We start from the raw sequence: 55749 nt of genomic DNA on the forward strand, positions 1-55749 counted from the left end.
ACAATCGTAATGCACGAAGAAAGATTTCTCTCTCTGGTCCACTCTCGGGAATCATTTCACTTGTCACCGATAAGCGTCCCTCCGCTGAGACACGGTGAGCACGTGCGAAATCCCCGTATCTTTCACCTCGTACAGAATACGGTGAGACCGACCCAAGCGAGCGGAGCGAATGCCCGACAGGGCACCCAAAAGCTTTTTTCCCAGCCCAGGCTCAGAGTCCAAGCGGTCAATGATGTTGAGCGCCTTAGTCCGCAGAGGATCTGGGAGTTGTTCAAGGTCCTTCTGAGCGCGCCGACTCAGCGTAGGCATCTTTCACTCCTTCTCTGCGAACTCCTCAGCCTCACTTCGGGCTTCATTGATCGCATCCATGGTGTCGGAGTCCGAAAGCACATTGAGCGTTTCGATCAGCGATTCATACTCGTCCGCACCCAAGATGACCGCCATTGGCTTGCCATGCTTGGTGATCATGAACGCTTCACCGGATGCCGCGACACTGTCGACAATTTCACTCAACCGGTCCCGGGCATCGGTCAGCGGTGCTGCATCCATGAGCCCTCCTCAGTCTTGGTTGTTCTAGAACTGTACAGACTTCAGGGCAGAACGGCAACGGGTGAGCTGTCGCGCGTGCCCTGACACCTGTGGCTGGGCACCTTGATTACCTCCCGAGCGCAGACGTGGTCGGCGAGCCTGTCGTTCGCTGTGGAAGTGTGTGCCGACGGCATGCTTGATAGGACTAAGGTGTCCCGCTGACATCCAGCGTTGACACCAACGTGCACAACACGTAGACGCTTACGGCGCCGGTACGTCTGGTGGACTGCAACTACGTTGGGGCGAGGACGAACTGCTTAAAGTGGCTGTCTCCATCAACGCACAAGCGCCCTCCCGGGCCGTCCTAGGGCCGTGGAAGGGCGCTCAGCGTTGACCAACGTCGACAGCTACCGACAGCTCAGCAGCAGGTCAGGGCGTTGATCGGTAAGGCGGCCGCAGGTCACGGCCACCCGTGATCAGTTGTGGCTGTGCAGGATCTCGTTCAGGCCGCCCCACACCGCGTTGTTCGGGCGGGCCTCGACCGTGCCCGTGACCGAGTTGCGGCGGAAGAGGATGTTGGAGACGCCGGAGAGTTCGCGGGCCTTGACGACCTGGCCGTCGGGCATGGTGACGCGGGTGCCGGCGGTGACGTAGAGGCCGGCCTCGACGACGCACTCGTCGCCCAGCGCGATGCCGACGCCCGCCTCGGCGCCGACCAGGCAGCGCTCGCCGATGGTGATGCGGACGTTGCCGCCGCCGGAGAGGGTGCCCATGGTGGACGCGCCGCCGCCGATGTCGGAGCCGTCGCCGACGACGACGCCCGCGGAGATGCGGCCCTCGACCATCGAGGTACCGAGCGTGCCGGCGTTGAAGTTGACGAAGCCCTCGTGCATGACGGTGGTGCCCTCGGAGAGGTGCGCGCCGAGGCGGACGCGGTCGGCGTCGGCGATGCGGACGCCCTTGGGGGCGACGTAGTCCGTCATGCGGGGGAACTTGTCGATCGAGGTGACCTGGAGGTGCAGGCCCTCGGCGCGGGCGTTGAGACGGACCTTCTCGACGTCGTCGACGGCGACCGGGCCGAGCGAGGTCCAGGCGACGTTGGCGAGGTGGGCGAACTGGCCGTCCAGGCTCAGGCCGTGCGGCTTGACCAGGCGGTGGGAGAGCAGGTGCAGGCGCAGGTAGACGTCGTGCGTGTCGAGCGGCTTGTCGTCCAGCGAGGAGATGACCGTGCGGACCGCGACCACCTCGACGCCCCGGCGGGCGTCCGGACCGGTCGCCGCGGTCGCGCCGCCGCCGAGGAGGTCGGCGGCCTGCTCGGCGGTGAGCCGCTCGGTGCCGGCCGGGCCCGGCTCGGCGGTGAGTTCGGGGGCCGGGAACCAGGTGTCGAGGACGGTGCCGTCGGCGGCCACGGTGGCAAGCCCGGCGGCCACGGCGCCGGTCGTACGGGGAGCAGTCGTGTCGGTCATGAGGGCAACCTAACCGGCCGTCGCCGGTGGAGGCGAGCCGGGACCCCGGCCGTCTCGGGTGCCGGTCCCGGGGACGACCCGCGCCAGGACCTCCCGTGCGTACACCTCGTCGTAGGGCGTGTCCGTCAGCAGGACCTGTAGGCAGATGCCGTCCAGTACGGCGACCAGGGCGCGGGCCGTCACCGGGTCCGTGCGCCGGGCCAGGAGGCCGCCTACGCCCTCGGCCCACTCGGCGGCGACCGGACGCAGGGCGGGGCGGCGCAGGGCGGCCAGGTACAGCTCGTACTCCAGCTCGACGCCGGTGCGGTCGCCGCCCAGCCACTCGCCGAGGACGCGGGCGAGTTCGCCGGGCAGGTCGGCGCCCTCGTCGGACAGGGCCGGGTGCGCGGCGACCACCTTGGCGAAGCCCTCGTTGGCCTGGCGCAGGGCGGCGACCAGGAGTTCGTCCAGGGTCGCGAAGTGGTATGTCGTGGAGCCGAGGGGGACGTCCGCCTCGGCGGCGACGGTGCGGTGGCTGAGGCCGGCGATGCCCTTCTCCCCCACGACCCGGATCGCCGCGTCGATGATCCGCTGCCGTCGCTCGGGGTCGTGGCGGCGGGACATCAGTGCGCGCCGTCCAGGTTGAGGACGACGACGCCGATGATGATCAGCGCGATGCCGGCGGCCTTGGTCGCCGTCATCCCCTCGCCCATGAACGTCACCCCGATCGTGGCGATGGCGGCCGTGCCCACGCCGGCCCAGATGGCATACGCGGTGCCCACGGAGAGGATCTTCAGGGTCTGGGCGAGGAGCGCGAAGGAGAGCACGTAGCCGAGCGCCGTCAGCAGCGACGGCACCAGCCTGCTGAAGCCCTCGCTGTACTTCATGGCGGTGGTCCCGGCGACCTCGGCGGCGATGGCTCCGGCCAGGAGCAGATATCCCATGTGTACGAGCGTACATAACGAGGGTGCGCGGGAACATGGAAACGGCGACACCCGAGGGGTGCCGCCGTTTTCCGGAACAGTGCCGGGTGTGACCGGGTGTGTCTCAGACGTTGAACCCGAGCGCACGCAACTGCTCGCGCCCGTCGTCCGTGATCTTGTCGGGGCCCCACGGCGGCATCCACACCCAGTTGATGCGCAGTTCGTTGACGAGGCCGTCCGTGGCGGACTTGGCCTGGTCCTCGATCACGTCCGTCAGCGGACAGGCCGCAGACGTCAGCGTCATGTCGATGGTCGCGATGTTCGCGTCGTCGATGTGGACGCCGTAGATCAGGCCCAGGTTGACGACGTCGATGCCCAGCTCGGGGTCCACGACGTCCAGCAGTGCCTCACGGACCTCCTCCTCGGAGGCCGGCTTCATTTCCACGGTCTCACTCATGCCGTCGTCTCCTTCTCGGCGTCGGCGCCGTCCAGTGCCTGGGCCGTCGCGTCCTTCCAGGCCATCCAGCTCAGCAGGGCGCACTTGACCCGGGCCGGGTACTTCGAGACCCCGGCGAACGCGACCGCGTCCTCCAGGACCTCCTCCATCGCGTCGTCGGGCTCGATCCGGCCCTTGGACTGCATCAGCTCCAGGAAGGTCTCCTGGATCCGCCGCGCCTGGGCCAGGTCCTTGCCGACCAGCAGGTCGTTCAGCACGGAGGCGCTCGCCTGGCTGATCGAGCAGCCCTGGCCCTCGTAGCTGACGTCACTGATCGTCGTGCCGTCGTACTTCACGCGGAGCGTGATCTCGTCGCCGCATGTCGGGTTGACGTGGTGGACCTCGGCGTCGCCATCCCGCAAGCCCCGCCCGTGCGGGTTCTTGTAGTGGTCCAGGATGACTTCCTGGTACATGGAGTCCAGCTTCATGCTCTTCGCTCGTCCCGTCAGCCGAAGAAGTTCCGTACGTGCTCCAGGCCGTCGACCAGCGCGTCGATCTCGGCCGGCGTGGAGTACAGATAGAACGACGCTCGCGTGGTCGCAGGAATTCCGTAGCGCAGGCACACCGGTCGGGCGCAGTGGTGGCCGACCCGGACGGCGATGCCCTGCTCGTCCAGTACCTGACCCACGTCGTGCGGGTGGATGTCCCCCAGCGTGAAGGAGATCGCCGCGCCGCGCTCCTCGGCCGTCGTCGGGCCGATGATGCGCAGGTCCGGGACCTCCAGCAGACGCTTGACCGCGTACTCGGTCAGCGCGTGCTCGTGGGCGAGGATCTTGTCCATGCCGATCGAGCCGAGATAGTCGATCGCCGCGCCGAGACCGACCGCCTGGGCGATCGGGGGCGTGCCCGCCTCGAACTTGTGCGGGGCCGGGGCGTAGGTGGAGGAGTGCATCGAGACCGTCTCGATCATCTCGCCGCCGCCGAGGAACGGCGGGAGGTCCTCGAGCAGCTCCTGGCGGCCCCACAGGACGCCGATGCCGGTCGGGCCGCACATCTTGTGGCCGGTGAAGGCCACGAAGTCGGCCTGGAGGGCCTGTACGTCCAGCGGCATGTGCGGTGCGGCCTGGGAGGCGTCGATGCAGACGAGGGCGCCGACCTCCTGGGCGCGGCGCACGATCGCCTCGACCGGGTTCTGGGTGCCCAGGATGTTGGAGACCAGCACGAAGGAGACGATCTTCGTCTTCTCGGTGATGACCTCGTCGATGTTGGACAGGTCCAGGCGGCCGTCGTCGGTGAGGCCGAACCAGCGGAGCTTCGCGCCGGTGCGCTGCGCCAGCAGCTGCCACGGCACGATGTTGGAGTGGTGCTCCATCTCCGTGATGACGATCTCGGTCTCGTGGTCCACGCGGTAGGGGTCGTCGGCCCAGCCCAGCATGTTCGCGACGAGGTTGAGGGACTCCGAGGCGTTCTTGGTGAAGATCACCTCGTCGCGCGAGGGCGCGTTGATGAACTCCGCGACCTTGTCACGCGCGCCCTCGTACAGCGCCGTGGCCTCCTCGGCGAGGACGTGCACACCGCGGTGGACGTTGGCGTTGTAGCGCTCGTAGTACTCGTTGAGCGCGTCCAGCACCTGTCGCGGCTTCTGGCTGGTCGCCGCGTTGTCCAGGTACACGAGCTTGTGCCCGTCGTGGACCTGGCGGTCCAGGATGGGGAAGTCCTTGCGGATCGCCTCGCCCAAAAGCCTGGACTCGTCGAGGAGGCCCGGCAGCTGTGTCACTCGGATGCGCCACCCTTCGTGTATGCCTCGTAGCCCTCGGCCTCCAGCTTGTCGGCCAGCTCGGGGCCGCCCGACTCGGCGATGCGGCCGTTCGCGAAGACGTGGACGTGGTCGGGCTTGATGTAGCGCAGGATGCGCGTGTAGTGCGTGATCAGCAGGGTGCCGACCTCACCGGACTCGTGGACGCGGTTGACGCCCTCGGAGACGACGCGCAGGGCGTCGACGTCGAGGCCGGAGTCGGTCTCGTCGAGGATCGCGATCTTCGGCTTGAGCAGCTCCATCTGGAGGATCTCGTGGCGCTTCTTCTCACCGCCGGAGAAGCCCTCGTTGACGTTGCGCTCGGCGAAGGCGGGGTCCATGTTGAGGCGCTCCATGGTCTCCTTGACCTCCTTCACCCAGTGGCGCAGCTTGGGGGCCTCGCCGCGGACGGCGGTGGCGGAGGTGCGCAGGAAGTTGGAGACCGAGACGCCGGGGACCTCGACCGGGTACTGCATCGCGAGGAACAGGCCGGCGCGGGCGCGCTCGTCGACGGACATCTCCAGGACGTCCTCGCCGTCGAGGGTGACGGTGCCGCTGGTGATCGTGTACTTGGGGTGACCCGCGAGGGAGTAGGCGAGCGTGGACTTGCCGGAGCCGTTGGGGCCCATGATGGCGTGCGTCTCGCCCTGCTTCACGGTGAGGTCGACGCCCTTGAGGATCTCCTTCGTGGCGTTGTCGGCCTCGACGGTGACGTGCAGGTCTCGGATTTCAAGCGTTGCCATGGGTGCCTCAGGACTCCTGGGTGAGGGAGACGAGCACGTCGTCCCCTTCGATCTTTACGGGGTAAACGGGAACGGGGCGCGTCGCCGGAAGACTGTCGGGCTTGCCGGAACGGAGGTCGAAGCGCGAGCCGTGCAGCCAGCACTCGATGTGACAGTCGTCGACCTCGCCCTCGGCGAGGGACACGTTCGCGTGCGAACAGATGTCGTTGATCGCGAAGACCTCGCCCTCGGTCCGCACGACGGAGATCGGCGTGCCGTCGAGTTCCACCCGCTTGGGGGTGTCCTCCTCCAGCTCGTCCGCTCCACAGACGCGTACGAACGTCATCAGACCGACGCCTCCAGCTCCTCGTCGATCTTGGCGATGAGGCGCTCCTCGATGTCCGGGACACCGATCTGCTGGACCAGCTCGGCGAAGAAGCCGCGGACCACCAGGCGGCGGGCGTCGATCTCGGGGATGCCGCGCGCCATCAGGTAGAAGAGCTGCTCGTCGTCGAAGCGGCCGGTGGCGGAGGCGTGGCCGGCGCCGACGATCTCGCCGGTCTCGATCTCCAGGTTCGGCACCGAGTCGACCCGCGCGCCGTCGGTGAGGACGAGGTTGCGGTTCATCTCGTAGGTGTCGGTGCCCTCGGCCGCGGCCTCGATGAGCACGTCGCCGATCCAGACCGCGTGCGCGTCCTCGCCCTGGAGCGCGCCCTTGTAGACGACGTTGGACTTGCAGTGCGGGACGTTGTGGTCGACCAGAAGGCGGTGCTCCTGGTGCTGGCCGGCGTCGGTGAAGTACAGACCGAACAGCTCGGCCTCGCCGCCGGGGCCCGCGTAGGCCACGCGCGGGTGCAGCCGGACCAGGTCGCCGCCGAAGGTGACCACGAAGGACTTGAAGGTGGCGTCCCGGCCGATCAGGGCGTTGTGCTGGCCGACGTGCACGCCCTTGTCGTCCCAGTCCTGGACGGAGACGACGGTCAGCTTGGCGCCGTCGCCCAGGACGTAGTCCACGTTGGCGGCGAGGACCGCGTCACCGGTGTGGTCGATGACGACCACGGCCTCGGCGAAGGCGCCCAGCTCGACGACCTGGTGGGCGTAGGCGGTGCCGCCCTGGCCGTGCACGGCGATGCGGATCGGCTCGGTGAGGACCGTCTCCTTGGGGACGGTGATCACGCCGGCCTTCTCGAACGCCGAGTAGGCCTGGGCGGCGACCCGGTCCACCGGGGTGCCCGCCCTGCCGATGCGCGCGTCGTCGCGGCCGACGGTCTCGACGACGACGCCCTCGGGGGCGTCGATGTCGACCTTCACGCCGTCGCCGGTGGCGACCGCGGTGCCGTCGTGCAGCCCGCGCAGCCGCTCCAGCGGGGTGAACCGCCACTCCTCCTCGCGGCCGTGGGGGACCTGGAAGTCCGCCACGTCGAAGGACGCGGGCGCGCTCATGCGCGTGGCGACGGTCGACTCGGCGGCCACCGCGATCTGTCCCGCGGTGGTGGACCCCACGGGGATGTTCTGAGCCTCAGCCATGGCTGTCGGTCTGCTCTCTTCCTACGTCAGAAATCTGGCGACTGCTTCGGGGACGGGTCTTAACCGACCGCGCCTTCCATCTGCAGCTCGATCAGCCGGTTGAGCTCGAGGGCGTACTCCATGGGCAGCTCCTTGGCGATCGGCTCGACGAAGCCTCGCACGATCATCGCCATCGCCTCGAACTCGCTCAGACCGCGGCTCATCAGGTAGAAGAGCTGGTCCTCGGAGACCTTGGAGACGGTCGCCTCGTGGCCCATGGACACGTCGTCCTCGCGGACGTCCACGTAGGGGTACGTGTCGGAGCGCGAGATGGTGTCGACGAGCAGCGCGTCGCACAGCACGTTCGACTTGGAGCCGTGGGCGCCCTCGCCGATCTCGACGAGACCGCGGTAGGAGGTGCGGCCGCCACCGCGGGCCACGGACTTCGAGACGATGTTGGAGGAGGTGTTCGGCGCCATGTGGACCATCTTGGAGCCGGCGTCCTGGTGCTGGCCCTCGCCCGCGAAGGCGATGGACAGGGTCTCGCCCTTGGCGTGCTCGCCCATCAGGTAGACGGCCGGGTACTTCATCGTCACCTTGGAGCCGATGTTGCCGTCGATCCACTCCATGGTCGCGCCCTCGTACGCCACGGCGCGCTTGGTGACCAGGTTGTAGACGTTGTTCGACCAGTTCTGGATGGTCGTGTAGCGGCAGCGGGCGTTCTTCTTGACGATGATCTCGACCACGGCGGAGTGCAGCGAGTCCGACTTGTAGATCGGAGCCGTGCAGCCCTCGACGTAGTGCACGTAGGCACCCTCGTCGACGATGATCAGGGTCCGTTCGAACTGGCCCATGTTCTCCGTGTTGATACGGAAGTAGGCCTGGAGCGGGATCTCGACGTGCACGCCCTTCGGCACGTAGATGAAGGAGCCGCCGGACCACACGGCGCTGTTCAGCGACGCGAACTTGTTGTCACCGACGGGGATGACGGTGCCGAAGTACTCCTTGAAGAGCTCCGGGTGCTCCTTCAGGGCGGTGTCGGTGTCCAGGAAGATGACGCCCTGCTCCTCCAGGTCCTCGCGGATCTGGTGGTAGACGACCTCGGACTCGTACTGGGCCGCGACACCGGCGACGAGGCGCTGCTTCTCCGCCTCGGGGATGCCGAGCTTGTCGTAGGTGTTCTTGATGTCCTCGGGCAGGTCCTCCCAGGACTCCGCCTGCTTCTCCGTGGAGCGCACGAAGTACTTGATGTTGTCGAAGTCGATCCCCGACAGGTCCGAGCCCCAGTTCGGCATGGGCTTCTTCTCGAACAGGCGCAGACCCTTGAGACGGAGCTTGGTCATCCACTCCGGCTCGGACTTCTTCTCGGAGATGTCGCGGACGACGTCCTCGTTGATGCCGCGCTTGGCAGAGGCGCCGGCCGTGTCGGAGTCGGCCCAGCCGTATTCGTACTTGCCCAGGCCCTCGAGCTCGGGGTGAGCAGTCTCCGTGGGGAGAGTCATGCGGGGTTCCTCCCGGCCGTGCTTGCAGATGCGTTGTGGGTCTTGGAAGTCTCGGAAGGCTTCGAAGTCTTCGGAATGAACGTGGTGCAGACCCCGTCGCCGTGCGCGATGGTCGCGAGCCGCTGTACATGCGTACCGAGCAGCTCGGCGAAAAATTCCGTCTCCGCCTCGCACAGCTGCGGAAACTGCTCCGCGACGTGGGCGACCGGGCAGTGGTGCTGGCACAGCTGCTCGCCCTGCTGGGGGTGGGGTGCGCTCCGCGCGGTAGCAGCGTACCCGTCCTCGCTCAGGGCCTTGGCCAGGGCTTCGGCGCGCTTTTCGGCGGGGACGGATTCGACGGCCTTGCGATACGCGCCCGACTGGGCGGCGATCCTGGCGCGGGCGAAGGCGGCGATCGCCTGCTCCCCGCCCTCCTGCTCGGCGATCCAGCGCAGGGCGTCGGCGGCCAGCTTGTCGTACGACTGGTCGAAGGCGTCCCGGCCGCAGTCGGTGAGCGCGAAGACCTTGGCGGGCCGTCCGCGCGTGCGCGCGCCGTAGACCCGCTGCTCGCGGGCCTCCACCACGTCGTCGGCGACCAGGGCGTCGAGGTGGCGCCGGACGGCGGCCTGGGTCAGGCCCAGGCGTCCGGCGAGCTCGGCGACGGTCGACGGCCCGTGGTCCAGGATGGAGCGCGCGACGCGGTTGCGGGTGGACCGCTCACCGGTCGCGAGTTCCTCCTGCGGAGCCTCGCCAACGTTTTTCACAACGCCATTGTTGCGTAATTCATCCGAGGCGGGCAAGCCGGGTCCGGATCATCGGACGGTGCCCTGCGTCACTTAGGTATACCTAACGTGACCTGCGGAAACGATCTTTGATCGATCACTCCGGAGCGGGCACGGCGCCAATCCGGTGGCGTGCCCAACCGGTTTCCGGAACACTCCCCCGCATGCCCACACCCCCTCCCACCGGCCCACTCGTCACCCGGGGCACGATCGCCGCCGGGCTGCGCGAGCTGGGTGTGCGCACCGGCGACACCCTCCTCGCGCACTCCTCCCTCAGCTCCCTCGGCTGGGTCTGCGGAGGACCGGTCGCCGTCGTCCAGGCACTGCTCGACGTGCTCGGTCCGAGCGGCACGCTGGTGGTTCCCACCCAGACCGGCGACCTCTCGGACCCGGCGCTGTGGAAGAGCCCGCCGGTGCCCGAGGAGTGGTGGGACACCGTGCGGGCCGCGATGCCCGCCTACGACCCGCTGATCACGCCCTCGCGCGGGGTCGGCGTGATCCCCGAGACGGTGCGCACCTGGCCGGGCGCCCGGCGCAGCGCGCATCCGCAGACCTCCTTCGCGGCCCTCGGCGCCCGTGCCGCCGAGGTGGTCGCGGGCCACGCGACCGACTGCCGGCTCGGCGAGCGCAGTCCGCTGGCGACGCTGGAACGGCTGGACGCCCGGGTGCTGCTGCTCGGCGCGGGCTACGAGGCGTGCACCGGCTTCCACCTCGCCGAGTACCGGATTCCCTCCCCGCTGGTGCAGGTGGGGCGCCCGGGGCCGGTGGGCTGGGAGCGGGTGACGGAGGTGTCGATCACGTCGGAGCGGTTCGACGAGCTGGGCCACGACTTCGAGCGCGACCGTCCGGTCGTACGCGCGAGGATCGGCGCGGCCGACGTACGCCTGTTCCCGCTGCCGGACGCGGTCGCCTACGCCGAACGGTGGCTGACCACGCATCGCCCGCGCGAGTGAGGCCCGTCGGAGGGGCGGGAGGAGTTTTCCACACCCCCGCGCCCGATGGCCCGTCCAGCTACCTAGACTCGTGACCCATGCGAAGCGAGCCCGTGGTCCAGGTCCAGGCCCTGGTGAAGCGGTACGGCACGAAGACCGCGGTGGACGGCCTCGACCTGGTGGCCCATACGGGTGTCACCGCCGTGCTCGGCCCCAACGGGGCGGGCAAGACGACCACGGTCGAGACCTGTGAGGGATACCGGAGGCCGGACTCCGGGACCGTGCGTGTCCTGGGCCTGGACCCGGTGAGACAGGGCTCCGCGCTGCGCCCGCGGATCGGCGTGATGCTCCAGTCCGGCGGCGTCTACTCGGGTGCGCGCGCGGACGAGATGCTGCGCCACGTCGCGAAGCTGCACGCCCATCCGCTGGACGTCGACGCCCTGATCGAGCGGCTCGGACTCGGCTCGTGCGGCCGCACGACGTACCGCAGGCTCTCGGGCGGGCAGCAGCAGCGGCTCGCCCTCGCGATGGCCGTGGTCGGCCGCCCGGAGCTGGTGTTCCTGGACGAGCCGACCGCCGGCCTGGACCCGCAGGCCCGCCGCGCCACCTGGGACCTCGTACGGGACCTGCGCGGCGACGGCGTCTCGGTGATCCTCACCACGCACCACATGGACGAGGCCGAGCAGCTGGCCGACGACGTCGCCATCGTCGACGCCGGCCGGGTCGTCGCGCAGGGCTCCCCGGAGGAGCTGTGCCGCGGCGGCGCCGAGAACACCCTGCGGTTCTCCGGCCGCCCGGGACTGGACGTCGCGTCCCTGCTCAAGGCACTCCCCCCGGACTCCGCGGCCGCCGAGCTGACGCCGGGCTCCTACCGGGTGAACGGCGAGGTCGACCCGCAGCTGCTCGCGACGGTGGCCTCCTGGTGCGCCCAGCACGGGGTGATGCCGGACCGCATCTCGGTGGAACGGCACACCCTGGAGGACGTGTTCCTGGAGCTGACGGGCAAGGAGCTGCGCTCATGATCTCGGTCGGTATTGAGGACGGCCGGGGGTCCGGGGGTCGTCCCCCGGGAAGACACAGCCTGGAGCTGACGGGCAAGGAGCTGCGCTCATGACAACGACCACGGACACCGCCGGGAGCACCGGCACCCCCGGCGCCTACGCACCCAGGCCCGGCGCCGCTCCGCTGGGGCGCATGATCGCGGCGCAGGCCGTGCTCGAGACGAAGATGCTGCTGCGCAACGGCGAGCAACTGCTGCTGACCGTGATCATCCCGACGCTGCTGCTCGTCCTGTTCAGCTCCGTGGACATCATCGACACCGGCGCCGGCGAGGCCGTCGACTTCCTCGCTCCCGGCATCCTCGCGCTGGCCGTGATGTCGACGGCGTTCACCGGGCAGGCCATCGCCACCGGCTTCGAGCGCCGGTACGGGGTGCTGAAGCGGCTGGCGTCCTCGCCGCTGCCCCGCTGGGCCCTGATGACCGCGAAGACGGTGTCGGTCCTGGTCACCGAGGTGCTCCAGATCGTCCTGCTGACGGTGATCGCCTTCGCGCTGGGCTGGTCGCCGCAGGGCAACCCGGCGGCCGTGCTGCTGCTCCTGGTCCTCGGCACCGCGGCCTTCTCCGGGCTCGGGCTGCTCATGGCGGGCACGCTGAAGGCGGAGGCCACGCTGGCCGCCGCCAACCTGGTCTTCCTGCTGCTCCTCGTGGGCGGCGGGGTGATCGTGCCGCTGGACAAGTTCCCGGACGCGGCACAGAGCGTGCTGGGGCTGCTGCCGATCTCCGCCCTGTCGGACGGGTTGCGGGACGTCCTCCAGCACGGGGCCTCGATGCCCTGGGGCGACCTGGGCATCCTCGCCGTGTGGGCGGTCGTGGGGCTCGCGGCCGCGGGGAAGTTCTTCCGCTGGGAGTAGGAACACATGCCGTGGACCGACCCTCGTGAAAGCGTGCACAAGCGGGCGCCTACGATGGACGGCGTGCCAAACGTGACCCGCGCCGACGCCGCAGCAGCCGTGCGCAACCCGCTCGCCTTCATCGCCGCACGCTGGACCCCGCACCCTCGCACGGTTCGGCGCGCGGCCTTCATCGCGCTCGCCATGGCGGTGGTCATCGTCGTCACCGGCGGTGCCGTACGCCTCACCGGCTCCGGCCTCGGCTGCCCGACCTGGCCCAAGTGCACCGACAACTCGCTCACCACCACGAGCGAGATGGGCTTCCACGGCGTCATCGAGTTCGGCAACCGCATGCTGACGTACGTGCTGTGCGCCGCGGTCGGCTGGGCGATCATCGCCGCCCGGTCGCAGAAGCCGTACCGGCGCAGCCTGACGCGGCTGGGCTGGACGCAGTTTTGGATCGTGATGGGCAACGCGATCCTCGGCGGCATCGTGGTCCTCGTCGGTCTCAACCCGTACACCGTCGCGGCGCACTTCCTGCTGTCGAGCGCACTGATCGCGGTCGCGACCGTGATGTGGCAGCGCACCCGGGAGGGTGACACGGCACCGCGTCCCCTGGTCGGCAAGTCCGTGCAGCAGCTGGTGTGGGTGATGACCGCCGTCTCCGCGCTGCTGATCGCGGTCGGCACGGTGGTCACCGGCGCGGGCCCCCACGCGGGCGACTCCAGCGAGGTCGAGCGGATGCCGATCGACTGGGAGACGGTGACCAAGGCGCACGCCGTGCTGGCGTGGGTCGTGGTGACGCTGACGTTCGCCCTGTGGTTCGTGCTGAAGGCGGTCGACGCGCCCAAGGGGCCGCTGGCCCGCACCCGCGACCTGTTCCTGGTGCTGCTCGCCCAGGGGGTCATCGGCTACGTCCAGTACTTCACCGACCTCCCGGAGGTCCTGGTCGGCCTGCACATGTTCGGCTCGTGCCTGGTGTGGATCGCGGTGCTGCGGGTGCTGCTGTCGCTGCGCGAGCGGTCGCGGGAGGCGGCGACCGGGCTGCCGGCTCAGGAGTACGAGGCGACCAGCGTGTCGATGGCGGGTCCCAGGTAGCTCCGGGTCAGCTCGGCGCGGCGGGCGCTCCACTCCGCCGCGGCCGTGGGCCCCGCGGGCTTCCCGTACCGCCGCCGCGTGATGTCCTCGACGACCTCGCCGGGCGCCCCGAGGGCGGGCAGTTCCGCCAGGGCCTGCCGCTTCGTGATCAGGCGGCCCTCCCGCAGCGTGACGGTGGCGCGGGCGAAGGTGAGCAGACCCAGGTCGACCCAGACGTCCTGCCGCCACAACTCGGCCCTGCGCACGGTCGGCCGCCAGTAGTCCCGCTGCTCCCGGACGACGAACCCGGCCAGTTCGCCGTCCGTCACCGGCGGCAGCAGCTCCCGGGGGGACTTGCCGTGCAGGACGCGTCCGAAGCTGTGGAGTTCGCGCCGGGTGACCGGGGTGACCGTGCGTTTGAAGAGCTGCCGGTGGGCCCAGGTCAGGTGCCGCTGGTCGGGGTCGGCGGCGGTGTCGGGTGACAGGTAGCTGCAGTGCAGCAGTCCGGCCAGGGGTTCGGCGCGCAGGCGGGCGTGGAGCAGTCCCAGCCGCCAGGCCGTGCGCGCCGTGGCCGGCCGTGGCAGGACCGCGATCAGGTCGAGGTCGCTGCGGCCCTCCTGGTAGTCGCCCCCGCCCAGTGAACCGTGGGCCCAGACGGCGACGGGGCCGAGGGGCAGCAGGCCGGTGAGGAAGCGGTCGAGCAGGGCGTCGGTCGGCATCCGCCCAGTCTCGGCGATTCAGTCCAGCCCGTACACCCGCCCGGCGTTGCCCGAGGCGATCATCCCGGCCACCCGTTGCGCGTCCCCGAGCGACCACGCCCCCTCGGCCACCCAGGTGCCCAGCACCCGGCCGAGGGCCTCGCGGAACAGGCGGGCGGCGACCACGTGCAGTTCGGGCAGGCCCTGCGCGCCGCTGGAGAAGACGATCTTGCCGAAGGGGGCCAGTTCCAGGATCTCCGCGAGGACCGTCGCGGCCCGGGCGCCGGTACGCACCAGGGCGGCGCCCGAGTCGGCGTAGACGTGCGGGAAGACGCCGGCCAGGTGGGCGGCGTGGCGGTGGTACGGGTAGCCGTGCAGGAGGACCAGGTCGGTGCCGAGGCCGGCGGTGGCCCGTACGAAGTCCGTGAGCAGGACCGGGTCGGTGCGGTCGATGCGCAGGCCCGGCTCGCCCAGGCCCGCGTGCAGTTGGAGCGGCAGGCCCGAGGCGACGGCGATCCACAGCAGGTGGCGCAGCAGCACCGGGTCGCTCAGCTCCCCGCCGACCTCACGTCCCGTCAGCCAGCGGGCGGCGGCGCCGCGCACCTCACCGGCGCCGGGAGGTTCCGGCGCGAGCGCCAGGCCGTGCCGTACACCGGCGACGGAGGTGAAGGCGACCGCGTTCGCGGCGGCGCCGTGCACGGCCTCGGCGAGGTTGGCGAGGAAGGACTCGACGGTGCCGGAGGTGTCGGCGACCTGCTCGGCGAGCAGCTCCAGGCGCACGATCTCGCGGGTGTCCGCGTCCGCGGCCGAGGCCATCTCGGCGGGACCGGTGAGGTCGCCGGGCAGCCCGGCGTCGACCAGGTAGGTCGTGATGCCGCTGCCGCGCAGCAGCCGGCGGTCGGCCTCCATGACGCCCAGTTCGCGGCGCCGGGCCAGATAGCGGGCGGGCGGGCAGTGCGGTTCCAGGCCGAGCAGGGGCGGGCACCAGCGGCGTACCGCGAAGCCGGTCTGGGTGTCGAAGAGGGTGGTGCCCGGCGCGGGCGGACCCTCGGTGCGGGCCAGCTGGGCCTCGAAGGTGCCGAGGCCCAGCTCCGTTCTCAGGACGCCGTGGCAGTACTGGTCCACCAGGGACGGCGTTTCGATCATCCGGACTCCCCTGCTGGACCCGTGCGCCTCGCGGCCTTCCACGGTCCTAACGGGTGAACCGGGTCTCAGGTGTTGCTCGGCCCGCCGACCTGGATGCCGGCCATGCGCGACCACTCGTAGCGGCCCGTCGTCACCTTGGCCGCGAACTCGCCGTCGAAGTCCTCGTGGACGGTGATCCCGGACTGCTCGACGGCCTTCAGGGCCGCCTCGTGGGAGCGCGCGACCAGGTCGCCCCAGGCGCCGTCCTCGCCGACGAGCACGATGCGGGCGCCGCGCTCACCGAGGTAGGCCACCTGGGCCTCGGCGCCGCCGTGGGCCTTGGCGAAGGAGTCGATCCGCCCGGCCGTCCGGGTCACCCGGTGCTCGGCCCACCGGTCCGCCCACCCGGCGGCCTTCGCGCTGCCCTGCTCCGTGTCCACCTGCTGCGTGTCTGCCATGACCAGGATGCTACCGACGGGTAGATCGAACGGCGACGGGCGGGGTGCGTGGCCTTGACCACGCGCCCCGCCCGTCGGACGGCTTCAGAAGCGGTGCGCAAGAGGCTCTCAGCGCAGGAAGGGGTCCACCGCGATCGCCAGGAACAGCACCGACACGTAGGTGATGGACCAGTGGAACAGCCGCATCTCCTTGAGCTTGCCGCCCGTGACCTCGGCCTTGGCACGGTTCTGCAGCCCGTGCGCCTCCCACAGCCACATGCCGCCGGCCAGCAGCGCGACGGCCGTGTAGAACCAGCCGGTGTAGCCGAGCGGCGTCAGCAGCAGCGACACCGCGACCATCGCCCAGCTGTAGATCACGATCTGCCGGGCCACGACCTTGTTGGAGGCGATGACCGGGAGCATCGGTACACCGACGCGCGCGTAGTCCTCCTTGACCTTCATGGACAGCGGCCAGTAGTGCGGCGGCGTCCAGAAGAACATCACCGCGAAGAGGATGATCGGTGCCCAGGACATCGAGTTGGTCACGGACGACCAGCCGATGAGCACCGGCAGACAGCCGGCGATGCCGCCCCAGACGATGTTCTGCGAGGTGCGCCGCTTGAGGATCATCGTGTAGACGACGACGTAGAAGAGGAGCGCGCCGAGGGAGAGCCAGGCCGACAGCCAGTTGACGGTGAGGCCGAACAGCACGGTCGAGACGACGGCCAGGGAGATGCCGAAGACGAGACATTCGGCCGGACTGACCATGCCGGTCACCAGCGGGCGCTGCGAGGTCCGGTCCATCAGCGCGTCGATGTCGCGGTCGATGTACATGTTGAGCGCGTTCGCGCCGCCGGCCGACAGGTACCCGCCGAGGCAGGTCAGCAGCACCAGCTTCAGATTCGGAACACCCTGCTCGGCGAGGAACATCACCGGAACGGTGGTGATCAGCAGAAGCTCGATGATCCGCGGCTTGGTCAGCGCCACGAACGCCTTGACACGGGCCCCGAACGGCCGGTGACTCGGGCTCTGGTTCGTCCCGATAACCCCCGCAGGACGGGATTCAACGGCCGTCACGCACACCCCTGACAGAGACATCCCAGCAAGCCCGACCGTGTGAAGTGGCGGTAAAGGCTCGCGCGTACCACGCCACTTTAGACGTTGCCCATACCTCGGCCTTCGCGGGGGTGGGGTCGTGTTGAAGGGGGTGCTCCGACGTGCGTTCGGAGAGTCGATTGAGCAGTCAGATGAGCGGCTCCGTATTCACTTGCCGAATGCGGTTTCGCCCAGTCGACAGGCGGATCGCGAAGAGTCCCGGCAGTCTTGTTTCCAGCGGAAAAACGCACGTACTTACGGGGGTAGGCTCGACAACGGCCGGCCGATCTCACGGACGCGCCGGCAGCCGGTGGGCGCCCACGTGCACCGGCATCCGACATGTGGAGAGGAGCCCTGACTCAGGGTGAGCACCAAGCCGACCACCACAGACCTCGAGTGGACCGAACTGGACCAGCGGGCCGTGGACACCGCCCGCGTCCTGGCCGCCGATGCCGTACAGAAGGTTGGCAACGGCCATCCGGGTACGGCGATGAGCCTGGCGCCCGCCGCCTACACCCTCTTCCAGAAGGTGATGCGGCACGACCCCGCCGACGCGAACTGGGTCGGGCGCGACCGTTTCGTGCTGTCCGCCGGCCACTCGTCGCTGACCCTCTACACCCAGCTGTACCTGGCCGGTTTCGGCCTGGAGCTGGCGGACCTCGAGTCGTTCCGCACCTGGGGTTCCAAGACCCCCGGGCACCCGGAGTACGGGCACACCACGGGCGTGGAGACGACGACCGGCCCGCTGGGCCAGGGTGTCGCCAACGCGGTGGGCATGGCCATGGCCGCTCGCTACGAGCGCGGCCTGTTCGACCCGGAGGCCGCCGAGGGCACCTCCCCCTTCGACCACTTCATCTACTGCATCGCCGGTGACGGCTGCCTCCAGGAGGGCATCTCCGCCGAGGCCTCCTCCCTCGCGGGCCACCAGAAGCTGGGCAACCTGGTCCTGCTGTGGGACGACAACCACATCTCGATCGAGGGCGACACCGAGACCGCCGTCTCCGAGGACACAGTCAAGCGGTACGAGGCGTACGGCTGGCACGTGCAGCGGGTCGCCCCGAAGCCGGACGGCGACCTCGACCCGAACGCGATCTACGACGCGATCGAGGCGGCGAAGCAGGTCACCGACCGGCCGTCGTTCATCGCGATGCGCTCGATCATCGCCTGGCCCGCCCCGCACGCGCAGAACACCGAGGCCGCGCACGGCTCGGCGCTCGGCGACGACGAGGTCGCGGCCACCAAGCGGGTCCTGGGCTTCGACCCGGAGAAGTCCTTCGAGGTCTCCGACGAGGTCATCGAGCACACCCGCAAGGCGCTGGAGAAGGGCCAGGCGGCCCGCGCGGTGTGGGAGAAGTCCTTCCAGCAGTGGCGGGACAACAATCCGGAGCGCGCCGCCGAGTACGACCGCGTCGCCAAGGGGGAGCTGCCGGGGGGCTGGGAGGAGAAGATCCCGGTCTTCGAGGCGGGCAAGGGCCTGGCGACCCGCGCCGCGTCCGGCAAGGTGCTCCAGGCGCTCGGCGCGGTCGTCCCCGAGCTGTGGGGCGGCTCGGCCGACCTGGCCGGCTCGAACAACACGACGATCGACAAGACGTCGTCCTTCCTCCCGGCGGGCAACCCGCTGCCCGAGGCGGAGCCGTACGGCCGCACCATCCACTTCGGCATCCGCGAGCACGCGATGGCCGCGGAGATGAACGGCATCGCGCTGCACGGCAACACCCGCATCTACGGCGGAACGTTCCTGGTCTTCTCGGACTACATGCGCAACGCGGTGCGGCTGTCGGCGCTGATGCACCTGCCGGTGACGTACGTGTGGACGCACGACTCCATCGGTCTGGGCGAGGACGGTCCGACCCACCAGCCGGTCGAGCACCTCGCCTCGCTGCGCGCGATCCCGGGTCTGAACGTGGTCCGGCCGGCCGACGCCAACGAGACGGCGATCGCCTGGCGCGAGATCCTGCGCCGCTGGACGAAGGAGTTCGGCAAGGGCCAGCCGCACGGCCTCGCCCTCACCCGCCAGGGCGTGCCGACGTACGAGCCCAACGAGGAGGCGGCCAGGGGCGGCTACGTGCTGTTCGAGGCCGACGGCGGCGACGCCGAGGTCGTCCTCATCGCCACCGGCTCCGAGGTGCACGTCGCCGTCGGGGCGCGCGAGCAGCTCCAGGCCGACGGTGTGCCGACCCGTGTGGTGTCCATGCCGTCCGTGGAGTGGTTCGAGCAGCAGGACCAGGGGTACCGGGACAGCGTCCTGCCCCCGTCCGTGAGGGCCCGGGTCGCGGTGGAGGCCGGGATCGGTCTGACCTGGCACAAGTACGTGGGAGACGCGGGCCGCATCGTCTCCCTGGAGCACTTCGGTGCTTCGGCTGACGCCAAGGTGCTCTTCAAGGAGTTCGGTTTCACCGCCGAGAACGTTGCCGCCGCCGCGCGGGAATCCCTCGCCGCGGTCCAGCGCTGACGCTCGTATACGACACGTAGGAGATGCATTTTCCATGACAGACGCACTCAAGCGCCTCTCCGATGAAGGCGTCGCGATCTGGCTGGACGACCTGTCGCGCAAGCGGATCACGTCCGGCAACCTCGCCGAGCTGATCGACCAGCAGCACGTCGTGGGCGTCACCACCAACCCGTCGATCTTCCAGAAGGCGATCTCCCAGGGCGACGGCTACGACCAGCAGCTCTCCGACCTCGCGTTCCGCAAGGTCACGGTCGAAGAGGCCATTCGCATGATCACCACGGCGGACGTCCGCGACGCCGCCGACATCCTGCGCCCCGTCTTCGACGCCACCGGCGGCAAGGACGGCCGGGTCTCCATCGAGGTGGACCCGCGCCTGGCGCACAACACCAAGGCGACGGTCGCCGAGGCCAAGCAGCTCGCCTGGCTGGTGGACCGGCCGAACACCTTCATCAAGATCCCGGCCACCGAGGCAGGCCTTCCGGCCATCGCCGAGACCATCGGCCGGGGCATCAGCGTCAACGTCACGCTGATCTTCTCGCTGGAGCGCTACCGCGCGGTCATGGACGCCTTCCAGACCGGCCTGGAGCAGGCCAAGGAGCGCGGCCTGGACCTCTCACAGATCCACTCGGTGGCGTCCTTCTTCGTGTCCCGCGTGGACACCGAGATCGACAAGCGGATCGACGCGCTCGGCACCGACGAGGCCAAGGCCCTGCGCGGCAAGGCCGCCGTCGCCAACGCGCGCCTCGCCTACCAGGCGTACGAGGAGGTCTTCGGCACCGACCGCTGGGCCGCCCTGGAGAAGGCCGGCGCCAACAAGCAGCGTCCGCTGTGGGCGTCGACGGGCGTGAAGGACAAGGCGTACAGCGACACCATGTACGTCACCGACCTGGTCGCGCCGAACACGGTCAACACCATGCCGGAGGCGACGCTGTTCGCCACCGAGGACCACGGCGAGATCACCGGCAACGCCGTCGCCGGCACCTACGAGCAGGCCCGCGCCGACCTCGACGCGGTCGAGAAGCTCGGGATCGGCTACGACGAGGTGGTCCAGCTGCTGGAGAAGGAGGGCATCGACAAGTTCGAGGACTCCTGGACGGACCTGCTGAAGTCGACCGAGGCGGAGCTGAAGCGCCTCGCCCCCTCGGAGGGCTAAAACATTGTCAAGCAGCAATCCGCTGCGTGACCCCGCAGACCGACGGCTCCCGCGTATCGCGGGGCCGTCGGGTCTGGTCATTTTCGGCGTCACCGGTGACCTCTCCCGCAAGAAGCTCATGCCCGCCGTGTACGACCTCGCCAACCGGGGTCTGCTGCCGCCGGGCTTCTCGCTCGTCGGTTTCGCCCGCCGCGACTGGGAACACGAGGACTTCGCCCAGGTCGTGCACGACGCCGTCAAGGAACATTCGCGCACGCCGTTTCGCGAGGAGGTCTGGCAGCAGCTCATCCAGGGGATGCGCTTCGTCCAGGGCACCTTCGACGACGACGACGCCTTCGAGCGGCTGCGCGGCACCATCGAGGAGCTGGACAAGGCACAGGGCACGGGCGGCAACTTCGCCTTCTACCTCTCCGTGCCGCCGAAGTCCTTCCCGGTGGTCATCAAGCAGCTGAAGAAGCACCAGCTCGCCGACCAGTCGAGCGGCTCCTGGCGCCGCGCGGTGATCGAGAAGCCGTTCGGCCACGACCTGAGGTCGGCCGAGGAGCTCAACGCGATCGTCCACGAGGTCTTCGCCCCGGACCAGGTCTTCCGCATCGACCACTACCTGGGCAAGGAGACCGTCCAGAACATCCTGGCGCTGCGTTTCGCCAACACGATGTTCGAGCCGATCTGGAACCGGTCCTACGTCGACCACATCCAGATCACCATGGCCGAGGACATCGGCATCGGCGGCCGGGCCGGCTACTACGACGGCATCGGCGCCGCCCGCGACGTCATCCAGAACCACCTGCTCCAGCTGCTCGCGCTGACCGCCATGGAGGAGCCCGCCTCCTTCGACGCGGACGCGCTGGCGGCGGAGAAGACCAAGGTGCTCGGCGCGGTCAGGCTCCCCAAGGACCTGGGCCGGGACACCGTGCGCGGCCAGTACGCGGCCGGGTGGCAGGGCGGCGCCAAGGCCGTCGGCTACCTCGAAGAGGACGGCATCGACCCCAAGTCGAAGACCGACACCTACGCCGCGATCAGGGTCGGCATCGACAACCGCCGCTGGGCGGGCGTCCCCTTCTACCTGCGCACCGGCAAGCGCCTCGGTCGCAGGGTCACCGAGATCGCGGTCGTCTTCCAGCGGGCCCCGCACTCCCCCTTCGACTCGACGGCCACCGAGGAACTCGGCTCGAACGCGATCGTCATCCGCGTCCAGCCCGACGAGGGCGTCACCGTCCGCTTCGGCTCCAAGGTGCCGGGCACGTCGATGGAGATCCGGGACGTGTCCATGGACTTCGCCTACGGCGAGTCGTTCACGGAGTCCAGCCCCGAGGCGTACGAACGCCTGATCCTCGACGTCCTCCTGGGCGACGCCAACCTCTTCCCGCGCACCGAAGAGGTCGAGCTGTCCTGGAAGATCCTCGACCCGATCGAGGAGTACTGGGACACGCACGGCACCCCGGCCCAGTATCCGGCCGGCACCTGGGGGCCCGTCGAGGCGGACGACATGCTGGAGCGAGACGGACGGAGCTGGCGCCGGCCATGAAGACAGACCTCACGGACACCACGGCCAGCAAGATCAACAAGGCGCTGGTCCTCGGCCGCCGGGCCATCGGCACACCGGCCGTCGGCATGGTGCTCACCCTCGTCATCGTCACCGACGAGGAGAACGCCTACGACGCCCTGAAGGCCGCGAGCGACGCCGCGCACGAGCACCCCTCGCGCACGCTCGTCGTCATCAAGCGCGTCTCGCGCTCGCCCCGGGACCGCACCAGGTCCCGGCTGGACGCCGAGGTACGCCTCGGCGCCGACGCGGGCACCGGCGAGACGATCGTGCTGCGGCTGTACGGCGACGTCGTCGACCACGCCCAGTCGGTGGTCCTGCCCCTGCTGCTGCCGGACGCGCCGGTGGTGGTGTGGTGGCCGGTGAACGCGCCGCTCGACCCGGCCCGGGATCCGCTGGGCGCGCTCGCCCAGCGCCGGGTCACCGACACCTACGCCTGCGAGGAGCCGATTCGGGAGCTTGGGGCCCGCGCCGACGCCTACGCGCCCGGCGACACCGACCTGTCGTGGACCCGCATCACGCCGTGGCGCTCGATGCTGGCGGCGGCGCTGGACCAGGTCGACTGCGAGGTGCAGTCGGTCGAGGTGGAGGGCGAGGAGTTCAACCCGAGCTGCGAGCTGCTCGCGATGTGGCTCGCGGACCGGCTGGACGTGCCGGTGAAGCGCTCGGCGTCGAACGGCCCGGGGCTGACGGCGGTCCGGATGGACACCGACTGCGGTCCGGTCGTCCTGGACCGGGCCGACGGCTCGCTGGCGAACCTCTCCATCCAGGGCCAGCCGGCCCGCGCGGTCGCGCTCAAGCGCCGCGAGACGGCCGAGCTGATCGCGGAGGAGCTGCGGCGCCTGGACCCGGACGACACGTACGCCTCGGCGCTGCGGTACGGGGTGAACCGGCTGAACGCGCCGGCCAAAGGAGACTCCGGCGACCGTGAGGACGCCCTCGCGGCCGCCGCTCCCGTCGGGTCGGCTGCGAAAGCTCCCGCGAAGGACGCGACGCGGGAGAAGGCACCGGTGAGGAAGGCGGCGGCGAAATGAGCGACACCCCTCAGCTGGTCGTGCACCGTGACAAGGAGCTGATGGCCGAGGCCGCGGCGGCCCGGCTGATCACGAAGATCGTGGACGCGCAGGCCTCCCGGGGCAGCGCGTCCGTGGTCCTCACCGGCGGCCGCAACGGCAACGGCCTGCTCGCGGCCCTCGCCGCCTCCCCGGCCCGGGACGCGATCGACTGGGGCCGGCTCGACCTGTGGTGGGGCGACGAGCGCTTCCTGCCGGAGGGCGACCCGGAGCGCAACGTCACCCAGGCGCGCGAGGCGCTCCTCGACACGGTGCCGCTGGACCCGAAGCGGGTGCACGCGATGCCGGCGTCCGACGGCCCGTACGGCTCGGACGTGGAGGCGGCGGCCGCCGCCTACGCACAGGAGCTGGCCACGGCGTCCGTCCCGGAGAACCACGCCGCGGTCCCGTCCTTCGACGTCCTGCTCCTCGGCGTCGGCCCCGACACCCACGTGGCCTCGCTCTTCCCGGAGCACCCGGGAGTCCGCGAGAGGGACCGCACGGTGATCGGCGTCCACGGCTCCCCCAAGCCGCCCCCCGTCCGCGTCTCCCTCACCCTCCCCGCGATCCGCGCCGCCCGCGAGGTGTGGCTGCTCGCGGCGGGCGAGGACAAGGCGAACGCGGTCGCGATCGCCCTCTCGGGCGCGGGCGAGATCCAGGCCCCGGCAGCGGGCGCCCGGGGCCGCGCCCGCACCCTGTGGCTCCTGGACTCGGCGGCGGCGTCGCAATTGCCGAGATCGCTGTACCCCCCGGCGTCGGCATAATCCAGCCCGTCCGGCGTTTGAAGGGGCGGCGGGGGCGAAAACCCCTCGCCGCCCCTTCCCGCGTCCTCACACCCGCCCGCGCAGCTCCCGATAGGCCGCGACCAGCGCACGCGTCGAGTCGTCCAGTCCGGGAACGTCCGTGCCCTCACTCAGCGCCGGCTCGACGCGCTTGGCGAGCACCTTGCCCAGTTCGACGCCCCACTGGTCGAAGGAGTCGATGTTCCAGATCGCGCCCTGGACGAACACCTTGTGCTCGTACAGGGCAATGAGCTGTCCGAGGACGGAGGGGGTCAGCTCGCGGGCGAGGATCGTCGTGGTGGGGTGGTCGCCGCGGAACGTCTTGTGCGGGACCAGCTCCTCCGCCACCCCCTCGGCCCGTACCTCGTCCGGGGTCTTGCCGAAGGCGAGCGCCTGGGTCTGGGCGAAGAAGTTGGCCATGAGCAGGTCGTGCTGGGCCTTGAGTTCGTCGCTCAGCTCGGCCACCGGCCGGGCGAAGCCGATGAAGTCCGCCGGGATCAGCTTGGTGCCCTGGTGGATCAACTGGTAGTAGGCGTGCTGCCCGTTGGTCCCCGGCGTGCCCCACACCACCGGCCCGGTCTGCCACTCGACCGGATTGCCGTCCCGGCCGACGGACTTGCCGTTGGACTCCATGTCCAGCTGCTGGAGGTACGCGGTGAACTTCGACAGGTAGTGCGAGTACGGCAGCACCGCGTGCGACTGTGCGTCGTGGAAGTTGCCGTACCAGACGCCCAACAGGCCCATCAGCAGAGGCACGTTGGACTCGGCGGACGCGGTGCGGAAGTGCTCGTCGACGAGGTGGAAGCCGTCGAGCATCTCGCGGAAGCGGTCCGGGCCGACGGCGACCATCAGGGACAGCCCGATCGCCGAGTCGAAGGAGTACCGGCCGCCGACCCAGTCCCAGAACTCGAACATGTTGGCCGTGTCGATGCCGAACTCGGAGACTTTCCCGGCGTTCGTCGACAGCGCCACGAAGTGCCGCGCGACCGCCGCGTCGTCGCCGAGCGCGTCGAGCAGCCAGGTCCGGGCGGAGGTGGCGTTGGTGACCGTCTCGATGGTGGTGAAGGTCTTGGAGGCGATGATGAACAGCGTCTCGGCCGGGTCCAGGTCCCGGACCGCCTCGTGCAGGTCGGCGCCGTCCACGTTCGACACGAAGCGCAGCGTGAGCGAGCGGTCGGTGAAGGCGCGCAGCGCCTCGTAGGCCATCGCGGGGCCGAGGTCGGAGCCGCCGATGCCGATGTTGACGACGTTCTTGATGCGCCTGCCGGTGTGGCCGGTCCACTCGCCGGAGCGGACCCGGTCGGCGAAGTCGGCCATCTTGTCGAGCACGGCGTGGACCTTGGGGACGACGTTCTCGCCGTCGACCTCGATCACCGCGTCCCGCGGGGCGCGCAGCGCGGTGTGCAGGACTGCGCGGTCCTCGGTGATGTTGATCCGCTCGCCGCGGAACATGGCGTCGCGCAGCCCGAACACGTCGGTGGCGGCGGCCAGCTCCCGCAGCAGCCGCAGGGTCTCGTCGGTGACGAGGTTCTTCGAGTAGTCGACGTACAGGTCTCCCACGCGGAGCGTGCAGCCGGTGCCGCGCCCCGGGTCGGCGGCGAACAGCTCGCGCAGCCGCACCTCGCCGAGCTGCTCGCGGTGCTTGGCCAGCGCAGCCCATTCGGGCGTCTGATGGAGCCTGGTACGGCCGTCTGCGTTCATGTCGGACGTCAGCCTTCTTCCTTGGGTGTCCCAGCTGTCCCGGCTGTTCCAACCTAAATGATCAGGAGTGAAGGCGTCCGACGGAGACGGAACTAGATCTCGCCGCGCAGCTTGGCGAGCGCCTCGGCGAGGATCGCCTCGCCGTCCGCGTCGCTGCGGCGCTCGCGCACATAGGCGAGGTGGGTCTTGTAGGGCTCGGTGCGCGGCGGGTCCGGTGGATTGTCCCGGTCCTGTCCGGCGGGGAAGCCGCAGCGCGGGCAGTCCCAGGTCTCCGGGACCTGGGCATCGCTCGCGAAGCTCGGCTGTGTCTCGTGTCCGTTGGAGCACCAGAAGGAGATGCGCAGACGCGGCGCGGACTCGCCACGCTCGGCCTCGCCCATCGGCCCCGCCCCGACCCGGCTTCCCCGGATCGCGTTGCCACTTGCCACGGTCGTAACTCCCTGCGTGATGGTGCCGCAAAGCGAGTCGGCGTTTCGCTTCGCTGCGAGCGCCTCAGTCTACGTAAGGCCCAACGCGCGTCCAGTGATTGGAGTTACAAGCCCCAGCACGCAGACGCAAGCCCCATGATAGGCGGCGCCGTGGAGCGCGTACCGGACATGGGGCTTTACGTGCACAAGTGCGTGCCGGGGTGGTGTGACGCGGGTCAGTTGTTCGCCTTCATCAGCAGGCCGAGCACCATGATGCACGCGAACCAGGCCAGACCGACCACGACGGTGATCCGGTCGAGGTTGCGCTCGGCGACCGAGGAGCCGCCGACGGACGACTGCATGCCACCACCGAACATGTCGGAGAGGCCGCCGCCCTTCCCCTTGTGCATCAGCACCAGCAGCATCAGCAGCAGGCTGAAGACGATCAGGGCGATCGAGAACCCCAAAACCACGGCTGGACCAACTTCCTCGGATTCGGATGAACGACGGGGGCACGGTGACAGCAGGCCACCATGCCCCCGCAAGAGTACGACGTATCGTCGCTACCGCATACTCACTGGTCGATCTGCCGGTCGACCTGCGGTCGGCTACTGGTCGCGGAAGCGGACGATCTTGACGAACTCGTCCGAGTCCAGCGAGGCGCCGCCGACCAGCGCGCCGTCGATGTCGGGCTTCGCCATGATCTCGGCGACGTTGCCGGACTTGACGGAGCCGCCGTACTGGATGCGGACCTTGTCGGCCAGCTCCTGCGAGTACAGCTCGGCGAGCTTGCCGCGGATCGCCGCGCAGACCTCCTGGGCGTCGTCGGCGCCGCAGACCTTGCCGGTGCCGATGGCCCACACGGGCTCGTAGGCGATCACGACCGTCTCGGCCTGCTCGGCCGGGAGGTCCTTCAGGCCGCCCTCGACCTGGGCGAGGGTGTGCTCGACGTGGTTGCCCGCCTCACGGACGTCCAGCTCCTCGCCGACGCACAGGATGGGGGTCAGACCGTGCTTGTAGGCGGCCTTGACCTTGGCGTTCACAAGTGCGTCGCCCTCGGCGTGGTACTGCCGGCGCTCGGAGTGGCCGATCGCGACGTAGGTGCAGCGCAGCTTGGCCAGCATCGGGCCGGAGATCTCGCCCGTGTAGGCGCCGCCGTCGTGGGCGGAGATGTCCTGGGCGCCGTACTTGATCTTGAGCTTGTCGTGCTCGACCAGGGTCTGCACCGAGCGCAGATCGGTGAAGGGTACGAGGACGGAGACCTCGACGGCGTCGTAGTCCTTGTCCGCGAGGGCGAAGGCGAGCTTCTGGACGTGGGCGATGGCCTCGAGGTGGTTGAGGTTCATCTTCCAGTTGCCCGCCATCAGCGGCGTGCGGGTGGTCATCGGGTCAGTCCTCCAGTGCGGCGAGGCCGGGGAGCGTCTTGCCCTCGAGGTATTCGAGGGAGGCGCCGCCGCCGGTCGAGATGTGGCCGAATGCGTTCTCGTCGAAGCCGAGCGTGCGCACGGCCGCGGCGGAGTCGCCGCCGCCGACCACGGTGAAGCCCGGGCCGTCGACGAGTGCCTGGGCGACCGCTTTGGTGCCCTCGGCGTAGTCGGGGTGCTCGAAGACGCCCATAGGCCCGTTCCAGAAGACGGTGGCGGCGTCGGCGAGCTTGGACGCGTACAGATTGCCGGACTCGGGGCCGATGTCCAGGCCCATCCGGTCCGCCGGGACGGCGTCCGCGGCGACGGTGGTGGCGTCGGCCGGCGCCTTGGTCTTCAGGTCCGGGAACTCGGGCCCGGCCACGACGTCGACGGGCAGGACCAGCTCGACGCCGTTCTTCTCGGCGCGCTCCATGTACTCCTTGACGGCCGGGATCTGGTCCTCCTGGAGGAGGGAGATGCCGACCTCGTACCCCTTGGCCTTGAGGAACGTGTACGCCATGCCGCCGCCGATGAGGATCCGGTCGGCCTTGCCGAGGAGCTGGTCGATGACGGCGAGCTTGTCGGAGACCTTGGCGCCGCCGAGGGCGACGACGTAGGGGCGCTTGACGTCGTCGGTGAGCTTCTTGAGGACGCCGACCTCGGTGGCGATGAGGTAGCCGGCGTAGTGCGGCAGCCGCTTGGGGAGGTCGAAGACCGAGGCGTGCTTCCGGTGCACCGCGCCGAAGCCGTCGCCGACGTAGACGTCCGCGAGCCCGGCCAGCTTGTCGGCGAAGGCGGCGCGCTCGGCGTCGTCCTTGCTGGTCTCGCCGGCGTTGAAGCGCAGGTTCTCGATGACGGCCACCTGGCCGTCGTCGAGGCCGGAGACGACGGCCTCGGCGGAGGGGCCGACCGTGTCCTCGGCGAAGGCGACGTCGGCGCCGAGCAGCTCACCGAGGCGGGCGGCGGCCGGGGCGAGGGAGAAGGCGGGGTCCGGGGCGCCCTTGGGGCGGCCCAGGTGCGAGGCGACGATCACGCGGGCGCCCGCGTCGGCCAGGGCCTTGACGGTGGGCACCACGGCGCGGATGCGGCCGTCGTCGGTGATGGTGGTGCCGTCCAGCGGCACGTTCAGGTCGGCGCGGACGAAGACGCGCTTGCCCGCGACGCCTTCGGAGAGCAGTTCGTCGATCGTCTTCAAGAGGGCTCCTGGGTTCTCGGATCGCTCGTGATCCTACGAGGACTGGTCGCGGCGGACGCGGCGCAGGGCCCGGACAGCGCGACCTTGCGCTGCCCGAGCCCTGCTACCGCATCGAGGTGCCTGCTGAAGTCGATCAGAGCTGGTTGCCGACGAAGACCGTGAGGTCGACGAGGCGGTTCGAGTAGCCCCACTCGTTGTCGTACCAGCCGAGGATCTTCACCGACTTGCCCTCCTGGACCATGGTCAGGGAGGAGTCGAAGGTGCAGGAGGCCGGGTCGCCCACGATGTCCGAGGAGACGATCGCGTCCTCGGTGTAGAACAGGAAGCCCTTGAGGTCGCCGTCGTCGGCGGCCTTCTTGAACGCGGCGTTGACCTCGTCCTTGGTGACCTCGCGCTGGAGCTCCACGACCAGGTCGGTGGCCGAGCCGGTGGGAACCGGGACGCGCATCGCGATGCCGTCGAGCTTGCCCTTGAGCTGCGGCAGGACCAGCGCGGTGGCCTTGGCGGCACCCGTGGTGGTCGGGATGATGTTCTCCGCGGCGGCGCGGGCACGACGCAGGTCCTTGTGCGGGAAGTCCAGGATGCGCTGGTCGTTCGTGTACGCGTGCACCGTCGTCATCAGGCCCTTGACGATGCCGAAGTTCTCGTCGAGGACCTTGGCCATCGGCGCCACACAGTTGGTGGTGCAGGAGGCGTTGGAGATGACGTGGTGGTTCGCCGCGTCGTACTTGTCCTGGTTGACGCCCATCACGATGGTGATGTCCTCGTCCTTGGCCGGAGCCGAGATGAGGACCTTCTTCGCGCCACCGGCGATGTGCTTCTCGGCGTCCGCCTTCTTGGTGAAGATGCCGGTCGACTCGATCACGATGTCGACGCCCAGCTCACCCCAGGGGATGTCGGCCGGGTTGCGCTCGGACAGGACCTTGATGGTCTTGCCGTCGACGGTGATGGTGTCCTCGGTGTGCGTGACCTCCTGCTTGAGGCGGCCGAGGATGGTGTCGTACTTCAGCAGGTGGGCGGTGGTCGCGGTGTCACCCAGGTCGTTGACAGCCACGATCTCGATGTCTGCACCCTGCTCCAGCAGCGCGCGGAAGTAGTTACGACCGATGCGGCCAAAGCCGTTGATGCCTACGCGGATCGTCACGAACCGATCTCCTCGTTGGTACGCCGGCCCGATGTGCCGGCGAGCTGTATTTGGGATGTCCCCGACCACGTCCGACCCTACCTCCCCGGGGCCTCGGGGGTGACATCGAGACGGCCCATACCCGGCAGGCCGGTCCGTACCCGCCAGTAGGGGTACGGACCGCCCTGGGCCCCGGGGACCGATCACCCGATTTGGCTACACCGGGTCAGTCCCCCGCGGGCCGGGATTCACTCGTCCAGGGCACGCAGTGCCCGGCGGAGCAGTGCCGCGCGGGCGGCCGGCTCGGTGAGGTGCTCCAGACCGAAGCCCAGCAGCACGGTGTCGTCCGTGGTGACCGCGCCGTAGGTCTGGAACAGGGTCCCGGTGCGGGTCCAGTCCTTCAGGACGGCGGGGCTGCCGGCGGGCGGCCCGGAGACCTGCCAGGCGCCCAGCGAGGTCTCGAAGCCCTCGGTCTGCGTCGCCGTGCCCCCGACGACCAGGGATGCCTCGTCGGCGAGGACGCCGCGGCCGCCGCTGCCGGGGTCGGTGACGTAGGCGATCGACAGCTCGACGGACTTCCCCGCGTAGGCGCTCAGGTCGAACTCGACCTGCTTCCAGCCCCCGGAGGAGCCGGTGAGGCTGTTCCACTGCCCGGTCGTGCCGGTCGCGGTGCAGCCGACGTCGGAGAGGGTGAGGTAGTGCTCCAGCCAGGGGTGCCCGGCCATGTAGAAGCCGGCCGCGCACTCCGCGGGCACGGCCGTGCCGGTGGCGCCGTTCGCCTCGGGGAGCGTGGTCCAGTCGTCGGCACCGGTGGTGTGCGCCTCGACCAGGGCGTGGTCGTAGCCGCGCTCGGTGTCCCACAGCAGCTGGGTGCGGAGCGTGGGACGGTCGGCGGCGGTGACTCCGGTGAGGTCGACGGTGCGGGTGAGGCGCTTGTAGGCGTCGTCGGTGTGGACGGCGGCGGCCATCCACTCCCCCGCGTAGGGCCCGTACGGGTTGACCGTCCCGGCGAACTTCCCGGCGCCCGCGCTCGCGAACTGCGGGTAGGTACCGGGGTCCAGCTCGTCGGAGGTCACGCTGTAGGCGCCGGCGGCGTCCAGCGGGTTGCCGGGGGCGTCGCCGAGGGTGCCGTCGGCCTTGCCGAGCTTGCCGGAGCCGGTGAACCCGGTGGCGCCGGAGGTCGAGGTGCGGGTGTAGGCGCCCAGGTAGTACTGGCTGAAGTCGTCGGAGAGGGTGCCGCCGCCGAGGTCGACGTCGCCGCCGGCCTGCTCGCCGGCCTCGATCAGCTTGCCGCCCTCGTTGAGGAAGGCGCGCAGCTGGAGCTGGGTGGCGTTGCCGGGTACCGCGGCGCCCGTGTGGTGGACGACGGTGCCGAAGTGCCCGAGGACGCCGAGCGCGTCGGGGGCGCCCTGTGTGGCGACGTCCCAGACGGCGGCGCGGTGGCCGGTGGCCTTGAGGGCGTCCACGTACGTCTGGGTCTGCGTGGCCTTCGCGCCCTCCTCGGCCACGACGAGGACGTCCGCGCGGGGCCGCTCGGCGATCGTGTACGTGAAGTGCGCGCTCTCGGTGCGCTTGCCGTGCTTGCCGTGCCGGTCGTGGCTTCCCCGCGGTGTCTCGCCGGTGAACCAGACCTCGACGCGGTCGCCGGGGCCGCCGTCCCCGACCTTGGCCCGGTATTCGTCGAAGTAGAGGTTGTCCTCACCGCCGTACGTCTCGCCGCCCCGCCAGGGCCGCAGCGCCACGTCGTGGGTGCGCCCGCCGTTGACGCGGTACTTCAGCTCCTTGTCGCGCACGGCCTTGCGTACGACGACGGAGACCTCCTGGTCGGCGCCGCGCGCGTAGGAGGTGGTGAAGGGAGCCGGGGTGAAGTCGGCGGCGTCCAGGCCGACCGAGGAGGACGGTTGGTCAGGGTGGGCGGCGGTCTCGGCGACGGAGAGCGCGAACGGGACGTTCTTGGCGAACTCCTGCTGGATCAGCTTCTCGTCGTCGGGGAAGTTGAAGCCGGACTGGCAGTCGCGGGCGTTCCACTCGTCGTCGGGGTCCACGTCGGAGGCCGTCTGGCAGGTCGACATCTCCGGGGTGAACATCGCCATGTTGTTGACGTTGGCCGCGTGTCCGTCGGCCTCGCCGTTGGTGGTGTAGAGCTCCGAGGACACCTGCGGGTGGTAGCCGGGGATCGCGGAGTTGTCGGGGGTGCCGGCGAGTGCCTTGTAGAGGACGTCGTCCGGGGTGTTGGTGGCCACCTGCCAGCCGACGCCGTAGAGGAGGAGTTCGGCGGCGGAGTGGTAGTTGATGCCGTAGGTGAAGCCGATCCGCTTCTGGAAGGCGTCCAGCGCCTTGGTCTCGGGTTCGGAGCCGGGGCTCGCGCCGCGGTAGGTCTCGCTGGTGGGGTTGGGGGACGAGCCCTCGTCGTCGTAGCCCCACTTGTAGGCGAAGTTGCGGTTGAGGTCGACGCCGTCGCCGGTGCTGATGGTCCCGTCGCCGTTGACGTCGCGCAGGTTCTTGCGCCAGAGACGGTTGTCGGTGCTCTCGAACGTGTAGTCGTAGCCGTCGGGGTTGGCCGACAGGACGAACCACAGCTCGGTGGAGTCGACGATCTTCCTGATCCGCCGGTCCTTCTTGTAGTTGTCCAGGTAGTGGTGCATCAGCCGCCGGGTCATCTCCGGGGTGATCCATTCGCGCGCGTGCTGGTTGGACATGTAGAGGACGGACGGCTTGGAGCCGTCCTTCGACTTCTTCGCGTGCTTGGTGAGCTTGAGCGCCAGGATGTCCTGGCCGTTCACGGTCTTCCCGATGGAGACGACCTTGGTGAGGCCCGGATTCTCCTGGGCGGTCCGCAGGATCTCCTCACGCAGACCGCCGCTGCCGCTGTACGGGCGGAAGACGCCGTCGGCGGCGCTCTCGACGCGCTTCTCGACCTTGGTGGACAGGGTGTGCTCGGTGAGGTCGACGCCCTGTTTCTCCAGCTTGCCGGCCTGTTGCCCGGTGAGGTAGATCTCGACGGTGGCCGTACCCCGGTCGGGTACCTGCTCGCCGAGTTCGTGGCCGTCCTGCCCGGCGGCCAGCAGCAGGGGTACCTGCTCCTGGGTGACGTCTGCGCGGAAGACCTTCACTTCGTCCGCGCCCGGGGCCCCCGGGTCCGCGGGTTGTGCCTGGGCGATGGGTGCGAAACTCGCTCCGCCGATCAGGAGCGCGCCGACGGCGAGGATCGATCTCGCTCTTCGTCTCATGAACCCCCCTAGCTGAGGCCTGTCCAACAGACCTGGGTTCGCCACAGCGGCGAACAGATGCCAGGCTCATGACAGCTCATGATCGAGTCAAGGGTGCGGCAAGGACACGCGAAAGCCGGTGCCGGTCACCCAAGTGGGCGACGGCACCGGCCTGTTGACGGCCCGTCCACGGCTCGGCCCGCCGGCCGGCCGCGGCCCGGACTCGCTCAGCCGACGAGGTGGTCGGCCATTTCCTCCTCGCCGAGGTTGGCGTCCGTGCCGGCGATACCGAGGTCCGAGGCCCGCTTGTCCGCCATGGCCAGCAGGCGGCGGATGCGTCCGGCGACGGCGTCCTTGGTCAGCGGCGGGTCGGCGAGGGCGCCCAGCTCCTCCAGGGAGGCCTGCTTGTGCTCCATGCGGAGCCGGCCCGCGGCGGCGAGGTGCTCGGGCACGTCGTCGGCGAGGATCTCCAGGGCCCTCTGGACCCGGGCACCGGCGGCGACGGCCGCGCGGGCCGAGCGGCGCAGGTTGGCGTCGTCGAAGTTGGCGAGACGGTTGGCGGTGGCGCGGACCTCGCGCCGCAGCCTGCGCTCCTCCCAGGCCAGCACCGAGTCGTGGGCGCCGAGCCGGGTGAGCAGGGCGCCGATCGCGTCGCCGTCGCGGACCACGACCCGGTCCACGCCGCGCACCTCGCGGGCCTTGGCGGGGATGGAGAGCCGGCGGGCGGCGCCGACCAGGGCGAGCGCGGCCTCGGGGCCCGGGCAGGTCACCTCCAGGGAGGAGGAGCGGCCGGGCTCGGTGAGCGAGCCGTGCGCGAGGAAGGCCCCGCGCCAGGCGGCCTCGGCGTCGCAGGTGGCCCCCGAGACCACCTGCGGCGGCAGGCCCCGGATCGGGCGGCCGCGGCCGTCCACCAGGCCGGTCTGCCTGGCCAGCTGGTCACCGCCCGCAACCACCCGAACGACGTAACGCGAACCGCGGCGCAGCCCGCCCGGCGCCATCACGATCAGCTCCGAGCTGTGCCCGAAGATCTCCAGGATGTCCTGCTTGAGCCGGCGCGCCGCCCGTGCGGTGTCCAGCTCCGCCTCGATCACGATGCGCCCGCTCACCAGGTGAAGGCCGCCGGCGAACCGCAGAACTGCGGAGACCTCCGCCTTTCTGCAGCAGGTCCGGGTGACGGGGAGCCGGGAGATCTCATCCTTCACCGCTGCCGTCATCGCCATGGGCCGATCCTTCCATGCATCCGAAAAATACGGTCGTACGCGGCGGCCAGCAGCTCCGGGTCGTGCCTCGGGGTCCCGTCGGTCCGGGCGACCGGAGCCAGCTCGACCGCGGCGCCGAACCGTTTCGCGGCGTCGGTGAGCGAGTCACGGTCGGGCACGGCGGCCTCGTCGGCCAGCACCACGTCCAGGGCGAGTTTAGGGGCGTGTCGTCCCAAAACCTCCAAATGACGCTGCGGAGAGAAGCCCTCGGTTTCTCCGGGCTGCGGTGCGAGGTTCAGCGAGAGCACCCGGCGGGCCTTCGTCTCGACCAGCGCGTCCAGCAGATCCGGCACGAGCAGGTGCGGGATGACGGAGGAGAACCACGAGCCGGGGCCCAGCACCACCCAGTCGGCGTCCAGGACGGCGTCGACCGCGTCGACGACGGCGGGCGGGTCGTTCGGCACCAGGTGCACGGACTGCACCTCGCCGGGCGTGAGCGCCACGGTCGCCTGTCCCCGTACGGTCTCCACCTCGTCGGGCCGGTCCGGGTCGTGACCCTTGACCAGGGCCTGGAGCTCCAGCGGGACGGCGGACATGGGCAGCACGCGCCCGTGCGCGCCGAGCAGCTTGCCCACCAGGTCCAGCGCCTGCACATGGTCGCCGAGCTGCTCCCACAGGGCGACGATCAGCAGATTGCCAACCGCGTGTTCGTGCAGGTCGCCCTGGGACTGGAAGCGGTGCTGGATGACGCGGGCCCAGGTCTGGCCCCAGTCGTCGTCGCCGCACAGCGCGGCCAGCGCCTTGCGCAGGTCGCCGGGCGGCAGGACGCCCAGCTCGTCGCGCAGGCGCCCGCTGGAGCCGCCGTCGTCGGCCACGGTGACGACGGCGGTGAGGTCGCCGGTGATCCGGCGCAGTGCGGCGAGCGAGGCGGACAGACCCATCCCGCCGCCGAGGGCGACGACCTTGGGCTGGGCGCCCCGGCGGCGCGGCTTGCCACCGCGCGTCTGTTCGGGCCTAGCGGCGCGGGTGTCGGCGGGTCTGCCGCCGCGTCCCTCGGGCACCACCCGGCGCAGCCTGCTCAGCCGCGGAGTACGTCCTGTCATTCCCCTGTCATTCCCGTCCCATGTCCCGGTGGACGACCACCGTCTCCACGCCCTCGGCGGCGAGCCGGGCGGCGAGCTTCTCCGACATGGCCACGGACCGGTGCTTGCCGCCGGTGCAGCCGACGGCGACGGTCACATAGCGCTTGCCCTCCCGACGGTAGCCCGCGGCGATCAGCTGGAGCAGCTCGGCATAGCGGTCGAGGAACTCCTTGGCGCCGGGCTGGTTGAGGACGTAGCTCGACACCTCCTCGTTGAGGCCGGTGAAGGGGCGCAGCTCCGGGACCCAGTGCGGGTTGGGCAGGAAGCGCATGTCGACGACGAGGTCGGCGTCGACCGGGAGGCCGTACTTGAAGCCGAAGGACATCACCGTGGCCCGCAGCTCGGGCTCCTCCTCGCCCGCGAACTGCGCGTCCATCTTGGCGCGCAGCTCGTGCACGTTGAGGCTGGAGGTGTCGATCACCAGGTCGGCGTCGCCGCGCAGCTCGCGCAGGAGTTCCCGCTCTGCGGCGATGCCGTCGACGATGCGGCCGTCGCCCTGGAGGGGATGCGGGCGGCGCACCGACTCGAAGCGGCGCACCAACGCGTCGTCGGAGGACTCCAGGAAGACGATCCGCCGGGTGACGCCGCGGGCGTCGAGGTCCGCGAGGGACTCGCGCAGATTGTCGAAGAAGCGCCGGCCGCGGACGTCGACGACGACCGCGATGCGGGCGACGTTGCCCTGGGAGCGGGCGCCGAGCTCCACCATGGTGGGGATCAGCGCCGGCGGGAGGTTGTCGACGACGAACCAGCCCAGGTCCTCCAGACACTTGGCGGCCGTCGAGCGGCCGGCCCCGGACATGCCGGAGATGATCACCAGCTCGGGGATGGCCGCCTCGTGCGCCCCGGCTGTTTCCTTGCCCGTACTCACCTGTGCTCCGTTGTCCTGGCGCGGCTCGGAGCCGGCCGTCTGCTGGCCCGTGTCCTCGCCGGTCGCGCCGTGGGCCGGTTCCGGCCCCGTGGTGGGCCGTGCCTGTTCTCGCCCCGCTGTGGCCTGTGCCTCGTGCTCGGTCATCTCTCCTGCCCCCGTCGTTCGTCCGGGGTGCCCGCGGACACGGGCTCCCCCGGGGCATCCGCCCTCGTCTCGGGTGCCCCGTCCTCGTCATCCATGATCTCTCCGGTCGCCGTGTTCACGGCGGGAGCGGCCGGGGTGGCCCCGGCCAGGGCCACGGCCACGGTCTCGGCCGTCTTGCGGCCTATGCCGGGCACCTCGCAGATCTGGTCGATCGTCGCCGACCGCAGCTTCTTCACCGAACCGAAGTGCTTGATCAGGGCCTGCTTGCGGGTCTCCCCCAGGCCTGGCACGTCGTCCAGCGGACTGGAGCGGAAGCGTTTGGCGCGCTTGGCACGCTGGTACGTGATCGCGAACCGGTGGGCCTCGTCGCGGACCCGTTGCAGCAGGTACAGGCCCTCGCTGGTGCGGGGCAGGACGACCGGGTCGTCCTCGCGGGGCAGCCAGACCTCCTCCAGGCGCTTGGCGAGACCACAGACGGCGATGTCGTCGATGCCCAGCTCGTCCAGCGCCCGCTGGGCGGCCGCGACCTGCGGCTGCCCGCCGTCGACGACGACGAGCTGGGGCGGGTAGGCGAACCGCTTCGGCCGGCCGTCGTCGTCCTTGAGCGCCGGGCCGTCCGTGAGGTCGGCGCCGTCGTCCGAACCGGCTCGCCCGGACGCGCCGCCCACGCGGCCGACTGCGGCCGGACCGTCGGGGGCGCCTTGGGTGTGGTGCCCGCCTTGAGGGTGGGACACGCCTTGGGGGTGGGACACGCCTTGGCCGCGGGGCGCGCCTTGGCCGCGGGGCGCGCCTTGGCCGTGGGGCGCGGACCGGCCGTCCGTGACGGGTCGGCCGTCGGGCGCGGCTTCGCCGTTCGTGGCGGCCTCGCCGTTCGTGGCGGGTCGGCCATCGGGCGCGGCTTCGCCGTTCGTGGCGGGTGTGCCGTTCGTGGCGGCTGTTGTGTCCGCGCTGGTTCGGCCCTCCGTGGCCGGTACGCCGGCCACGGCGGGTGCGGCGCCCGTGGCGGAGGCCGCGTCCGTGCGCCGGTCGTCGCCGGCCCGTTCGTCGCCGTCCACCCACTCGCCGGTCCTCTCCTTCTCGGCGAGATAGCGGCGGAAGCGGCGGGTGATGACCTCGTGCATGGAACGGACGTCGTCCTGTCCCCTGAAGCCCTTGATCTGGAACCGGCGGTATTCGCTCTTCCGGGCCAGCCCGTCCTCGAAGACGACCATGGAGGCCACGACGTCGTCGCCCTGGAGGTGCGAGATGTCGTAGCACTCGATCCGGAGCGGGGCGCTGTCGAGATCGAGGGCTTCGGCGATCTCCTCCAGCGCGCGCGAGCGCGTCGTCAGGTCGGAGGCGCGCTTGGTCTTGTGCAGCACGAGGGCCTGCTGGGCGTTGCGCTGAACGGTCTCCATCAGCGCCTTCTTGTCGCCGCGCTGCGGGATGCGCAGCGACACGCCCGACCCTCGGCGGTCGGTCAGCCACTGCTGGACGGGCTCCACCGGGTCGGGCAGGGCGGGGACCAGGACCTCCTTGGGGACGGCGTCCCCGGTCTCCTCGCCGTACAGCTGCTGGAGGGCGTGCTCGACGAGGGCGCCGGTGGTGATCTCCTCCACCTTGTCGGTGACCCAGCCGCGCTGGCCGCGCACGCGTCCGCCGCGTACGTGGAAGATCTGGACGGCGGCCTCCAGCTCGTCCTCGGCGACCGCGATCAGGTCGGCGTCGGTGGCGTCGGCGAGCACGACCGCGCTCTTCTCCATCGCCTTCTTGAGGGCTCCGATGTCGTCGCGCAGGCGAGCCGCCCGCTCGTACTCCATCTCCTCGGCCGCCTCGGCCATCCGCCCCTCCAGGCGGCGCAGGTAGGTGCCCGTGCGGCCGGCCATGAAGTCGCAGAACTCCTCGGCCAGCTCCCGGTGCTCCTCGGCGGAGACCCGCTCCACGCAGGGGGCGGAACACTTGCCGATGTAGCCGAGCAGACAGGGCCGGCCGGTGCGGGCGGCGTTCTTGAAGACGCCGGCGGAGCAGGTGCGCACCGGGAAGACGCGCAGCAGGAGGTCGACCGTGTCGCGGATCGCCCAGGCGTGCCCGTACGGCCCGAAGTAGCGCACGCCCTTCTTCTTGTGGCCGCGCATCACCTGTACGCGCGGGAACTCCTCGTTCATCGTCACCGCGAGGTACGGGTAGCTCTTGTCGTCGCGGTACTTGACGTTGAACCGGGGGTCGTACTCCTTGATCCAGGAGTACTCCAGCTGCAGCGCCTCGACCTCCGTGGACACCACCGTCCATTCCACGGACGCCGCGGTGGTGACCATGGTGCGGGTGCGGGGGTGGAGGTTCGCCAGGTCCTGGAAGTAGTTCGCCAGGCGCTGGCGCAGGCTCTTCGCCTTTCCGACGTAGATCACCCTGCGGTGCTCGTCACGGAACCTGTACACCCCCGGGGAGTCCGGGATCTCTCCCGGCCTGGGGCGGTAGCTGGAGGGGTCGGCCATGACTCACACCCTACTGGCGAGGACCGACACTTCGACGGGGCTGTGGACGACGGACCGCACCCCCTGTGGACAGCCGGCCGGGAAGCCCGGAGAAGACGGAGCGGGACCGGTCGGTCACGCCGGGTGGCCCCTTGGGCGGCGGGCCCGTGCGTTCTCGGCCAGGAGCGCGTGACGGTCGGGCGCCAGGTGTTGTCGGGACTAGGTCAACACGCTTCAATGCGGGGGGACTCGGGGCCCTGAAGCGCGGCGTACGGATGTGAAGACCTCTGCGCCGCGACCGGGGGGCGGCCCCGGCCGATCCGTGTCGGCGGTCTGACCAGCCGCCGTGAACTTCGCAGAAAGGCCCCTGCATGCCGCACGCCACACAGCTCGCGGACGTCGCCACCGCGCAACTCGACTCGGCCCTGCGCGGTGGCCCCTTCCACGTCGCTCTGCGCGCCGCGATCGCCGCTCGCGGACTGCCGCTCCAGCGCGTGCAGCACCATCTGTCGCGCCACGGGGTGAAGGTGGGCGTCACGAGTCTGAGCTACTGGCAGCAGGGCGCCCGCCGCCCGCAGCGCCCGGAGTCCCTGCGGGCCGTACGGGCCCTGGAGGAGATACTCCAGCTGCCCGAGGAGTCGCTGATACGCCTGCTCGCCGAGGCCGACGAGGAGACCTCGGACCGGCGGCCGGCCGCCCGCTCCTACCGCGCCCACCTGGCGGCCTCGGGCGTCCTGGACCAACTGCTGGCCGAACTGGGGCACCCCTCGCCGGACGGCGGGGTGCACACCCTCGGGCACCACGAACGGATCCGGATCGGACCGCGCCGCGAGCTGGCGGGCCGCGAGTCGCACCACATCGTCCGCGCGCACCGCGACGGCGTCGACCGCTTCGTCGCCGTCCACTACGGCGATCCCGGATGCGCTCCCGAGCGGATGACCGTGCACGCGCTGGAGAACTGCCGCACGGGACGGGTCCGCACCCATCAGGACACCGGTGTGCTGGTGACCGAGCTGCTCTTCGACGCGCGGCTGCGGGCGGGCGACACCCATCTCTTCCGTTACGGCGTCGAGGACGGTACGGCCGGGGTCTCGCGCGAGTACGTCCGCGGGTTCGGTACGGCGGGCGGGCAGTACGCGCTCCAGGTGCGCTTCGACGCCGCGGCCCTGCCGGTGCGCTGCCACCGGTTCACCCAGCACTCGCCGGCGGCACCGCGCGGTGGCCGGCAGGAGCTGGCTCTCAGCGGACAGCACCACTCGGTGCACCTCGTGGAGCCGCGGGTACGGTCGGGGATGCTGGGGATCGGCTGGGACTGGGAGTAGGACACCGGTCGTGCCGGTCAGGTCCCGGGGCTCGCGACGATCCGGCCCTGCTTGACCCCGACCGGCAGTTCGATGAGCGGCGCGGTCGCCGGGGCGTGCAGCACCTCACCGGTGCGGGCGTCGAACTCGCTGCCGTGGCAGGGGCAGACGAGCTTGGTCCCCTCCAGCTTCTTGATGGGGCACCCCGCGTGTGTGCAGACCGTGCTGAACGCCTTCAGGGAGCCGTCCTCGGCCCGGCTGACCACCACGTTCCCGTCCGGGTGGAGCTTGGTGGCGCCCTTGGCGATCTCTCCGTCCGCGCCGAGGTCCACGGGCGCGGTCGGCCTGGCCGGCGCGGCACCGTCGTCGCCCGGGGAGCAGGCGGCCAGGCCGAGTCCGGCGGCGGGCGTGAGAGCCGCCGAGCGCAGGACGGTACGGCGACTCGGGGCGGGACGGCCGGGCATGGAATCTCCACTGGTCGGGAGGGACGTGCGGATGCAGGGCGACGATATCCGGAGCTTCCGGCCGGCCGGCGGGGTGGGTCGTGGGTCTGGTCGCAGCTCGGGGGCGGGATGGAACGGCACGGGGGCGGGCCGTCGACGTAAACGCTTGCGCAAACGTTTACGTCTGTCGCCGAATGGGATACGGTCCCCGCCAGTACGCAGAGAAGGGGGCATGCCGATGCCGACCATGGTCGACGTGGCGCGGAGCGCCGGGGTCTCCGTGGCGACCGTCTCGCACGTGCTCAACGACACCCGCCCGGTGCTGCCGCACACCCGCCAGGCGGTACTGGACGCCGTCGAGGAGCTGGGCTACACCCCGAACACCCTCGCCCGCTCCCTGGTGACCTCGCGCACCCGCTCCATCGGGCTCGCGGTGTCGGCGATCAGCAATCCGTACTTCACGGAGATCCTCCAAGGCGTCGAGGCCAGTGCCTTGGAGCACGGTTACAGCCTGCTCATCGCCGACCCGCACGACGACCCCGGGCACGAGCGCAAGGTCGTCCAGCTGCTGCACGAGCGGCGCGTGGACGGCATGATCGTGGCGCCCTCCGCCGACCCGCGCCACCTCCTGGCCTACCTCGGACGCCACCGTGTGCCGGCCGTGTTCCTCGACCGGATCGTCGACCCGCCGGAGAGCGACGGTGCGCCGCGCTTCGACCAGGTCTGCGCCGAGAGCGCCGAGCCGACGACCCGGCTGGTCGGCCACCTCGCCGGCCTCGGCCACCGCCGGATCGGCCTGGTCGCGGGCCGGCCGGGGCTCAGCACCACGCGCGAGCGGATCACCGGGTACCGGCACGGCCTGGCCGCCGCCGGGCTGCCCTTCGACGAACGGCTGCTGGTCCACGGCGACTCCGAGGCGGCCGGCGGCGAACGGGCCGCGGCCGACCTGCTGTCCCTGGCGGTGCCGCCCACCGCGCTGGTCACCGCCAACAACGCCATGACCATCGGCGCCCTGCGCGCCCTGCGGGACCGGGGCCTGTCCGTGCCCGGTGACCTCGCGCTGTGCTGCTTCGACGACTTCGCCTGGGCGGACCTCTTCTCCCCCCGGCTCACCGCCGTCGCCCAGCCCAGCAGGGACCTGGGTGCGCAGGCCGTCCGGCTGCTGCTGGAACGCCTCGCCGCGCCGGACCGCCCCGCGCGGACCGTGCGGCTGCCCTGCGCCTTCGTCCACCGCACCTCCTGCGGCTGCGACGAGCGGTCCGGACGGAGCAAGCAGACCCAGCAAACCCAGCAGTCCGAGCAAGCCCATGCCAAGGCTCACGAAAGGACCCTTCCGTGATCGTCGTCGCCGGTGAGGCACTGATCGACCTGGTACCGCAGGGCACGGGCGCCCTCGCCGCGCTGCGGCCGGCGCTCGGCGGCGGTCCGTACAACACGGCCGTCGCGCTGGGCCGCCTCGGCTCGCCCACCGCGTTCTGCTCGCGGGTGTCGTACGACGCCTTCGGCGAGGCGCTGCTCGACCGGCTGCGGGAGACCGGGGTGGACGTCTCGCCGGTGCAGCGCGGGGCCGAGCCTACGACCCTCGCCGTGGCCTCGCTCGACGCGGACGGCTCGGCCGCGTACTCCTTCTACGTGGACGGGACGGCCGACCGGCTGTTCACGGTGCCCGACGTGCTGCCGCCCGGCACCCGGGCGATCTCCTTCGGGACCTGCTCGCTGGTGCTGGAGCCGGGCGTGAGCGCGTACGAGGAGCTGCTGCGCGAGTCGGCCGCCCGGGGTGTGTTCACGGCGCTGGATCCGAACATCCGGGCCGGGCTGATCGCGGACCCGGACGCCTACCGGGCCCGGTTCAAGAGCTGGCTGCCGTCCGTGTCGCTGCTGAAGCTGTCCGCCGAGGACGCCGAGTGGCTCGGCGGCACACCCCCGGAGTGGCTCGCGGCGGGCCCGGCCGCGGTCGTGGTCACCCGGGGCGGTGCCGGTCTGACGGCGTTCACCCGCGACGGAGGCGAGTACACGGTGCCGGGCGAACGGGTGGAGGTGGTGGACACGATCGGCGCGGGCGACACGGTGAACGCGGCGCTGCTGCACGGTCTCGCGGTGCGCGATGCACTCGACGAACAGGGTCTCGCCGCCCTGGGTCCGCACGGCTGGGCCGAGCTGCTGGGCTTCGCCGCCCGCGCGGCGGCGGTCACCTGTTCCCGCGCGGGCGCGGAACCGCCGTACGCCCACGAGGTCGCCGTCTGACGGGCTCGGTCGGCGGCGGCTCCGGTCCCGCCCCTCAGACCGCCGGGCGGACGGCCCGCAGGGCTCCCGGGCGGCGGCCGTTCATGCGGTCCAGGGCGACGGCCGTGGCGTCGTCGGCGGGCAGGTGTACGACGATCCGCTGGCCCTCCTCGGGCAGCGCCAGCGTCTCGTGCAGCAGCCGCAGCGGTCCGGCCTCCGGGTGCTCGAGGTGCTGCGTGCCGACGCGCCGGGCCGCCACGCCCAGGTCGGAGAACCGGTCGGTGAAGGCCGCCCCCGCCGTCACCGTCAGCTCGTCGGCCAGGTCGTTCACGTACCGGTCCCGCAGCGGCGCCTCGTGCCGGAGCTGGGCGACCAGGTCGTCGGCCACGCGGTCCCAGTCGGGGTAGGCGACGCGGGCACGCTTGTCGGTGAACAGGTACCGGAGCAGGTTGGGCCGCTCGTCGTCCAGCAGTCCGATCGGGCCGGTCAGCCGGGCATAGCCGCCGGTGTGCGCGAGGACGTCGCCGATCCAGTTGAGCACCACGGCGGGAGTCGGCTCCAGCCGGTCCAGTACGGCCCGCACGGTGGGGCGCGCGGCCCTGCCGAGCGGTGGGGCCGCGGCGCAGAGCAGCGGGTCGCCGCCGTCGGCCTCCTTGGTCAGGCGGCGCAGCAGCGTCCGCTCCCGCAGGGACAGGTTCAGCGCGTCGGCGAGGGCGCCGAGCACCTGGACGGACGGGTTGCGGTCGCGCCCCTGTTCCAGCCGGGTGAGGTACTCGACGCTGACTCCGGCGAGCGTGGCCAGTTCGGCGCGGCGCAGGCCGGGGGTGCGGCGGCGCAGGCCGGCCGGCAGCCCCACCTCGGCCGGGGTGACGGACTCGCGCCAGGTCCGCAGGAACGTGCCCAACTCGTTGTCGCTCACCTCTGGAACGTACCAACGCGCGCGGGAGAAAGGGTGGCCCTGCCACTACCACGCTCGGGCCGGTCTCCCTTGCGGGGCGCGCGGCCCGCAGGGTGGACGGCATGACGAACGACATCGACACCTCTGCCGCAGCTCTGCCCATCGCTCCCGGTGAGTGGGTCCTGGACCCGTTCCACTCCTCGGTGAACTTCACCATCCGCCACCTCGGCATCGCCAAGGTCCGGGGCCGATTCACGGGGTTCGAGTCCGAGCTTCACGTCGGTCGGAGGGCCGAGGACGTCCGGGTGTCCGCGACGATCGACCTGGCCTCCATCGACACCGGGAACACCGACAGGGACGCGCACGTGCGCGCCTCCGACCTGCTCGATGTCGGGAAGCGGCCGACGATGACCTTCCGCTCGACCGGGGTCTCGGGCGAGGGCGAGGACTGGACCATCGAGGGCGAGCTGACGATCGGCGAGGTGACCCGTCCGGTGGCGCTGGCCGTGGAGTTCGGCGGGCTGGTGGACGTGCCGACGGGCGGGAACCGGCACGCGGGGTTCGAGGCGACGGGTGAGATCCGGCGCAGCGAGTTCGGCCTGGACTTCGCGCCGGGGCTGCTCGGAGAGGTCGTGAAGATCCAGCTCGACATGCAGTTCGTGGAGCCGGATCCGGCAGGCGTCTGAGGACGTGCGCCGCGCGAACGACGCCGGGCCCCACGGATGATCCCGTGGGGCCCGGCGCTGTCGGGACTCAGGCCTTGCTCGTCCGCGTGGTCTTCTTCGCGGCGGGCTTGGCGGGCTTGGCGGCCTTCTTGACCGTCGTGCCCGTCTTGGTGGCCGTCGCCTTCTTCGCGGCCGTGCCGGTGACCGTCTTCGTGGCGGTCTTCTTGGCGGTGGCCTTGGTCGCGACCGTCTTCGCCGCCGCCTTGCGCGGCCGGGTCACCGAGGCGTCGCTGACCCGGTCGGCACCGAGGACGTCCTGCAGGAACTTGCCGGTGTGGCTGGCGGGGATGCCCGCGACCTGCTCGGGCGTGCCCTCGGCGACCACCAGGCCACCGCCGGCGCCGCCCTCGGGGCCCATGTCGACGACCCAGTCGGCGGTCTTGATCACGTCGAGGTTGTGCTCGATGACGATGACCGTGTTGCCCTTGTCGACCAGGCCCCCGAGGACCGTCAGCAGCTTGCTGATGTCCTCGAAGTGCAGACCGGTGGTCGGCTCGTCCAGGACGTAGACCGTGCGTCCGGTGGAGCGGCGCTGCAGCTCGCTGGCGAGCTTGACGCGCTGGGCCTCGCCACCGGAGAGGGTGGTCGCGGACTGGCCGAGCCGGACGTAGCCGAGGCCGACGTCCTTCAGGGTCTTCATGTGCCGGGAGATGGCGGGGACCGCCTCGAAGAAGTCGGTCGCTTCCTCGATCGGCATGTTCAGGACGTCGGCGATGGACTTGCCCTTGTAGTGGACCTCCAGGGTCTCCCGGTTGTACCGGGCGCCGTGGCAGACCTCGCACGGGACGTAGACGTCCGGGAGGAAGTTCATCTCGATCTTGATCGTGCCGTCGCCCGCGCAGTTCTCGCAGCGGCCGCCCTTGACGTTGAAGGAGAACCGGCCGGGCATGTAGCCGCGGACCTTCGCCTCGGTCGTCTCGGCGAACAGCTTGCGGATGTGGTCGAAGACGCCGGTGTACGTCGCCGGGTTCGACCGCGGGGTGCGGCCGATGGGCGACTGGTCGACGTGCACGACCTTGTCGACGAGGTCGTCGCCGTCCACGCGCGTGTGCCGGCCGGGGACGTTGCGCGCCCCGTTCAGCTCGCGCGCCAGGTGCGTGTACAGGATGTCGTTGACCAGGGTCGACTTGCCGGAGCCGGAGACGCCGGTGACGGCCGTGAAGACGCCCAGCGGGAAGGACACGTCGATGTCCTGGAGGTTGTTCTCACGGGCGCCGTGCACGGTGAGCCGCCGGGAGGGGTCCTGCGGGCGCCGGATGTCGGGCAGCGGGATGGCCTTCTTGCCGGACAGGTACAGGCCGGTCTGGGACTCCGCGTTGTCCAGCAGTTCCTTGAGGGAGCCGCTGTGCACGACCTTGCCGCCGTGCTCGCCCGCGCCGGGGCCGATGTCGACGATCCAGTCGGCGACCTTGATGGTGTCCTCGTCGTGCTCGACGACGATGAGGGTGTTGCCCATGTCGCGGAGTCGGACGAGGGTCTCGATCAGCCGGTGGTTGTCGCGCTGGTGCAGGCCGATGGACGGCTCGTCGAGGACGTACAGCACGCCGACGAGTCCGGAGCCGATCTGGGTGGCGAGGCGGATGCGCTGGGCCTCGCCGCCGGAGAGGGTGCCTGCCGCGCGGTTCAGCGAGAGGTAGTCCAGACCGACGTCGACCAGGAACCGCAGCCGCTCGTTGACCTCCTTCAGCACGCGCTCGGCGATCTTCTTGTCGCGGGCGCTGAGCTTCAGCTCGCCCAGGAAGTCGGCGCAGTCGCTGATGGACATCGCCGAGACCTCGGCGATGGACCTGCCCATCACGGTGACCGCGAGGACGAGGGGCTTGAGGCGGGTGCCCTCGCAGGTGGGGCAGGGCACCTCGCGCATGTAGCCCTCGAAGCGCTCACGGCTGGAGTCGCTCTCGGCCTCGCTGTGCCGGCGCTTGACGAAGGGGATCGCGCCCTCGAAGGCGGTGGTGTACCGGCGCTCGCGGCCGTACCGGTTGCGGTAGCGGACCTCGACCTGGGTCTTGTGACCGTACAGCAGGGCCTTCCTGGCTCGCAGCGGCAGCCCCGCGAAGGGGATGTCCGTCCGGAAGCCCAGGGCGTCCGCGAGGGCACCGATCAGGCGGCCGAAGTAGTCCTTGGTGTGCCCGTGGGACCAGGGGTGGATGGCACCCTCGTCGAGGGACTTGTCCTCGTCGGGGACGATCAGCTCCGCGTCGACCTCCATGCGCGTGCCGATGCCGGAGCAGTCGGGGCAGGCGCCGAAGGGTGAGTTGAAGGAGAAGGAGCGGGGCTCCAGCTCCTCGAAGGACAGGTCGTCGTACGGGCAGTACAGGTGCTCCGAGTACATGCGCTCGCGCTCGGGGTCGTCCTCGGGGAGGTCGACGAAGTCGAGCACGACCATGCCGCCGGACAGGCCGAGCGCGGTCTCGACGGAGTCGGTGAGGCGCCGCTTGGCGGTGTCCTTGACGGTGAGGCGGTCGACGACCACCTCGATGGTGTGCTTCTCCTGCTTCTTCAGCGTCGGCGGGTTGGACAGCTGGATGGTCTCGCCGTCCACCCGCGCGCGGGAGTAGCCCTTGGTCTGGAGGTCGGCGAAGAGGTCGACGAACTCGCCCTTGCGCTCACGCACCAGCGGCGACAGCACCTGGAAGCGACTGCCCTCCGGCAGCTCCAGGACCTTGTCCACGATGGCCTGCGGCGACTGGCGCGTGATCGGCCGGCCGCACTCGGGACAGTGCGGCTTGCCGATGCGGGCGAAGAGCAGGCGCAGGTAGTCGTAGACCTCGGTGATGGTGCCGACCGTGGAGCGCGGGTTGCGCGAGGTCGACTTCTGGTCGATGGAGACCGCCGGGGAGAGGCCCTCGATGAAGTCGACGTCCGGCTTGTCCATCTGGCCGAGGAACTGCCGGGCGTAGGAGGAGAGCGACTCCACGTAGCGCCGCTGGCCCTCGGCGAAGATGGTGTCGAAGGCCAGGGAGGACTTGCCCGACCCGGACAGGCCCGTGAAGACGATGAGCGAGTCACGAGGCAGGTCGAGCGAGACGTTCTTCAGGTTGTGCTCGCGCGCGCCACGGACGATGAGACGGTCGGCCACGCCGGTCCGCACCTTTCTTGAGAGAAGTGACAGGGGCGGGGCCCCCGTCTTTCTCAGACTAGGGGGAGCCACTGACAACGCCGGTCGGATTCACCGGTTGTCAACAAACCCCGACTTCCCAGCATGCCCGACGCCGCCTTCGACCTTATAGCACGCGCATTCGAATTACGGGGGTCGTTCACAACCTTCACCCGAAGGTGTGGCCCGGTCTAGGGTCAGCAGCATGATTGATCACGCTCATGACCTGGCGTCTGTACGTGACGCGACCGAGCGGCTGCTCACCGCGGTCGGGAAACTGGACAACGCGTCCGTGACGCAGTCGTCACGGCTTCCCGGCTGGAGTCGCGGCCACGTCCTCGCCCACCTCGCCCGGAACGCCGACGCCCTCGTGAACGTCCTCGAGGGACGCCCCATGTACGTCTCCGGCGAGGCCCGGGACGCCGACATCGAGCGGGACGCCCCGCGCTCCCTCGACGCGCAGCTCGCCGACGTGCGCGAGAGCGCGGCCCGGTTCCAGGAGACGGGAGCCGCACCCGCGGACTGGTCGCGCACCGTGGAGCTGCGCAACGCGGTCACCGACTCCGCGTCCAGGGTGCCGTTCCGGCGGTGGATCGAGGTGGAACTGCACCACGTGGACCTGGGTATCGGGTACGAGCTGGAGGATCTTCCGGCGGAGTTCGCCGAGCGCGAGACCGCGTTCCTCGCCGCCCGGTTCTCCGGGCACCCCGATGTGCCGCCCACCCGGCTCACGGACGGCACGCGCGCGTGGCGCACGGGACGCGAGGCCGACGACCCGGAAGTGACCGTCACCGGTCCCCCGGCCGATCTGCTCGGCTGGCTCGCCGGTCGTCGGGAGGGCTTGGCGCTCACGGTGGAGGGCGGCCCGCTGCCGGCGCTGCCGCCGCTGTAGCCGCCGGGAGGCGGTCCGAGGACCGGGCCGCCTCCCGGCGCTAGGCTGCCGTCATGACGTACAGCGGAGAGGTCAGGGTCGGCGGACCCGCCGACGTGCACGAGCTCAAGGACCTGATGATCACCAAGGTCGCGGTCGGTCCGATGGACAACAACGCCTATCTGCTGCGCTGCCGGGCCACCGACGAGCAGCTGCTGATCGACGCCGCCAACGACGCGCACACCCTGCTCGGCACGATCGGCGACGACGGCATCGCGTCCGTCGTCACCACCCACCGCCACGGCGACCACTGGCAGGCGCTCGCCGAGGTCGTCGCGGCCACCGGTGCCCGCACCCACGCCGGCCGGCACGACGCCGAGGGCATCCCGGTGCCGACCGACGTCCTGATCGACGACGGCGACACGATCCGGGTGGGGCAGGTGGAGCTCACCGCACGTCACATCGTCGGGCACACGCCGGGCTCCGTCGTCCTGGTCTACGACGACCCGCACGGGCATCCGCACGTGTTCACCGGGGACTGCCTCTTCCCGGGCGGTGTGGGGAACACGTTCAAGGATCCGGAGGCGTTCGCGAGCCTGATCCACGACGTGGAGACCAAGGTCTTCGACATGCTGCCGGACGAGGCGTGGGTCTACCCCGGGCACGGCGACGACACGACGCTCGGCACGGAGCGGCCGCACCTGCCGCAATGGCGGGCCCGCGGCTGGTGACCGGGGGCACGGGAGGAGCGTGCCCGGCGCTCGAACCTCCGTACGCGCCCCGTGTGAAGCGTTCGCACACACCCGCGGGCCGCGTGCGCTCCCCGGGCACCGGAGCGGCGCGGTCGACTGGACGCAGCCCCGCGCAGGACGACGGCTCCGGGGCGGCACGGGCCGCCGGCCTCCCGATCCCCGCCCTCGGCCGGCGGCCCGGCCTCAGGCCCTGGCCGCCCCTGCCCCGGCCAGGGTCGCGATCCGCTCCACGCCGAACACGTACCCCTGCACCCCGCATCCCGCGACGACGCCGTCGGCGCGCTGCGAGACGTAGGAGTGGTGCCGGAACTGCTCGCGCTGGTGGATGTTGGAGATGTGGACCTCCACCACCGGCAGCCCGTCGCAGGTGTTGAGCGCGTCCAGGATGGCGACGGACGTGTGCGAGTACGCGGCGGGGTTGATCACGATCCCGCAGTGGTTCAGCCGGGCCTCGTGGATCCAGTCGACCAGTTCGCCCTCGTGGTTGGACTGCCGGAAGTCCACCGTGCCGCCGTGCCCGGCCGCCGCCTTCACGCACAGGGCCTCGACGTCGGCGAGGGTGTCGGAGCCGTAGATCTCCGGCTGCCGCTGGCCCAGCAGGTTCAGGTTGGGGCCGTTGAGGATCATGATCGGGGCGTTGGCCAGGGTGCGGGGCACGGTTCCTCCGGTCCGTGAGAGGCGCGGCAGGTCCTTGCGCGACCGCCGCTCGGTCCCCGGTTTATCACGGTGCACCGACACGCCGGGCGGCCGTACCCTCCGCGCATGACGACGATCGCGTACCCGCCCAAGCCCTCCCCCGGCGACCGTGTCGCTGTGCTGTCCCCCGCGTCCGGGCTGCCGGGACTCCTCCCGCTCCCCTACGAGTTGGGTCTGGAGCGGCTGCGCAAGGAGTACGGTCTCGAGCCGGTCGAGTATCCGACCACGCGGAAGATGGGCTCGACGCCTGCCGAGCGTGCCGCCGACGTCCACGCGGCCTTCGCCGACCCCGGCATCAAGGCGGTGTTCGCCTCGATCGGCGGCGACGACCAGATCACCGTGCTGCCGCTGCTGGACCGGGAGCTGATCCGGGCCAACCCGAAGCCGTTCTTCGGCATGAGCGACAACACCAACCTGCTCGCCCACCTGCGCAACACGGGAATCGTCGGCTTCCACGGCGGAAGTGTCATGGTCCAGCTGGGACGCCCCGTCGCCATGCACCCGCAGACCGCCGACTCCCTGCGCGCGGCGCTGTTCACCCCCGGCCCCTACGAGCTGCGGCCCGCCGAGCGCTGGAACGACGTCGGCCGTGACTGGGCCGACCCCGCGACCTTCGACGCCGAGCCCGAGATGCGCCCCGGGGCGGGCTGGTCCTGGGTGAACGCCGACCGGGTGGTCGAGGGGCGTACGTGGGGCGGCTGCCTGGAGATCCTCGCCTGGCTGCTGATGGCCGACCGCGAGATCGCGCGCGATCCGGCGGAGTACGACGGCGATGTGCTCTTCCTGGAGACGTCCGAGGAACTGCCGGGCGCCGAGGAAGTGTTCCGCATCCTGCGCAACATGGGCGAGCGCGGGCTGCTCGGCCGCTTCTCCGCGCTGCTGATGGGCCGCCCGAAGACCTGGTCCTTCGAGCGTCCCAACAGCCCCGAGGAGGCCGCCCGGTACGCCGCGGACCAGCGTGCGGCGGTGCTGCGGGCGATGCGGGTCTACGCCCCCGACACCTTGATCGTCTTCGACGTGGACCTCGGCCACACCGATCCCCAGGTGGTCATCCCGTACGGCGGCACCGTGCGCATCGACGGCCCCGCCCGGCGCATCACCGTGACCTACTGACGCTTCGCCGCCGTCGGCCGGGGAGGGCCTAGGGGTTGATGGCGAGTTCCAGGTACGCCGCGAACAGCACCAGGTGGACGCCTCCCTGCAAGGGCGTGGCCCGGCCCGGCACGACGGTCAGCGAGGCCACCACCACGGTCAGGGCGAGCAGCACCATGTGGATGGAGCTGAGGCCGAGAATCAGCGGTCCGGTGAGCCACACGGAGGCCAGGGCGACCGCCGGGATGGTCAGGCCGATGCTGGCCATGGCCGAACCGAGCGCGAGGTTCAGGCTGGTCTGCACCCGGTCGCGGCGCGCGGAACGCACGGCGGCGATGGTCTCGGGGAGCAGGACCAGCAGCGCGATGACGACGCCGACCACGGCGTGGTGGAGTCCGGCGGCCTGCACTCCGTCCTCGATGGTCGGCGACACGCCTTTCGCGAGGCCGACCACGCCGATCAGCGCCAGGCCCAGCATCCCGAGGCTGACCAGGGCCGTACGGGAGGACGGCGCGTGGGCGTGCTCCTCGACCGTGATCACCTCGCCCTGCCGGGTGATCGGCAGGAAGTAGTCGCGGTGCCGCACGGTCAGCGTCGCGATGAACAGGCCGTAGAGGACGAGCGAGGACAGGGCCGCGAAGGTCAGCTGCACGGTCGAGAACTCCGGGCCGGGCGCGCTGGTGGTGAACGTCGGCAGGACCAGGCTGAGTGTGGCCAGGGTCGCCACCGTGGCGAGGGCGGCGCCGGTGCCCTCCGGGTTGAAGACGGCGATCCCGTGCCGCAGGGAGGCGACCAGGAGGCTGAGACCGACCACCCCGTTGCAGGTGATCATGACGGCCGCGAAGACCGTGTCCCTGGCCAGGGTCGCGCTCTTGTCGCCGCCGTCCGCCATCAGGGTCACGATGAGCGCGACCTCGATGACCGTGACGGCGACGGCGAGGACCAGGGAGCCGAAGGGCTCCCCCACCCGGTGGGCGACCACCTCGGCGTGGTGCACGGCGGCCAGGACGGACGCCGCCAGGACGATCGTGAGCAGTGCGACGACCGCGCCGGGCAGGTCGCGACCCCAGGTGAGGGCCAGCAGCACGACCGCGATCACGGGCGTGACGGTCGTCCAGTGTGTGAGGAACGCCCTCGGACCAGTGACCATGCGGTGATCGTCGCAGAGGGTGACGGGTGCCGCATTCCGTGTCCCGCCCCACCACTTGCGCCGGGAGCGGCGCACGGCTCCTGGCCGCACGCCGCTCCCGGTATCGGTCTTCCGCCCGACTGGGGCGTACTCGCTCAGGCCTCGACGCTGTCCTTCGAGGCGTCGTCGCTCCCGCCGGCCGCTGCCTCCGCCTCGGCCTGCTTCTTGGAGGCGCGCAGGCTGGTGATCGTGGTGACGATCAGGACGGAGCAGATCACGCCCAGCGAGACCGGGATGCTGATCTCGGGAACGTGCACGCCGGACTCGTGCAGGGCGTGCAGCACCAGCTTGACGCCGATGAAGCCCAGGATGACCGACAGCCCGTAGGAGAGGTGCACCAGCTTCCTCAGCAGACCGCCGATGAGGAAGTACAGCTGCCGCAGGCCCATCAGGGCGAACGCGTTGGCCGTGAACACGATGTACGGGTCCTGCGTCAGGCCGAAGATCGCCGGGATGGAGTCGAGCGCGAAGAGCACGTCGGTGGTGCCGATCGCGAGCATCACGACCAGCATCGGGGTCATGATCCGCTTGCCGTTCTCCTCAATCCACAGCTTGGTGCCGTGGTACCGGTCGGCGACGCCGAAGCGGCGCTCGACGGCCTTGAGGAGCTTGTTCTCCTCGAACTCCTCGTCCTCCTCGTCGGCCCGGGCCTCCTGGATGAGCTTCCAGGCGGTCCAGATCAGGAAGGCGCCGAAGATGTAGAAGACCCACGCGAAGCTGGCGAGGATCGCGGCGCCCGCGGCGATGAAGATGGCCCTGAGGACCAGGGCTATGAGGACACCGATGAGCAGAACCCGCTGCTGGTACTGCGAGGGCACCGCGAACTTCGCCATGATCAGGACGAAGACGAAGAGGTTGTCCACGCTCAGCGACTTCTCGGTGATGAAGCCCGCGAAGAACTCGCCGGCGGGCTGGCCGCCGCCGAAGAGGAGCAGGCCGAGCCCGAAGAGGCCCGCCAGGGCGATCCAGACGCCCGTCCAGATCCCCGCTTCCTTGATGGATACGTCGTGCGGCTTGCGACCGATGAAGAAATCGACCGCGATAAGGGCGGCAAGGCCCACGATGGTCAGGACCCACAGGGTCACGGAAACTTCCACTACGCCTCCGGCAGTACGTCACACGGCAGATGTCAGCGTCGTCGCTGCCGGAGGTCTCTTCCACCCGGGTGTCCGGGACGCATGACGCGTCCGGAAGCCACGGGCCGACGCCCCGGGATCTGGCCTGATCCGTATTGACGGGTACGCCGCACAGACAGGGAGTACTCCCCTCCGTACGGACGACAGTACCCCATTCCCCAAGAGAAGGTAAAGAGATTTGCAAATTAAGCTCAAAAGCCCAGCTCGGGAAGGGTCACCGGCCCCACGAACGGCGGGCCGCCGCGACCTGGGTGAGCACCTGCTGAAGCACCTGGCTGCCGGGCGGCACGAGCGGGGGCTCGTACGTCCAGGCATGCCCGACCCAGGGGTCGGCGAGGTGGTCGTCGGCCACGGGTGTCAGCCGCAGCAGTGAGCGCCACAGCGGGTCGAGCAGCGGCCCGTACTCGGCGGACTCCTCACGGTCGGCGACCATCATCAGGTGGACGCCGACGGCCGGACCCTCGTCGGCGAGGTAGCGCAGCTGGTTGACCGCCCGGTCGTCGAAGCCGTGCGGGAAGTCGTTGACGATCAGCAGCTGCTGGGAGGTGTCGAGACCGGGCGGGAGCGCGTCGGGAGCGCCTCCGCGCACCGCCATCTGCACCAGGTCGACGCGCTGGGTGAGACGGGCGAGTACGTCCGCCGTCCCGGCGGCACCCAGGGCGGGCGGGGCGGCCAGCACCCCGGTCTGCACCAGCGGCGCCAGTGCCTGAGCCCCGGCCCCGGCCGGATCGATGACGTGCACGGTGAACTCGCCCGCGGGGTGGATGGCGAGCAGCCGGGCCGCGTGGGCGACGGCCGTCTCCAGGCCCAGGCGCCGCGTCTCGTGCGAGTCGGCGAACGAGCCGTCCAGCGAGGCGGAGCGCCCGCTGTCGATCCACAGGCCCCGCTCCATCGGCAGCCGTATCAGCATCGGGACGCGTATGCGGTCCGCCTCGGGCAGATGGAGATCACCCAGCCGAAGGGCCATCGGGATCTCCATGGGGACGCGGTAGGCGTGCCAGACGGGGTTGTCCCAGCGTGCGAAGGCCGCCGGCAGGGCGGGCTCGACGACCTCGGCCTCCGCGACGAGCTGAGCGACGTCCCGGTCCAGGACCTCCCTGGCCTGGGACACCAGCTGGCCGTGCCGGGCGCGGGCCGCTTCCCGGGCGGCGTCGCCCTGCCCGCCGATCCGGCTGCGGGGGTCGGACAGGACCTGGTCGAGTTCCTTCTCCATGCGGGAGTCGGCGAAGTCGACGGCGCTGCGGTAGGCGGCCGTGGTCCGGGCCAGGTCCTCGAACATGCCCCACACCTGGTTGTAGAGCCGCTCCTCCATGGACCAGCCGGTGGCGTCACCGGCGACGGGCCGGGCGGGCTGCCCGGGTTCGGCCGGGGGTGCGGTCGGCGGGGGCGTGGGCGGGGCCCCGGTCTGCCGGCGTGGGTGGCTGTAGTCGATCGGGCCGCCCGCGGCGGGCGCGGACGACTGGCCGGTGCCGGCTGACTCCCCCGGTCCGCCCGGGTACGGCTGTTGTGTTCCGTTCTGTCCCGGCACACCGGGTGCGTGCGGGCCGGGAGCGTCGCTCCGGGGGCGGTCGTACGGGGACGCCGGCGCCGCGGGGCCGGTACCGGCCTGGGTCGCGTTGCCGTGGTCCGGACCGTGCGCCGGGGCGGCGGCCGGCCGGGCCCGGTCGCCGTCCGCGGCGCGTGCCGGAGGGGCCGGCACCGAACGGGCCAGCCCGCTCGCCACCGCCTCGTGGATGTTCTGCGCGAGTTGGTGTGCCTCGGCCAGGTTCTGGTCGGTGAGGAGCTCGGCGAGGCCGCCCGCGTAGCCCTGTCCGACGGCGCGCACCTTCCAGGCGCCCTGCCTGCGGTAGAGCTCCAGCGCGACGACGGCGGACTCGGCCTCCAGGCCGGTGATGGTGTAACTGGCGACTTCGTCGCCGTCGAGGCCGGTGACGGCGACGAAGGGGGCGGCCACGGCCCCGAACCGGGCCGGGCCCTGCCCGCCGACGGGCAGGGCGAGCAGCACACTGACGCGGTGCACGGCGTCCGGCACGGCGTCCAGGTCCACCGCGAGGCGATGGTCGGCGGCTGCCTGCCGGGAGACCTCCAGGCCCGGCAGGGTGGGTGTGCCCGGGTGGGCCACCCATTCGACGCCGTGGATGGTGCCGTTCTCGTCGCCGAGCGTGGCCCCGGCCACGATCGGCGTGCCGGCCGAGACCCGGATCTCGAGACGGGCCCGGGGAAGCGGGTGGTTCTGTCCCCGCATCAGCTCGGCCGTCATCGCCTTCCCCCTGTGTCACTCGTGCGTCACTCGTGCTGTGTCGTGCGGCGTCCGCCCGCCCCCGGCGGGGGCGGGCGGTTCGAGGCGGCCTGCTAGAGGACCGGCAGGATCGCCGGCATCAGGTCCTGGAAGGTGCGCCCGTTGGCCGGGGTGCCGATGGCGGTCATGGACCAGCCCTGGCCCGCGCGGTGCACCTTGGCCATGATCTGGGCCGTGAAGGCCCCGCCGCCGGCCAGCGTGTAGCGGGCGAGTTCCTGGCCGTTGGTCTCGTCGACCAGGCGGCAGAACGCGTTCTGCACTTCCTGGAAGGTCTGGCCGGTGAAGGAGTTCACGGTGAAGACGATCTGGTCGATGTGGACCGGAAC

At 70.6% G+C, this 55749-nt stretch carries 52 protein-coding genes (1 of these 52 cut by a window edge); 16 read left to right on the forward strand and 36 right to left on the reverse strand.

The genetic code is table 11. From position 1 onward, the window contains the following. Positions 1-63: 63 nt before the first annotated feature. From ACGH7X_RS09715 to ACGH7X_RS09775, 13 genes are all read right to left on the reverse strand, one after another. On the reverse strand, positions 64-309 hold the full coding sequence (locus ACGH7X_RS09715; protein WP_153180426.1) for a type II toxin-antitoxin system RelE/ParE family toxin: 246 nt from the start codon (positions 307-309) through the stop codon (positions 64-66). A gap of 3 nt (positions 310-312) precedes the next feature. Then, on the reverse strand, positions 313-549 hold the full coding sequence (locus ACGH7X_RS09720) for a type II toxin-antitoxin system Phd/YefM family antitoxin (protein ID WP_153180425.1): 237 nt from the start codon (positions 547-549) through the stop codon (positions 313-315). Between the two features lie 455 nt (positions 550-1004). Further along, entirely contained in the window at positions 1005-1994 is a 990-nt protein-coding gene (gene dapD / locus ACGH7X_RS09725) for a 2,3,4,5-tetrahydropyridine-2,6-dicarboxylate N-succinyltransferase (RefSeq protein WP_399883700.1), read from the reverse strand. 9 nt (positions 1995-2003) lie between these two features. Beyond that, positions 2004-2597 (reverse strand): TetR/AcrR family transcriptional regulator, encoded by a 594-nt coding sequence (locus ACGH7X_RS09730; protein WP_399883703.1) that lies wholly within the window; start codon positions 2595-2597, stop codon positions 2004-2006. Next, positions 2597-2917, reverse strand: coding sequence for a DMT family transporter (locus ACGH7X_RS09735; RefSeq protein WP_399883706.1), 321 nt, complete (start codon positions 2915-2917; stop codon positions 2597-2599). Before ACGH7X_RS09735 ends, ACGH7X_RS09730 begins: the two co-directional genes overlap by 1 nt. Positions 2918-3020: 103 nt before the next feature. After that, positions 3021-3353 carry a metal-sulfur cluster assembly factor gene (locus ACGH7X_RS09740; RefSeq protein WP_007448279.1) on the reverse strand — a complete coding sequence of 111 codons (333 nt, stop codon included), beginning with the start codon at positions 3351-3353 and terminating at the stop codon, positions 3021-3023. After that, a complete protein-coding gene (gene sufU / locus ACGH7X_RS09745; protein ID WP_121746393.1) occupies positions 3350-3820 on the reverse strand; it encodes a Fe-S cluster assembly sulfur transfer protein SufU in 471 nt (156 codons plus the stop codon). The genes ACGH7X_RS09740 and sufU overlap by 4 nt, the downstream gene beginning before the upstream one ends. Before the next feature lie 17 nt (positions 3821-3837). Next, the gene (locus ACGH7X_RS09750; RefSeq protein ID WP_399883710.1) at positions 3838-5109 is read right to left on the reverse strand and encodes a cysteine desulfurase; all 1272 of its coding nucleotides are present in this window, start codon (positions 5107-5109) and stop codon (positions 3838-3840) included. Beyond that, on the reverse strand, positions 5106-5870 hold the full coding sequence (gene sufC, locus ACGH7X_RS09755; RefSeq protein WP_399883713.1) for a Fe-S cluster assembly ATPase SufC: 765 nt from the start codon (positions 5868-5870) through the stop codon (positions 5106-5108). Before sufC ends, ACGH7X_RS09750 begins: the two co-directional genes overlap by 4 nt. 7 nt (positions 5871-5877) lie before the next feature. Then, the gene (locus ACGH7X_RS09760) at positions 5878-6195 is read right to left on the reverse strand and encodes a non-heme iron oxygenase ferredoxin subunit (protein WP_053128856.1); all 318 of its coding nucleotides are present in this window, start codon (positions 6193-6195) and stop codon (positions 5878-5880) included. Continuing rightward, positions 6195-7376 carry a Fe-S cluster assembly protein SufD gene (gene sufD, locus ACGH7X_RS09765; protein WP_399883716.1) on the reverse strand — a complete coding sequence of 394 codons (1182 nt, stop codon included), beginning with the start codon at positions 7374-7376 and terminating at the stop codon, positions 6195-6197. Before sufD ends, ACGH7X_RS09760 begins: the two co-directional genes overlap by 1 nt. Before the next feature lie 59 nt (positions 7377-7435). Further along, the gene (sufB, locus tag ACGH7X_RS09770; RefSeq protein WP_399883719.1) at positions 7436-8857 is read right to left on the reverse strand and encodes a Fe-S cluster assembly protein SufB; all 1422 of its coding nucleotides are present in this window, start codon (positions 8855-8857) and stop codon (positions 7436-7438) included. Continuing rightward, positions 8854-9600 carry a helix-turn-helix transcriptional regulator gene (locus ACGH7X_RS09775; RefSeq protein WP_399883722.1) on the reverse strand — a complete coding sequence of 249 codons (747 nt, stop codon included), beginning with the start codon at positions 9598-9600 and terminating at the stop codon, positions 8854-8856. The genes sufB and ACGH7X_RS09775 overlap by 4 nt, the downstream gene beginning before the upstream one ends. A 182-nt stretch (positions 9601-9782) precedes the next feature. On the opposite strand from ACGH7X_RS09775, the gene ACGH7X_RS09780 reads away from it, so the two are divergent. The 4 genes from ACGH7X_RS09780 to ACGH7X_RS09795 all read left to right on the forward strand — a co-directional run bounded on the left by ACGH7X_RS09780 (position 9783) and on the right by ACGH7X_RS09795 (position 13538). Beyond that, the gene (locus tag ACGH7X_RS09780) at positions 9783-10571 is read left to right on the forward strand and encodes an aminoglycoside N(3)-acetyltransferase (RefSeq protein ID WP_399883725.1); all 789 of its coding nucleotides are present in this window, start codon (positions 9783-9785) and stop codon (positions 10569-10571) included. Between the two features lie 77 nt (positions 10572-10648). After that, positions 10649-11572 (forward strand): ABC transporter ATP-binding protein, encoded by a 924-nt coding sequence (locus tag ACGH7X_RS09785; RefSeq protein WP_399883728.1) that lies wholly within the window; start codon positions 10649-10651, stop codon positions 11570-11572. Between the two features lie 88 nt (positions 11573-11660). Further along, positions 11661-12461: an ABC transporter permease gene (locus ACGH7X_RS09790; RefSeq protein WP_399883731.1), complete on the forward strand. Its 801-nt coding sequence runs from the start codon at positions 11661-11663 to the stop codon at positions 12459-12461. A 54-nt stretch (positions 12462-12515) separates the two neighbouring features. Next, positions 12516-13538, forward strand: coding sequence for a heme A synthase (locus tag ACGH7X_RS09795; RefSeq protein ID WP_399883734.1), 1023 nt, complete (start codon positions 12516-12518; stop codon positions 13536-13538). Here ACGH7X_RS09795 and ACGH7X_RS09800 read toward each other — a convergent pair. The 4 genes from ACGH7X_RS09800 to ACGH7X_RS09815 form a co-directional block, all read right to left on the reverse strand. Further along, the gene (locus tag ACGH7X_RS09800) at positions 13493-14236 is read right to left on the reverse strand and encodes a nucleotidyltransferase (RefSeq protein ID WP_399883737.1); all 744 of its coding nucleotides are present in this window, start codon (positions 14234-14236) and stop codon (positions 13493-13495) included. The genes ACGH7X_RS09795 and ACGH7X_RS09800 overlap by 46 nt on opposite strands. A gap of 18 nt (positions 14237-14254) precedes the next feature. Next, positions 14255-15361, reverse strand: coding sequence for an amidohydrolase family protein (locus ACGH7X_RS09805; protein ID WP_399883739.1), 1107 nt, complete (start codon positions 15359-15361; stop codon positions 14255-14257). 65 nt (positions 15362-15426) lie between these two features. Further along, complete coding sequence (locus ACGH7X_RS09810; protein WP_399883741.1) at positions 15427-15798, reverse strand: hypothetical protein; 372 nt, start codon at positions 15796-15798, stop codon at positions 15427-15429. A gap of 108 nt (positions 15799-15906) precedes the next feature. Then, positions 15907-16860, reverse strand: coding sequence for a heme o synthase (locus tag ACGH7X_RS09815; RefSeq protein ID WP_399896890.1), 954 nt, complete (start codon positions 16858-16860; stop codon positions 15907-15909). 376 nt (positions 16861-17236) lie between these two features. Between ACGH7X_RS09815 and tkt the strand changes: the two genes are divergently transcribed. The 5 genes from tkt to pgl are packed head-to-tail and all read left to right on the forward strand — an operon-like array spanning position 17237 to position 23839. Continuing rightward, complete coding sequence (gene tkt / locus ACGH7X_RS09820; protein WP_399883743.1) at positions 17237-19324, forward strand: transketolase; 2088 nt, start codon at positions 17237-17239, stop codon at positions 19322-19324. A 34-nt stretch (positions 19325-19358) separates the two neighbouring features. Beyond that, on the forward strand, positions 19359-20477 hold the full coding sequence (tal, locus tag ACGH7X_RS09825) for a transaldolase (protein WP_399883745.1): 1119 nt from the start codon (positions 19359-19361) through the stop codon (positions 20475-20477). A gap of 4 nt (positions 20478-20481) precedes the next feature. Continuing rightward, entirely contained in the window at positions 20482-22005 is a 1524-nt protein-coding gene (zwf, locus tag ACGH7X_RS09830; RefSeq protein WP_399883747.1) for a glucose-6-phosphate dehydrogenase, read from the forward strand. Further along, entirely contained in the window at positions 22002-23057 is a 1056-nt protein-coding gene (gene opcA / locus ACGH7X_RS09835; protein WP_399883749.1) for a glucose-6-phosphate dehydrogenase assembly protein OpcA, read from the forward strand. The genes zwf and opcA overlap by 4 nt, the downstream gene beginning before the upstream one ends. Beyond that, on the forward strand, positions 23054-23839 hold the full coding sequence (gene pgl, locus ACGH7X_RS09840) for a 6-phosphogluconolactonase (protein ID WP_399883751.1): 786 nt from the start codon (positions 23054-23056) through the stop codon (positions 23837-23839). The genes opcA and pgl overlap by 4 nt, the downstream gene beginning before the upstream one ends. A 66-nt stretch (positions 23840-23905) precedes the next feature. On the opposite strand, the gene pgi is transcribed toward pgl, so the two are convergent. The 11 genes from pgi to uvrC form a co-directional block, all read right to left on the reverse strand. Further along, the gene (gene pgi / locus ACGH7X_RS09845) at positions 23906-25558 is read right to left on the reverse strand and encodes a glucose-6-phosphate isomerase (protein WP_399883753.1); all 1653 of its coding nucleotides are present in this window, start codon (positions 25556-25558) and stop codon (positions 23906-23908) included. Between the two features lie 92 nt (positions 25559-25650). Continuing rightward, positions 25651-25986: an RNA polymerase-binding protein RbpA gene (locus tag ACGH7X_RS09850; RefSeq protein WP_003976875.1), complete on the reverse strand. Its 336-nt coding sequence runs from the start codon at positions 25984-25986 to the stop codon at positions 25651-25653. A gap of 215 nt (positions 25987-26201) precedes the next feature. After that, positions 26202-26438 (reverse strand): preprotein translocase subunit SecG, encoded by a 237-nt coding sequence (gene secG, locus ACGH7X_RS09855; RefSeq protein WP_016325957.1) that lies wholly within the window; start codon positions 26436-26438, stop codon positions 26202-26204. A gap of 135 nt (positions 26439-26573) precedes the next feature. Beyond that, positions 26574-27350, reverse strand: a complete 777-nt coding sequence (gene tpiA / locus ACGH7X_RS09860) for a triose-phosphate isomerase (protein ID WP_399883755.1) — start codon at positions 27348-27350, stop codon at positions 26574-26576. 4 nt (positions 27351-27354) lie between these two features. Continuing rightward, on the reverse strand, positions 27355-28566 hold the full coding sequence (locus ACGH7X_RS09865) for a phosphoglycerate kinase (protein ID WP_399883757.1): 1212 nt from the start codon (positions 28564-28566) through the stop codon (positions 27355-27357). A 133-nt stretch (positions 28567-28699) separates the two neighbouring features. Beyond that, positions 28700-29710 (reverse strand): type I glyceraldehyde-3-phosphate dehydrogenase, encoded by a 1011-nt coding sequence (gene gap, locus ACGH7X_RS09870; RefSeq protein WP_399883759.1) that lies wholly within the window; start codon positions 29708-29710, stop codon positions 28700-28702. Positions 29711-29937: 227 nt separating this feature from the next. After that, a complete protein-coding gene (locus ACGH7X_RS09875) occupies positions 29938-32919 on the reverse strand; it encodes a M14 family zinc carboxypeptidase (RefSeq protein WP_399883761.1) in 2982 nt (993 codons plus the stop codon). A gap of 206 nt (positions 32920-33125) precedes the next feature. Beyond that, positions 33126-34118, reverse strand: a complete 993-nt coding sequence (gene whiA / locus ACGH7X_RS09880) for a DNA-binding protein WhiA (protein ID WP_399883763.1) — start codon at positions 34116-34118, stop codon at positions 33126-33128. Then, a complete protein-coding gene (gene yvcK, locus ACGH7X_RS09885) occupies positions 34109-35200 on the reverse strand; it encodes a uridine diphosphate-N-acetylglucosamine-binding protein YvcK (protein ID WP_399883764.1) in 1092 nt (363 codons plus the stop codon). Before yvcK ends, whiA begins: the two co-directional genes overlap by 10 nt. A 7-nt stretch (positions 35201-35207) precedes the next feature. Further along, a complete protein-coding gene (gene rapZ, locus ACGH7X_RS09890; protein WP_399883765.1) occupies positions 35208-36251 on the reverse strand; it encodes an RNase adapter RapZ in 1044 nt (347 codons plus the stop codon). Then, positions 36248-38722: an excinuclease ABC subunit UvrC gene (uvrC, locus tag ACGH7X_RS09895; protein ID WP_399883767.1), complete on the reverse strand. Its 2475-nt coding sequence runs from the start codon at positions 38720-38722 to the stop codon at positions 36248-36250. Before uvrC ends, rapZ begins: the two co-directional genes overlap by 4 nt. Before the next feature lie 350 nt (positions 38723-39072). On the opposite strand from uvrC, the gene ACGH7X_RS09900 reads away from it, so the two are divergent. Further along, positions 39073-40023, forward strand: a complete 951-nt coding sequence (locus ACGH7X_RS09900) for a hypothetical protein (protein ID WP_399883769.1) — start codon at positions 39073-39075, stop codon at positions 40021-40023. A 17-nt stretch (positions 40024-40040) separates the two neighbouring features. Here ACGH7X_RS09900 and ACGH7X_RS09905 read toward each other — a convergent pair whose 3' ends face one another. Beyond that, complete coding sequence (locus ACGH7X_RS09905) at positions 40041-40466, reverse strand: Rieske 2Fe-2S domain-containing protein (RefSeq protein WP_399883771.1); 426 nt, start codon at positions 40464-40466, stop codon at positions 40041-40043. Positions 40467-40683: 217 nt separating this feature from the next. Here ACGH7X_RS09905 and ACGH7X_RS09910 point away from each other — a divergent pair, with 217 nt between their 5' ends. Continuing rightward, positions 40684-41784 (forward strand): LacI family DNA-binding transcriptional regulator, encoded by a 1101-nt coding sequence (locus tag ACGH7X_RS09910; protein ID WP_399896894.1) that lies wholly within the window; start codon positions 40684-40686, stop codon positions 41782-41784. Then, positions 41781-42689, forward strand: coding sequence for a carbohydrate kinase (locus ACGH7X_RS09915; protein WP_399883773.1), 909 nt, complete (start codon positions 41781-41783; stop codon positions 42687-42689). Before ACGH7X_RS09910 ends, ACGH7X_RS09915 begins: the two co-directional genes overlap by 4 nt. Before the next feature lie 34 nt (positions 42690-42723). Here the strand turns inward: ACGH7X_RS09915 and ACGH7X_RS09920 are convergent, their stop codons facing one another. Beyond that, positions 42724-43587, reverse strand: a complete 864-nt coding sequence (locus tag ACGH7X_RS09920) for a helix-turn-helix domain-containing protein (RefSeq protein ID WP_399883775.1) — start codon at positions 43585-43587, stop codon at positions 42724-42726. Positions 43588-43688: 101 nt separating this feature from the next. Between ACGH7X_RS09920 and ACGH7X_RS09925 the strand changes: the two genes are divergently transcribed. Further along, positions 43689-44252: a YceI family protein gene (locus tag ACGH7X_RS09925; RefSeq protein WP_399883777.1), complete on the forward strand. Its 564-nt coding sequence runs from the start codon at positions 43689-43691 to the stop codon at positions 44250-44252. Between the two features lie 67 nt (positions 44253-44319). Here ACGH7X_RS09925 and uvrA read toward each other — a convergent pair whose 3' ends face one another. Then, positions 44320-47370, reverse strand: a complete 3051-nt coding sequence (uvrA, locus tag ACGH7X_RS09930) for an excinuclease ABC subunit UvrA (protein ID WP_399883779.1) — start codon at positions 47368-47370, stop codon at positions 44320-44322. A 223-nt stretch (positions 47371-47593) separates the two neighbouring features. Here uvrA and ACGH7X_RS09935 point away from each other — a divergent pair, with 223 nt between their 5' ends. Both ACGH7X_RS09935 and ACGH7X_RS09940 read left to right on the forward strand, forming a co-directional pair. Continuing rightward, entirely contained in the window at positions 47594-48280 is a 687-nt protein-coding gene (locus ACGH7X_RS09935; protein WP_399883781.1) for a maleylpyruvate isomerase family mycothiol-dependent enzyme, read from the forward strand. A gap of 53 nt (positions 48281-48333) precedes the next feature. After that, on the forward strand, positions 48334-48990 hold the full coding sequence (locus tag ACGH7X_RS09940) for an MBL fold metallo-hydrolase (RefSeq protein WP_399883783.1): 657 nt from the start codon (positions 48334-48336) through the stop codon (positions 48988-48990). Positions 48991-49194: 204 nt separating this feature from the next. Here the strand turns inward: ACGH7X_RS09940 and aroQ are convergent, their stop codons facing one another. After that, positions 49195-49668 carry a type II 3-dehydroquinate dehydratase gene (aroQ, locus tag ACGH7X_RS09945; protein ID WP_217170387.1) on the reverse strand — a complete coding sequence of 158 codons (474 nt, stop codon included), beginning with the start codon at positions 49666-49668 and terminating at the stop codon, positions 49195-49197. A gap of 105 nt (positions 49669-49773) precedes the next feature. Here aroQ and ACGH7X_RS09950 point away from each other — a divergent pair, with 105 nt between their 5' ends. Beyond that, positions 49774-50820, forward strand: coding sequence for a S66 peptidase family protein (locus tag ACGH7X_RS09950; RefSeq protein WP_399883785.1), 1047 nt, complete (start codon positions 49774-49776; stop codon positions 50818-50820). A 28-nt stretch (positions 50821-50848) separates the two neighbouring features. Here ACGH7X_RS09950 and ACGH7X_RS09955 read toward each other — a convergent pair whose 3' ends face one another. From ACGH7X_RS09955 to ACGH7X_RS09970, 4 genes are all read right to left on the reverse strand, one after another. Then, positions 50849-51949 carry a calcium:proton antiporter gene (locus tag ACGH7X_RS09955; RefSeq protein WP_399883787.1) on the reverse strand — a complete coding sequence of 367 codons (1101 nt, stop codon included), beginning with the start codon at positions 51947-51949 and terminating at the stop codon, positions 50849-50851. A gap of 134 nt (positions 51950-52083) precedes the next feature. Next, positions 52084-53085 (reverse strand): TerC/Alx family metal homeostasis membrane protein, encoded by a 1002-nt coding sequence (locus tag ACGH7X_RS09960; protein WP_399883789.1) that lies wholly within the window; start codon positions 53083-53085, stop codon positions 52084-52086. Positions 53086-53338: 253 nt separating this feature from the next. Beyond that, the gene (locus ACGH7X_RS09965; RefSeq protein ID WP_399883791.1) at positions 53339-55384 is read right to left on the reverse strand and encodes a TerD family protein; all 2046 of its coding nucleotides are present in this window, start codon (positions 55382-55384) and stop codon (positions 53339-53341) included. Positions 55385-55476: 92 nt separating this feature from the next. After that, on the reverse strand, positions 55477-55749 hold the 3' end of the coding sequence (locus tag ACGH7X_RS09970) for a TerD family protein (protein ID WP_282086252.1). Its footprint extends 306 nt past the window's final position; only the last 273 of its 579 coding nucleotides appear in the window; its start codon lies beyond the right edge, outside the window; the stop codon is at positions 55477-55479.

This window comes from Streptomyces sp. BBFR51 (assembly GCF_044591655.1).
Lineage (GTDB): Bacteria > Actinomycetota > Actinomycetes > Streptomycetales > Streptomycetaceae > Streptomyces.

Excerpts from the sequence above, each read along its gene's own strand:
- rapZ (WP_399883765.1), bottom strand. The coding sequence starts at position 36,251 with ATGACCGAGCACGAGGCACAGGCCACAGCGGGGCGAGAACAGGCACGG.
- ACGH7X_RS09805 (WP_399883739.1), bottom strand. The coding sequence starts at position 15,361 with ATGATCGAAACGCCGTCCCTGGTGGACCAGTACTGCCACGGCGTCCTG.
- sufC (WP_399883713.1), bottom strand. The coding sequence starts at position 5,870 with ATGGCAACGCTTGAAATCCGAGACCTGCACGTCACCGTCGAGGCCGAC.
- ACGH7X_RS09715 (WP_153180426.1), bottom strand. The coding sequence starts at position 309 with ATGCCTACGCTGAGTCGGCGCGCTCAGAAGGACCTTGAACAACTCCCA.
- sufU (WP_121746393.1), bottom strand. The coding sequence starts at position 3,820 with ATGAAGCTGGACTCCATGTACCAGGAAGTCATCCTGGACCACTACAAG.
- ACGH7X_RS09910 (WP_399896894.1), top strand. The coding sequence starts at position 40,684 with ATGCCGACCATGGTCGACGTGGCGCGGAGCGCCGGGGTCTCCGTGGCG.
- ACGH7X_RS09875 (WP_399883761.1), bottom strand. The coding sequence starts at position 32,919 with ATGAGACGAAGAGCGAGATCGATCCTCGCCGTCGGCGCGCTCCTGATC.
- ACGH7X_RS09940 (WP_399883783.1), top strand. The coding sequence starts at position 48,334 with ATGACGTACAGCGGAGAGGTCAGGGTCGGCGGACCCGCCGACGTGCAC.
- ACGH7X_RS09965 (WP_399883791.1), bottom strand. The coding sequence starts at position 55,384 with ATGACGGCCGAGCTGATGCGGGGACAGAACCACCCGCTTCCCCGGGCC.
- opcA (WP_399883749.1), top strand. The coding sequence starts at position 22,002 with ATGAAGACAGACCTCACGGACACCACGGCCAGCAAGATCAACAAGGCG.
- pgl (WP_399883751.1), top strand. The coding sequence starts at position 23,054 with ATGAGCGACACCCCTCAGCTGGTCGTGCACCGTGACAAGGAGCTGATG.
- ACGH7X_RS09735 (WP_399883706.1), bottom strand. The coding sequence starts at position 2,917 with ATGGGATATCTGCTCCTGGCCGGAGCCATCGCCGCCGAGGTCGCCGGG.
- ACGH7X_RS09900 (WP_399883769.1), top strand. The coding sequence starts at position 39,073 with ATGCCGCACGCCACACAGCTCGCGGACGTCGCCACCGCGCAACTCGAC.
- ACGH7X_RS09800 (WP_399883737.1), bottom strand. The coding sequence starts at position 14,236 with ATGCCGACCGACGCCCTGCTCGACCGCTTCCTCACCGGCCTGCTGCCC.
- ACGH7X_RS09740 (WP_007448279.1), bottom strand. The coding sequence starts at position 3,353 with ATGAGTGAGACCGTGGAAATGAAGCCGGCCTCCGAGGAGGAGGTCCGT.
- sufD (WP_399883716.1), bottom strand. The coding sequence starts at position 7,376 with ATGGCTGAGGCTCAGAACATCCCCGTGGGGTCCACCACCGCGGGACAG.
- ACGH7X_RS09810 (WP_399883741.1), bottom strand. The coding sequence starts at position 15,798 with ATGGCAGACACGCAGCAGGTGGACACGGAGCAGGGCAGCGCGAAGGCC.
- ACGH7X_RS09785 (WP_399883728.1), top strand. The coding sequence starts at position 10,649 with ATGCGAAGCGAGCCCGTGGTCCAGGTCCAGGCCCTGGTGAAGCGGTAC.
- tpiA (WP_399883755.1), bottom strand. The coding sequence starts at position 27,350 with ATGACCACCCGCACGCCGCTGATGGCGGGCAACTGGAAGATGAACCTC.
- uvrC (WP_399883767.1), bottom strand. The coding sequence starts at position 38,722 with ATGGCCGACCCCTCCAGCTACCGCCCCAGGCCGGGAGAGATCCCGGAC.
- ACGH7X_RS09730 (WP_399883703.1), bottom strand. The coding sequence starts at position 2,597 with ATGTCCCGCCGCCACGACCCCGAGCGACGGCAGCGGATCATCGACGCG.
- dapD (WP_399883700.1), bottom strand. The coding sequence starts at position 1,994 with ATGACCGACACGACTGCTCCCCGTACGACCGGCGCCGTGGCCGCCGGG.
- tal (WP_399883745.1), top strand. The coding sequence starts at position 19,359 with ATGACAGACGCACTCAAGCGCCTCTCCGATGAAGGCGTCGCGATCTGG.
- ACGH7X_RS09760 (WP_053128856.1), bottom strand. The coding sequence starts at position 6,195 with ATGACGTTCGTACGCGTCTGTGGAGCGGACGAGCTGGAGGAGGACACC.
- ACGH7X_RS09905 (WP_399883771.1), bottom strand. The coding sequence starts at position 40,466 with ATGCCCGGCCGTCCCGCCCCGAGTCGCCGTACCGTCCTGCGCTCGGCG.
- pgi (WP_399883753.1), bottom strand. The coding sequence starts at position 25,558 with ATGAACGCAGACGGCCGTACCAGGCTCCATCAGACGCCCGAATGGGCT.
- yvcK (WP_399883764.1), bottom strand. The coding sequence starts at position 35,200 with ATGACAGGACGTACTCCGCGGCTGAGCAGGCTGCGCCGGGTGGTGCCC.
- ACGH7X_RS09720 (WP_153180425.1), bottom strand. The coding sequence starts at position 549 with ATGGATGCAGCACCGCTGACCGATGCCCGGGACCGGTTGAGTGAAATT.
- ACGH7X_RS09795 (WP_399883734.1), top strand. The coding sequence starts at position 12,516 with ATGGACGGCGTGCCAAACGTGACCCGCGCCGACGCCGCAGCAGCCGTG.
- ACGH7X_RS09790 (WP_399883731.1), top strand. The coding sequence starts at position 11,661 with ATGACAACGACCACGGACACCGCCGGGAGCACCGGCACCCCCGGCGCC.
- ACGH7X_RS09780 (WP_399883725.1), top strand. The coding sequence starts at position 9,783 with ATGCCCACACCCCCTCCCACCGGCCCACTCGTCACCCGGGGCACGATC.
- sufB (WP_399883719.1), bottom strand. The coding sequence starts at position 8,857 with ATGACTCTCCCCACGGAGACTGCTCACCCCGAGCTCGAGGGCCTGGGC.
- ACGH7X_RS09935 (WP_399883781.1), top strand. The coding sequence starts at position 47,594 with ATGATTGATCACGCTCATGACCTGGCGTCTGTACGTGACGCGACCGAG.
- whiA (WP_399883763.1), bottom strand. The coding sequence starts at position 34,118 with ATGGCGATGACGGCAGCGGTGAAGGATGAGATCTCCCGGCTCCCCGTC.
- ACGH7X_RS09925 (WP_399883777.1), top strand. The coding sequence starts at position 43,689 with ATGACGAACGACATCGACACCTCTGCCGCAGCTCTGCCCATCGCTCCC.
- ACGH7X_RS09950 (WP_399883785.1), top strand. The coding sequence starts at position 49,774 with ATGACGACGATCGCGTACCCGCCCAAGCCCTCCCCCGGCGACCGTGTC.
- ACGH7X_RS09955 (WP_399883787.1), bottom strand. The coding sequence starts at position 51,949 with ATGGTCACTGGTCCGAGGGCGTTCCTCACACACTGGACGACCGTCACG.